The organism is Streptomyces sp. ISL-10 (genome assembly GCF_018614575.1).
In the GTDB taxonomy this organism is placed as follows: domain Bacteria; phylum Actinomycetota; class Actinomycetes; order Streptomycetales; family Streptomycetaceae; genus Streptomyces.
In genome coordinates, this window is record NZ_JAGGOJ010000034.1 from 1 (window position 1) to 55494 (window position 55494).

The 55494-nt window shown below is 68.9% G+C and carries 57 protein-coding genes and 6 pseudogenes (1 of these 63 only partly in view); 30 read left to right on the forward strand and 33 right to left on the reverse strand.

The annotated features are described in order from the left end of the window. Nucleotides 1–202 (reverse strand): hypothetical protein (locus J7E88_RS30420; protein WP_215186665.1); only part of this gene is annotated, 202 nt, incomplete at its 3' end. 247 nt (nucleotides 203–449) lie between these two features. On the opposite strand from J7E88_RS30420, the gene J7E88_RS30425 reads away from it, so the two are divergent. Next, nucleotides 450–875 (forward strand): DUF5324 family protein, encoded by a 426-nt coding sequence (locus J7E88_RS30425; RefSeq protein WP_251023457.1) that lies wholly within the window; start codon nucleotides 450–452, stop codon nucleotides 873–875. A gap of 38 nt (nucleotides 876–913) precedes the next feature. Here J7E88_RS30425 and J7E88_RS30430 read toward each other — a convergent pair whose 3' ends face one another. The 12 genes from J7E88_RS30430 to J7E88_RS30485 all read right to left on the reverse strand — a co-directional run bounded on the left by J7E88_RS30430 (nucleotide 914) and on the right by J7E88_RS30485 (nucleotide 11152). After that, nucleotides 914–2155, reverse strand: a complete 1242-nt coding sequence (locus tag J7E88_RS30430) for a site-specific integrase (protein WP_215186667.1) — start codon at nucleotides 2153–2155, stop codon at nucleotides 914–916. A gap of 10 nt (nucleotides 2156–2165) precedes the next feature. Continuing rightward, nucleotides 2166–2393: an excisionase family DNA-binding protein gene (locus tag J7E88_RS30435; protein WP_251023458.1), complete on the reverse strand. Its 228-nt coding sequence runs from the start codon at nucleotides 2391–2393 to the stop codon at nucleotides 2166–2168. Between the two features lie 307 nt (nucleotides 2394–2700). Further along, entirely contained in the window at nucleotides 2701–4239 is a 1539-nt protein-coding gene (locus J7E88_RS30440) for a YfjI family protein (protein ID WP_215186669.1), read from the reverse strand. Between the two features lie 142 nt (nucleotides 4240–4381). Further along, nucleotides 4382–5305 carry a bifunctional DNA primase/polymerase gene (locus tag J7E88_RS30445; protein ID WP_215186670.1) on the reverse strand — a complete coding sequence of 308 codons (924 nt, stop codon included), beginning with the start codon at nucleotides 5303–5305 and terminating at the stop codon, nucleotides 4382–4384. Between the two features lie 85 nt (nucleotides 5306–5390). Further along, entirely contained in the window at nucleotides 5391–5858 is a 468-nt protein-coding gene (locus J7E88_RS30450; RefSeq protein WP_215186671.1) for a hypothetical protein, read from the reverse strand. A gap of 2 nt (nucleotides 5859–5860) precedes the next feature. After that, nucleotides 5861–6469 (reverse strand): hypothetical protein, encoded by a 609-nt coding sequence (locus J7E88_RS30455; RefSeq protein ID WP_215186672.1) that lies wholly within the window; start codon nucleotides 6467–6469, stop codon nucleotides 5861–5863. An 11-nt stretch (nucleotides 6470–6480) separates the two neighbouring features. Beyond that, on the reverse strand, nucleotides 6481–6669 hold the full coding sequence (locus J7E88_RS30460) for a hypothetical protein (protein ID WP_215186673.1): 189 nt from the start codon (nucleotides 6667–6669) through the stop codon (nucleotides 6481–6483). A 5-nt stretch (nucleotides 6670–6674) separates the two neighbouring features. Further along, nucleotides 6675–6959 carry a hypothetical protein gene (locus J7E88_RS30465; RefSeq protein ID WP_215186674.1) on the reverse strand — a complete coding sequence of 95 codons (285 nt, stop codon included), beginning with the start codon at nucleotides 6957–6959 and terminating at the stop codon, nucleotides 6675–6677. Nucleotides 6960–7099: 140 nt separating this feature from the next. Continuing rightward, on the reverse strand, nucleotides 7100–9331 hold the full coding sequence (locus tag J7E88_RS30470; RefSeq protein ID WP_215186675.1) for a cell division protein FtsK: 2232 nt from the start codon (nucleotides 9329–9331) through the stop codon (nucleotides 7100–7102). A 23-nt stretch (nucleotides 9332–9354) separates the two neighbouring features. Then, nucleotides 9355–9744, reverse strand: coding sequence for an RRQRL motif-containing zinc-binding protein (locus tag J7E88_RS30475; RefSeq protein ID WP_215186676.1), 390 nt, complete (start codon nucleotides 9742–9744; stop codon nucleotides 9355–9357). Further along, a complete protein-coding gene (locus J7E88_RS30480) occupies nucleotides 9744–10835 on the reverse strand; it encodes a conjugal transfer protein (protein WP_215186677.1) in 1092 nt (363 codons plus the stop codon). The genes J7E88_RS30475 and J7E88_RS30480 overlap by 1 nt, the downstream gene beginning before the upstream one ends. Further along, nucleotides 10835–11152, reverse strand: coding sequence for a hypothetical protein (locus J7E88_RS30485; RefSeq protein WP_215186678.1), 318 nt, complete (start codon nucleotides 11150–11152; stop codon nucleotides 10835–10837). The genes J7E88_RS30480 and J7E88_RS30485 overlap by 1 nt, the downstream gene beginning before the upstream one ends. A 511-nt stretch (nucleotides 11153–11663) precedes the next feature. Here J7E88_RS30485 and J7E88_RS30490 point away from each other — a divergent pair. Beyond that, complete coding sequence (locus J7E88_RS30490) at nucleotides 11664–12452, forward strand: GntR family transcriptional regulator (RefSeq protein ID WP_215186679.1); 789 nt, start codon at nucleotides 11664–11666, stop codon at nucleotides 12450–12452. A gap of 2 nt (nucleotides 12453–12454) precedes the next feature. Further along, nucleotides 12455–13213, forward strand: coding sequence for a glycosyltransferase family 2 protein (locus tag J7E88_RS30495; RefSeq protein WP_215186680.1), 759 nt, complete (start codon nucleotides 12455–12457; stop codon nucleotides 13211–13213). Here the strand turns inward: J7E88_RS30495 and J7E88_RS30500 are convergent, their stop codons facing one another. Continuing rightward, nucleotides 13214–13774, reverse strand: coding sequence for a hypothetical protein (locus J7E88_RS30500; RefSeq protein ID WP_215186681.1), 561 nt, complete (start codon nucleotides 13772–13774; stop codon nucleotides 13214–13216). Between the two features lie 265 nt (nucleotides 13775–14039). Beyond that, nucleotides 14040–15386: a YncE family protein gene (locus tag J7E88_RS30505; RefSeq protein ID WP_308307666.1), complete on the reverse strand. Its 1347-nt coding sequence runs from the start codon at nucleotides 15384–15386 to the stop codon at nucleotides 14040–14042. Nucleotides 15387–15844: 458 nt separating this feature from the next. Between J7E88_RS30505 and J7E88_RS36485 the strand changes: the two are divergent. From J7E88_RS36485 to J7E88_RS30530, 6 genes and pseudogenes are all read left to right on the forward strand, one after another. Next, nucleotides 15845–15988 (forward strand): annotated as a pseudogene (locus J7E88_RS36485) (transposase); the annotation flags it as partial. Between the two features lie 902 nt (nucleotides 15989–16890). Continuing rightward, nucleotides 16891–17052 (forward strand): hypothetical protein, encoded by a 162-nt coding sequence (locus tag J7E88_RS30510; protein WP_215186683.1) that lies wholly within the window; start codon nucleotides 16891–16893, stop codon nucleotides 17050–17052. A gap of 48 nt (nucleotides 17053–17100) precedes the next feature. Beyond that, nucleotides 17101–17394: a Dabb family protein gene (locus tag J7E88_RS30515; protein ID WP_215186684.1), complete on the forward strand. Its 294-nt coding sequence runs from the start codon at nucleotides 17101–17103 to the stop codon at nucleotides 17392–17394. Nucleotides 17395–17584: 190 nt separating this feature from the next. Then, a complete protein-coding gene (locus J7E88_RS30520; protein ID WP_215186685.1) occupies nucleotides 17585–18430 on the forward strand; it encodes an RNA polymerase sigma factor SigF in 846 nt (281 codons plus the stop codon). A gap of 234 nt (nucleotides 18431–18664) precedes the next feature. After that, entirely contained in the window at nucleotides 18665–19522 is an 858-nt protein-coding gene (locus tag J7E88_RS30525; RefSeq protein WP_215186686.1) for an RNA polymerase sigma factor SigF, read from the forward strand. A 59-nt stretch (nucleotides 19523–19581) separates the two neighbouring features. Further along, nucleotides 19582–20313, forward strand: coding sequence for a hypothetical protein (locus tag J7E88_RS30530; RefSeq protein ID WP_215186687.1), 732 nt, complete (start codon nucleotides 19582–19584; stop codon nucleotides 20311–20313). A 244-nt stretch (nucleotides 20314–20557) separates the two neighbouring features. Here J7E88_RS30530 and J7E88_RS30535 read toward each other — a convergent pair whose 3' ends face one another. Next, a complete protein-coding gene (locus J7E88_RS30535; RefSeq protein ID WP_215186688.1) occupies nucleotides 20558–20779 on the reverse strand; it encodes a hypothetical protein in 222 nt (73 codons plus the stop codon). A 204-nt stretch (nucleotides 20780–20983) separates the two neighbouring features. On the opposite strand from J7E88_RS30535, the gene J7E88_RS30540 reads away from it, so the two are divergent. Beyond that, complete coding sequence (locus J7E88_RS30540) at nucleotides 20984–21448, forward strand: MarR family winged helix-turn-helix transcriptional regulator (RefSeq protein WP_215186689.1); 465 nt, start codon at nucleotides 20984–20986, stop codon at nucleotides 21446–21448. 9 nt (nucleotides 21449–21457) lie between these two features. Next, nucleotides 21458–23191, forward strand: coding sequence for an MDR family MFS transporter (locus J7E88_RS30545; RefSeq protein WP_215186690.1), 1734 nt, complete (start codon nucleotides 21458–21460; stop codon nucleotides 23189–23191). A gap of 247 nt (nucleotides 23192–23438) precedes the next feature. On the opposite strand, the pseudogene J7E88_RS36490 reads toward J7E88_RS30545, so the two are convergent. The 8 genes and pseudogenes from J7E88_RS36490 to J7E88_RS30580 all read right to left on the reverse strand — a co-directional run. Next, nucleotides 23439–23555 (reverse strand): annotated as a pseudogene (locus tag J7E88_RS36490) (TetR/AcrR family transcriptional regulator); the annotation flags it as partial. A gap of 29 nt (nucleotides 23556–23584) precedes the next feature. After that, nucleotides 23585–25789 (reverse strand): glycosyltransferase family 39 protein, encoded by a 2205-nt coding sequence (locus J7E88_RS30550; protein WP_215186691.1) that lies wholly within the window; start codon nucleotides 25787–25789, stop codon nucleotides 23585–23587. Continuing rightward, complete coding sequence (locus tag J7E88_RS30555; protein WP_215186692.1) at nucleotides 25786–27162, reverse strand: bifunctional glycosyltransferase family 2/GtrA family protein; 1377 nt, start codon at nucleotides 27160–27162, stop codon at nucleotides 25786–25788. Before J7E88_RS30555 ends, J7E88_RS30550 begins: the two co-directional genes overlap by 4 nt. Before the next feature lie 25 nt (nucleotides 27163–27187). Continuing rightward, complete coding sequence (locus J7E88_RS30560; RefSeq protein ID WP_308307667.1) at nucleotides 27188–28795, reverse strand: HAMP domain-containing sensor histidine kinase; 1608 nt, start codon at nucleotides 28793–28795, stop codon at nucleotides 27188–27190. A 127-nt stretch (nucleotides 28796–28922) separates the two neighbouring features. Beyond that, nucleotides 28923–29661, reverse strand: a pseudogene (locus J7E88_RS30565) (response regulator transcription factor). Between the two features lie 2 nt (nucleotides 29662–29663). Next, nucleotides 29664–30629, reverse strand: a complete 966-nt coding sequence (locus tag J7E88_RS30570) for an amidohydrolase family protein (protein WP_308307668.1) — start codon at nucleotides 30627–30629, stop codon at nucleotides 29664–29666. Between the two features lie 55 nt (nucleotides 30630–30684). After that, nucleotides 30685–31020 (reverse strand): antibiotic biosynthesis monooxygenase, encoded by a 336-nt coding sequence (locus J7E88_RS30575; RefSeq protein WP_215186694.1) that lies wholly within the window; start codon nucleotides 31018–31020, stop codon nucleotides 30685–30687. Nucleotides 31021–31119: 99 nt separating this feature from the next. Then, nucleotides 31120–31986: a DUF2797 domain-containing protein gene (locus J7E88_RS30580; protein WP_308307670.1), complete on the reverse strand. Its 867-nt coding sequence runs from the start codon at nucleotides 31984–31986 to the stop codon at nucleotides 31120–31122. Between the two features lie 275 nt (nucleotides 31987–32261). On the opposite strand from J7E88_RS30580, the gene J7E88_RS30585 reads away from it, so the two are divergent. Both J7E88_RS30585 and J7E88_RS30590 read left to right on the forward strand, forming a co-directional pair. Continuing rightward, nucleotides 32262–32726 (forward strand): hypothetical protein, encoded by a 465-nt coding sequence (locus J7E88_RS30585; protein ID WP_215186696.1) that lies wholly within the window; start codon nucleotides 32262–32264, stop codon nucleotides 32724–32726. Nucleotides 32727–32772: 46 nt separating this feature from the next. Further along, nucleotides 32773–33300 carry a ferredoxin gene (locus J7E88_RS30590; protein WP_215186697.1) on the forward strand — a complete coding sequence of 176 codons (528 nt, stop codon included), beginning with the start codon at nucleotides 32773–32775 and terminating at the stop codon, nucleotides 33298–33300. Nucleotides 33301–33361: 61 nt separating this feature from the next. Here the strand turns inward: J7E88_RS30590 and J7E88_RS36495 are convergent. Further along, a pseudogene (locus J7E88_RS36495) lies at nucleotides 33362–33621 on the reverse strand (IS5/IS1182 family transposase); the annotation flags it as partial. Nucleotides 33622–33868: 247 nt separating this feature from the next. Between J7E88_RS36495 and J7E88_RS30595 the strand changes: the two are divergent. From J7E88_RS30595 to J7E88_RS30605, 3 genes are all read left to right on the forward strand, one after another. Next, entirely contained in the window at nucleotides 33869–34024 is a 156-nt protein-coding gene (locus J7E88_RS30595; RefSeq protein ID WP_215186698.1) for a hypothetical protein, read from the forward strand. Nucleotides 34025–34247: 223 nt separating this feature from the next. Continuing rightward, a complete protein-coding gene (locus J7E88_RS30600) occupies nucleotides 34248–35744 on the forward strand; it encodes a UDP-N-acetylmuramoyl-L-alanyl-D-glutamate--2,6-diaminopimelate ligase (RefSeq protein ID WP_215186699.1) in 1497 nt (498 codons plus the stop codon). Nucleotides 35745–36250: 506 nt separating this feature from the next. Then, complete coding sequence (locus J7E88_RS30605; protein WP_215186700.1) at nucleotides 36251–36784, forward strand: NUDIX hydrolase; 534 nt, start codon at nucleotides 36251–36253, stop codon at nucleotides 36782–36784. Here the strand turns inward: J7E88_RS30605 and J7E88_RS30610 are convergent. Then, nucleotides 36762–38102, reverse strand: coding sequence for a helix-turn-helix domain-containing protein (locus J7E88_RS30610; protein ID WP_215186701.1), 1341 nt, complete (start codon nucleotides 38100–38102; stop codon nucleotides 36762–36764). The two genes, J7E88_RS30605 and J7E88_RS30610, sit on opposite strands and share 23 nt — an antisense overlap. Before the next feature lie 113 nt (nucleotides 38103–38215). On the opposite strand from J7E88_RS30610, the gene J7E88_RS30615 reads away from it, so the two are divergent. The 3 genes from J7E88_RS30615 (at nucleotide 38216) to J7E88_RS30625 (ending at nucleotide 40055) form a co-directional block, all read left to right on the forward strand. Beyond that, nucleotides 38216–38458, forward strand: coding sequence for a hypothetical protein (locus tag J7E88_RS30615; protein ID WP_215186702.1), 243 nt, complete (start codon nucleotides 38216–38218; stop codon nucleotides 38456–38458). A 248-nt stretch (nucleotides 38459–38706) separates the two neighbouring features. Beyond that, nucleotides 38707–39150 carry a hypothetical protein gene (locus tag J7E88_RS30620; protein WP_215186703.1) on the forward strand — a complete coding sequence of 148 codons (444 nt, stop codon included), beginning with the start codon at nucleotides 38707–38709 and terminating at the stop codon, nucleotides 39148–39150. Nucleotides 39151–39218: 68 nt separating this feature from the next. Beyond that, nucleotides 39219–40055 carry a protein kinase gene (locus J7E88_RS30625; protein ID WP_215186704.1) on the forward strand — a complete coding sequence of 279 codons (837 nt, stop codon included), beginning with the start codon at nucleotides 39219–39221 and terminating at the stop codon, nucleotides 40053–40055. A gap of 728 nt (nucleotides 40056–40783) precedes the next feature. On the opposite strand, the gene J7E88_RS30635 is transcribed toward J7E88_RS30625, so the two are convergent. The 4 genes from J7E88_RS30635 to J7E88_RS30650 form a co-directional block, all read right to left on the reverse strand. After that, nucleotides 40784–41434, reverse strand: coding sequence for a PASTA domain-containing protein (locus tag J7E88_RS30635; RefSeq protein WP_215186705.1), 651 nt, complete (start codon nucleotides 41432–41434; stop codon nucleotides 40784–40786). A 392-nt stretch (nucleotides 41435–41826) separates the two neighbouring features. Further along, nucleotides 41827–42336 carry a hypothetical protein gene (locus J7E88_RS30640; protein ID WP_215186706.1) on the reverse strand — a complete coding sequence of 170 codons (510 nt, stop codon included), beginning with the start codon at nucleotides 42334–42336 and terminating at the stop codon, nucleotides 41827–41829. A 193-nt stretch (nucleotides 42337–42529) separates the two neighbouring features. After that, nucleotides 42530–42751, reverse strand: coding sequence for a hypothetical protein (locus tag J7E88_RS30645; protein WP_215186707.1), 222 nt, complete (start codon nucleotides 42749–42751; stop codon nucleotides 42530–42532). Nucleotides 42752–43080: 329 nt separating this feature from the next. Then, a complete protein-coding gene (locus tag J7E88_RS30650) occupies nucleotides 43081–43635 on the reverse strand; it encodes a hypothetical protein (protein ID WP_251023459.1) in 555 nt (184 codons plus the stop codon). 324 nt (nucleotides 43636–43959) lie between these two features. Here J7E88_RS30650 and repSA point away from each other — a divergent pair. The 3 genes and pseudogenes from repSA to J7E88_RS30665 all read left to right on the forward strand — a co-directional run. Further along, nucleotides 43960–45147: pseudogene (gene repSA, locus J7E88_RS30655) on the forward strand (replication initiator protein RepSA); the annotation flags it as partial. Beyond that, entirely contained in the window at nucleotides 45144–45350 is a 207-nt protein-coding gene (locus J7E88_RS30660; RefSeq protein ID WP_215186708.1) for an excisionase family DNA-binding protein, read from the forward strand. The pseudogene repSA and the gene J7E88_RS30660, both read left to right, overlap by 4 nt. Further along, nucleotides 45347–46572 (forward strand): annotated as a pseudogene (locus J7E88_RS30665) (tyrosine-type recombinase/integrase). The gene J7E88_RS30660 and the pseudogene J7E88_RS30665 overlap by 4 nt, the downstream one beginning before the upstream one ends. Nucleotides 46573–46997: 425 nt before the next feature. Here J7E88_RS30665 and J7E88_RS30670 read toward each other — a convergent pair. From J7E88_RS30670 to J7E88_RS30680, 3 genes are all read right to left on the reverse strand, one after another. Then, on the reverse strand, nucleotides 46998–48155 hold the full coding sequence (locus tag J7E88_RS30670) for a hypothetical protein (RefSeq protein ID WP_215186709.1): 1158 nt from the start codon (nucleotides 48153–48155) through the stop codon (nucleotides 46998–47000). 571 nt (nucleotides 48156–48726) lie between these two features. Next, the gene (locus J7E88_RS30675; protein ID WP_215186710.1) at nucleotides 48727–49296 is read right to left on the reverse strand and encodes a GNAT family N-acetyltransferase; all 570 of its coding nucleotides are present in this window, start codon (nucleotides 49294–49296) and stop codon (nucleotides 48727–48729) included. Continuing rightward, nucleotides 49293–50063, reverse strand: coding sequence for a GntR family transcriptional regulator (locus tag J7E88_RS30680; RefSeq protein ID WP_215186737.1), 771 nt, complete (start codon nucleotides 50061–50063; stop codon nucleotides 49293–49295). Before J7E88_RS30680 ends, J7E88_RS30675 begins: the two co-directional genes overlap by 4 nt. A 499-nt stretch (nucleotides 50064–50562) precedes the next feature. Between J7E88_RS30680 and J7E88_RS30685 the strand changes: the two genes are divergently transcribed. The 8 genes from J7E88_RS30685 to J7E88_RS30720 all read left to right on the forward strand — a co-directional run. Continuing rightward, nucleotides 50563–50832, forward strand: a complete 270-nt coding sequence (locus J7E88_RS30685) for a DUF6284 family protein (RefSeq protein ID WP_215186711.1) — start codon at nucleotides 50563–50565, stop codon at nucleotides 50830–50832. Then, nucleotides 50829–51701: a DUF2637 domain-containing protein gene (locus J7E88_RS30690; RefSeq protein ID WP_215186712.1), complete on the forward strand. Its 873-nt coding sequence runs from the start codon at nucleotides 50829–50831 to the stop codon at nucleotides 51699–51701. The genes J7E88_RS30685 and J7E88_RS30690 overlap by 4 nt, the downstream gene beginning before the upstream one ends. Continuing rightward, the gene (locus tag J7E88_RS30695; RefSeq protein ID WP_215186713.1) at nucleotides 51701–52090 is read left to right on the forward strand and encodes an RRQRL motif-containing zinc-binding protein; all 390 of its coding nucleotides are present in this window, start codon (nucleotides 51701–51703) and stop codon (nucleotides 52088–52090) included. The genes J7E88_RS30690 and J7E88_RS30695 overlap by 1 nt, the downstream gene beginning before the upstream one ends. Continuing rightward, the gene (locus J7E88_RS30700; RefSeq protein ID WP_215186714.1) at nucleotides 52074–52457 is read left to right on the forward strand and encodes a DUF6251 family protein; all 384 of its coding nucleotides are present in this window, start codon (nucleotides 52074–52076) and stop codon (nucleotides 52455–52457) included. The genes J7E88_RS30695 and J7E88_RS30700 overlap by 17 nt, the downstream gene beginning before the upstream one ends. 74 nt (nucleotides 52458–52531) lie before the next feature. Then, a complete protein-coding gene (locus tag J7E88_RS30705) occupies nucleotides 52532–52693 on the forward strand; it encodes a hypothetical protein (protein WP_215186715.1) in 162 nt (53 codons plus the stop codon). Next, a complete protein-coding gene (locus J7E88_RS30710) occupies nucleotides 52683–52868 on the forward strand; it encodes a DUF6257 family protein (protein ID WP_215186716.1) in 186 nt (61 codons plus the stop codon). Before J7E88_RS30705 ends, J7E88_RS30710 begins: the two co-directional genes overlap by 11 nt. Before the next feature lie 87 nt (nucleotides 52869–52955). Next, on the forward strand, nucleotides 52956–55055 hold the full coding sequence (locus J7E88_RS30715) for an ATP-binding protein (protein WP_215186717.1): 2100 nt from the start codon (nucleotides 52956–52958) through the stop codon (nucleotides 55053–55055). 288 nt (nucleotides 55056–55343) lie between these two features. Next, nucleotides 55344–55494, forward strand: partial view of a bifunctional DNA primase/polymerase gene (locus J7E88_RS30720; protein ID WP_215186718.1) — the beginning only. 731 nt of this gene lie beyond the right edge of the window; 151 of the gene's 882 nt are visible here — the first part of the coding sequence; the start codon lies at nucleotides 55344–55346; its stop codon lies beyond the right edge, outside the window.

Genomic DNA, 55494 nt, shown 5'->3' on the forward strand with positions numbered 1-55494 from the left:
TAAGAAACGATGTCTTAGGAGTCACCAAGTGTTGGCGCGCCCAGAACATGGCTTGAACTGTGAAGATGAGGCTAACCGCAGCAAGCACAAGCAAGAGCAGTGCCGCCTCACGCCAACGTGTCGCGCCAGGTTGCAGCGAGAGCGTTTGAACCGATACGGCCAAAGAGAAGCCTGCTAAGAACGGAGAGGCGACGTTACCCATACTGTTCAGCGCATCGAAAACACCGTAGCGCTCGGGGACTGCGCCGCCCTCCCACCAGGGCCCCTGATTGCCAGGCGGCCTGGGATCCGCTGCAGTCGGCCTGGCGACCAACTCGCCAGCCGTTGATCGTTCCATTTTTTGACGTCGCTGTCGCCACTCCCGAAGGCTCCGTATTAGCCCCATATGATCACTATTGACATATACGGTGCTTTAGTACCAGTTGATGCAGAGCGTTAGAGGACTGCGAATGGCTTCTGCGGATTGGCTTGGCAGCGTCAAGAGGCGGGTCCGGCTGGCAGTACGGTCGGCTGGCCCACCCGGGTTCCAGCCTGGTCGGTACTGCCCCTTTTGCGGTTGCCGGTTGTCAAAGGCGCGCCACCATCCCGCCTGTCCGGTCGCCAGTGAACCCGGGGCATTGCTCAATGCTCTGCTGCGCCGTCCCGCGATCGCCGCCGAGACGGAGCGTTTGCTCCGCCCCGGCCTGCGCTCTTACAAGGGAAGAAGGCTAGCCAAGAGCCTGATCATTTGGGCTGCCGCTGGAGGGGCAGCCTTCGCGGCTTGGCAATGGTGGGACAAGCAGACCAACCCAGATTGGCTGGTTGAGCCTCCGGGCGATAGGGAGATCGAAGACCACCAAGAGGCCGAGGCGGATCTCCCGTACCGCAACGATTGAGACCGGCCCCGACTGCCGTGCCTGTTAGCCCGACAGCCCTAAGGTTGTGCGCTCGCTGGGCCTTTCTCGACGTCCCAAATTAGTCCGTCGACCTGTCGGGCGATGTCTGTGCGGACCGTGTCGACCATGTGCTGGTACCGCGCGGCCATGGCCGTGGACGACCAGCCCATGAGTCCCATCACAGCCCGCTCCGAGATTCCCAGAATGAGCAGGACTGTGGCGGCCGTATGCCGAGCGTCATGCAGGCGGCCGTCCCGCACCTTCGCGTCGGCCAGAAGCCCCTTCCAGTCGTCGTAGTCCGTGCGCGGCGACGTGCCCCGGCCGGTCTCGGTGGGGAAGAGCCAACCCTCATCCGTCCACTTGTCGCCGGCCGCCGCTCGCTCGGCATCCTGTCGCTTTTTGTGCGTCCGCAGCAGATCCACAAGCTGTGGAGGAAGTCCGACGGCGCGGCGGCCGGCGCGGGACTTCGTGTCGGCCGTCTCGGGGTTGGTTCGCTTGCGCTGCGGGCAGTACCCGGCCTTCCGGCCGCAGGTGTCACCGCACCCGTGGGCATACTGCGGACGTCGACGGCTGCGACGGACCATCAGAACTCCCCCATCCAGGTCCACATCGGTCCACTTGAGACCTAGCGCCTCGCCCTGCCGGAGACCGAGTGAGAGGGCGACGGCCCACCGTGCCGAGTTCCGGCGCTTGTCGGCGGCGCGCAGCAGCCTGCGGACCTCTTCGACGGAGTACGGCTCGACTTCGTCCTCCCGCACCCGCGGGGCCTTGGCCAGCCGGACGGGATTCTGCCCCAGGTGGCCCCGCCGCACCGCCTCATTGAGCGCGGTGCGGAAGGTGCGGTGCGCCTGGTGGGCGGTCGCGGGCTTGCTGCCCTTGGCCTGCATCGCGGCGTAGAACGTCTCGATGTGCTCCGGCTTGAGCCGGTCAAGCCGATGTGCACCGAGCCCAGGGATCAGGTGCTTCCGTACGGCCGCGCCGTACCCCACCATCGTGTTCTCGTTCACCCCGAGCGGAGCGATGTTCTCGATCCAGTGCGTCAGCCACGTCTTGACCGTCCAGGGCTTGCCCGGCTTGCGTACGGTCTTGGCATCGCGCTGTCGCTCCAGCTCGCGCACGGCCTCCGTGACCTCCGCGCGGGTCTTGCGTTCGACGTGGCGGCGGTCCGGCTTTCCGTCGTCGCGAATGCCGACTGTCACGCGGCCGTGCCACTTCCCGTCCTTGCCGAGGTAAATCGAGGATCGGCCGTTGGGCTGGCGGGTGCGCTTCTTCTCTTCCACAGGGGTCCTTTCAGGCGGCGGCAGCAGGCTTGTTGGCCGCGCGCAACCGGTTCACGTACTCCGGGATGGCGGCGGCAGGTACACGGCGGAGTCGGCCGACGGGAACGGACTCCAGCTCTCCCGTGCCGATGAGCCGGAAGCAGAGCGTCCGCCCGATGCGGAGCCGCCGGGCAGCCTCTTCGACGGTGAGGAGGGCCAGCGTGGGGTCATCCGACACATCAAGTTCGAGCGCATTCATGGGTGTGTCCTCCATGCGTCATGCGGTTTCTGTGGCGCAGGGGCCGGAATCGCTGACAGAACTGACAGAACCTGCCTTGCAGGGCGCTGACCTGCGTATTCGGTTGCTGGACCGGTCGTGACAGAACTCGCGAAAACTCCGACAGAACCCCCAGGCGGAGAGTTCTGTCACGACCGGCCGCCCGGGGGCGGGTGGGTTCTGTCGGAGTTTCCAGAGGTTTTGTCACAGCGGCCGATCGGGCCGTTAGTGCAGGTCAGCGCAGCATTCCGGGGGTTCTGTCAGTTCTGTCGGTCCGGCAGGGGTTCTGTCACGCGCTGCGGATCAGGCGCGGGTGCGCCTCATAGCGGGGCGAGGGCGGCCGGCCGCCGCGCCCGGTACGCGGGGGCGGCGGCAGCTGGCGGACCCAGCCGTGTTCCTCAAGCAGCGCCAGAGCCGGATCGAGGTCGGCGATCGCGGGGAAGTCGCCGCGCGAGAGCTGCCGGAACAGCTCCCGCTTGGTGAACCCGCTGAACCGTGTGTCCCGAAGGTGTGCGAGCACCTGGTGGGCTGCTTCCTGCGCGGGGTCGGCGCCCATGGCGTCGAACACGTGCTGGGCGTGGGCAGTGAAGTAGTCGCCCAGCTCGGTCGCGGCGGCGAGTGTCGCGGCCTCGATGGGGCGCTGCCATCCGCCATCGGGGTGGGTGGCCAGGTGCAGCAGTCCGGCGATGCGGGCCACGGCTCCGTCACGCTTGCTGGCCCATTTCACGATGGCCGCGAGTGCCCCACCCTTGCCGATGCGGGATTCTGTGACCTTCTGGTAGGCGAGCATGACCGCGTCCGCTTCCGGCGTGAGCGTGAGCAGCACGGGGTCGGTCCAGCCGTTCATGGCCATGGCCAGTCCCCCGAGACGCTGCGCGTAGGTGCTCGCCACGTTGTCCGGGATGAGTTCCGGGGTGAGGTTGCGGCGGCCGACGAGCGATTCGGGCTGGGCGTACAGGAACCGCGCGAGGAGTCCCCGGCCGTCGGCCCCCTTGATCTGCCCGATTGATTCGAGGACTTCCGGCTGCACCGCGAGGCCCATGGTCACGGCGGGGCGCTCGATGTGCTGGGCGTCGCGGCCCTGCCGGTTGACCCGGACCATGTCCCCGGCGTGGCCTTTGAGGAAGACCTCCATGTTCGGCGCGCCGCTGTAGCGCCCGGCGATGATGTCGAAGATGCCGCCCTCAGGCGACAGCACCGAGATCCGCCCCTCCTGTTCCGTGAGGAGGGTCGCCAGGTTCTCCGGCGTCACGTCGTCCGCGACAAGCTGCGGCTTGCACGGCACCTTGATCTCCTCGGCCGCCTGGGCCAGCGCGACCGCTTCCGCGGTGAGCTGATCCCGCATCCCGGCTTCCGCGTTCGCGGCCTTGGCCGCTGCCTTGTCCGCGGCTGCCTTGGCCAGGCGTGCGGTCGTCTCGGCTTCCGCGCGGGCAGGCCCGGAGAGTTCCACGAGGGTCTTCTCCACGGCCATCAGCGGCTCGGTCATGAGCGCGAACACGGCGCTCTTGCGGTTGCCCGGGTCGAGCGCGACGGCGGTGTACAGGTTGACCGGCTCGCGCCACCGTCCACGGACGCAGACCATGGCACGGCCGCCGGCCGCCGTGGCGACGACCGCGAGGGCCAAGCATCCGGCGAGGTCCGCCGGGGTCTGCGTCTCCTCCGCGACGGCAGCGACCATGTCCCCCAGCCATGCGGGCAGGGCGTGCACGGGGAAGCCGGGGAGGTCCCGGCGGGCCGTGAGCGGTACCGGCTCGTCCCAGACCGGTCCCGTGATCTCTTCGACGGCGAGAGGGTCGAACCCCTCCCACAGGTCCGTATCCGCGCTCATGCGACGTTCCTCCTTCCGGCCCTGCTGGCAGTGGTCGAGTGCGGGTCAGGACGAAGAGCCGAAAGGGCGCCCTGACGGGCGGCGACTTCCGCGCCCAGGGCGGTGGGGGCGTCGGTGACATTGGCGGCGTCTGCATGGGTGGTCACGCCGACCTCCCAGGGGCGTTCAGGCCGTTGGCGACCGCGCGCCGGGCGTAGGGCTCGGGTACGCCAACCGAGAAGGCAGCAGCGACGATCTGGTGCCCAAGCGCCTCCAGCCCGCAGGGGCCGGGGCACTGCGCGTGCTGGGCTCCCAGGAAGTGCGCGACGCCAAACGCCTGCGATCCGGCACCGGACTCGGTGCGGCTTCGCACCATGGCCAAGCCCCGCTCCAGGCCGGTGCGCACATACGCCTCTGTGTGGCGGCATCCGGTGGCGACCGCCCGGTCCCACTCCGCGCGCTCCGGGGGTGAAGAGACCACGCCTCCGCGGCCGGGGGTGGTCTCTTCCTTCTCAACGAGGGTGCGGACGCCCGACGGCAGTTCCGTAAGGGTGCCGGTGCCCAGTCCGAGCCAGCGGGCATAGGCCATTCGGGACTTGATGTCGACACCCGGCCGGACGGAGTTGGCTGACCGCATGGTCCCCCGGTAGATCCAGTGCTGGCCGCGCGTCGTCGGCACCGTCCTTGTGGCGGGCAGCGTCTCGCGGGCCCAGGCGACGGCGTGAGCGTCGTCCAGATCCACGACGGTCAGCCCGGCCCCTGCCGGGTGATAGGCGACGGCCGCGGCCCTGTGCCACATCAAAGCCCAGGCAGCGGAGGTGATGACCCTGGTGTCCGTGGTGGCGGCAGCCCAGCCGTGGCATACGCCGGGGCAGCGGCAGGTTCCGGCGGTCTTCATGTGCGGTCGGCCGCCGCACGCGCCGCCCGCACAGGCGGGGCAGTTCCCGAATGGCACCTTGCCCTCCCGCAGAGGCAGCACGGGAACGCCTGCCTCTGCCAGGGTCAGCGCGGTCCGCAGGTGCCCGTTCGGGACGAGGAGGCTGGGCCGGTGGCCGGGTGCTCGCCGGATGGGTGTCGGTTGGGTCATGCTGGGGGTTCTCCTGTTTCTTTCGGAGGGACGGAGAGCCGGGGCGGTCGCGGTCTTTGGAGAGAGGCGACCGCCCCAGGCGTAGCTAGTGGTTCTTGGCCCAGTGGGCGTACTGCTGGCGGACGTAGTGACGCGGGTCGCGCGTGACCGCGGCGGCGTCGGCGTTCACGAGACGGCGGGCCGCTTCGGTGGCGAGCTCTGCCGCGTCGCTGCGGATGCCCTCGTGTTCGTCGGCGAGGGCGATGTGGTCCAGGAGGGCCGCCTTGCGGAGCCAGAACTCGCGCCCGATGTCCTCGCCGAACGGCTTGTCGGCGACCGCTCCGGCGGTCCAGCCGATCTCGCTGATGATGCTCGGGGCGAGCGCGTACGCCTCTTCCGGCGTCGGCCAAGGCTCGCTGTCGGCGCGGTGTTCGGCCGTGATGTAGAGGCGGGTGCGCTCGGTGTTGCGGCGGTTGGGGTACTGGCGGGCGGCTCCAGTGGTGAACGTCTGGGCCAGCTTCTCGGTGATGTGGTCGGCGTCGGCGGGGTTGCAGATGATGCGGATCTCGAACATGGTCAGTGCTCCTTGGTGGTGTCGATGGCGGGGAGTTCGGGCAGTCCGGCGCGGGTGAGTTCCACCGGGTCGAAGCCGGGGAGTGCTGCGCGGGCGGTGAGGGCCTGGGCGAGGGCGGTGGCGTAGGCGGCGCTCTCGCGGGCGACCTCGATCTGTGCTCCGGCGCGCAGGGCCTCGATGCGTTCCGCGTGGGCGTGGTCCTCGCGGTGTTCGATGGTGCGCCGTTCGTACGCGACCGCCTCGCGGCGGTCGGTGCGCCAGTAGCGGGCGGCGAGCCCATAGGCGACGGCGGTGGCGAGTGCCCACAGCAGCAGGGGCAGGGAGATGCCGTCGGCGTATCCGGCGACTCCGGCGAGTGCGAGTCCGCCGGCGGCTGCGAACGCAGTTCCGGCGATGACGCTATCCCCGCGTCGTCCGGCGGAGGCGAATGCGCCGGCCGCCGCGGCTCCGGTGGCGAGCACGACCATGAGGGCGGCGTTGCCGACGGAGTGTTCGGCCCCGTTCGCGTTCCAGATCCGGCCGAGGATGAGCACGGTCGATGTGGCGATGGCCGGGGCGGCCTTGGGCAGCGTGAGGGCGAGTGAACTGCGGGCAATGAGGGGTTCGTTCATCGCGGGCTCCCTTACAGGTTGCCGAGGGCGTCGATGACGGCGGTGGCGAGCTGGTTGATGGGTCCGGCTGCGCCGGTGGAGGCGAGGAAGAACCCGAAGCCGGTGGCGACGAACGCGGAGCCGTAGCCGAGGTTGTTGGAGCGCAGGAGGAAGAACAGGACCAGTCCGAACAGGGCAACGAGCGAGAGAGTGACGGCCACGGTGGCTATCCCTTCTGGGCGGGGTGCTTGGGGGCGGGGGTGGTGGTGCCGCGGCGGTAGGTGCGGGCCCACAGGTTCCACAGGTGCCGGCCGCGGCGTATGCGGATGCCGTGGCCGTTGCAGCGGCGGCAGTGCTTGCCGCGCTTGGGCCGTCCCTTGCGGTCGTGGGTGAGCTGGAAGCCGAGTCCGTCGCACTTGTTGCAGCGGCCGAACGGTTGGGCGGCACACACGAAGGCGTAACAGAGGGAGAGAAGGATCAGTAGGGCGCTAGCGAGCGCGGGCAGGGTCACGAGGGGCCTCCAGGGCGCGTTTCCGGGGTTTTCGCAGGTGGCTCGCTAGGCGCTAGCGGCCTGATCAGGGCGGGTTTCAGTCGCTAGCGAGGTTGCTAGGTCTAGCGACGTGGCTTGCTAGACCTAGCGACCGTTCGCGGCTACTTCGCGGCCCGCTTCTTGTTGCGCTCCGTGACGGCGTCGATGATGTGCTGGCGCTCGATGCCGCGGCGGTTGGCGCCCTTGCCGGTCTCTGTCTTGCCCCACACCTGGTCCGTCTTGATGCCGTAGGGCTTGAGCGCGGCGGCGAGCTGGTCGGCCTTGGCGCGGCCCTCCAGGGCGGCCCACTCGCCGTACGCCTCCGGGTTCAGCTCCGCGAGGCGGTCGACGACGGTCTCGGACCAGACCTTGTCTTCCTTGCGGCCCAGCACGGCGGCCACGTCGTTCAGGATCGCGTCGGCGTTGCGGGCGGCGGTGACCTCTCCGGCAGCGTCGCCGGTCAAGGTCCCCTCGTCCTCGCGCAGCGCGCGGGCGCGGGTCAGGATGCTGTCGGCGTCGCGGCCGTCCGCGAGATACGTGCGCACGATGCCGGAATCATCCGACATGCCCTTGAGCAGCCCCACGCCCTTGTGGGACTTGAGCAGGCGGGATGCGTCCAGGCCTTCGCTGTAGGAGCCCGCACCGAGGACCACGTCGGAGACCTGCCAGGAGCCGACCCGCAGGGAGAAGCGGGCCTGGTGCTGGTCGCGGAGGACCGAGGGGCAGGCGGTGTCGTCCGGCTTCTGTGTGGAGTTCATGACCGAGACGCCGACGGCCGGCGCGACGCGGGCGAGGTAGACCAGCAGCTCAAGGATGGTCTTGCCGTGCACGGGGTGCTGCAGGTACTCCTGCACCTCGTCCACGACCACCAGCGTGAGCGGCATGTTCAGCTTCTTGTCCCGGCTGATCTCCGGGGTCAGCTTGCCCTCCGGGCAGATGTGCAGCGGCAGTTCCGACAGCCGGTGGTAGCGGTCCTCCACATCGGCCTTCAGCTCCATCAGCGCGGACACCATGTGCTCCACGGGATCGAAGCCGTTGCGGGGCACGATGCCGAACCCGATACGGTGCGCGACCTTGGTGAACGCGCGCCAGTCCGGCGACGCCTTCCCATCGAACACGATCAGCCGCACGTGCGGGTCCAGCGCCGCCGCGAGGGCGATCGTGCGGGCGGAGAACGTCTTGCCCTGCCGCGGAACGGCACCGACCAGCAGCGACAGCCACAGCATCGTGGCCATGACCGGGTTTCCCCGCTCGTCCACGCCCCACGGGAACGGCTTCCAGAAGTCGACCCGCGTCGCTCCGAGCAGCGGCGTACGCCCGGCCGGGACCGCGAGCGGGTCACGGTCGGCGATCCAGTAGGACACGCGCCTGCCGCTCGTCTCGTCCTTGTCGAGGAAGAGCTGCGTGGGGGCGATGTCCAGGCCCGACGCGAGGCGCGTACGGGCGGAGACTGCGTCCTCGAACGTCTTTCCGTACGGCAGGTCGACCACGACGCGCCAGCCGTCCCCGTCGCGGCCGATCGGCCGCGGGAAGGCGATGGACTGGTCCTTGCTGGTCAGCTTGGCCGCGTCGTGGGCGCGGATGACGATGTCCGAGGACAGCTTGCGCTTGCGGAACGTCACCTTCGCCCGGTCGATCAGCGGCCGGTCGGCCGGCGCCCCCGCGATGCCGAGAACGGTCGTCAGCGTCGCCACCGAAAACAGCAGCAGCCACGACGGCGCCATGACGTACAGAGTGAGAGCGGCAACCAGGCCAATGATGCCGCCCACGGTGGCGATGATGCCGCGCAGCTTCACCCGCGCGTCCCGCTGCCGCGAGAGCTTCAGGTACTCGCCCGCATCTTCCGTACGCACGGCCGCAAGGCGCAGCGCCTTGCCCTCGGCGTCGGACACCCATCGGCCGACCGCAGTCGACCAGCGCCACGCACCGCGCGGCGAGTAGGCCAGCAGCTTCGGCGTGTAGACGCAGGGCAGGCGCAGCGCGTGGTACCCGACCATCGTCGAGTAGTGCCGCACCGCCCACCGCCGGACTGCCTTGCGCTGGTCGGGCAGTTTCACCCAGTCCGGCAGCACCGTCGGGCGGGCCTTGTCCTTGGCCTCCATCCACTCGCTGACGGACGGCGGGTACTTCTCGCGCGGCGGGTCGACCGGATCGCCCTCGGCGACCTGGGCGTCGTCCTCTTCGGCGTCGTCGGGAATCTGCGCTTCCCACTCGCCGGGCTTCACCTCGCCCAGCGCAGGCGGCTCGCCCGCAGTCGCCTTGCGGGCAGGGAACGGCAGGATGGCCGCCGTCTCGCTGCTGGTCTCGGTGCCGTCCGGCTCTTCCGGCGGGTCGATGGTGGGGATCTCGGACACGGTGGATCACTCCTTTCACAAGGTCAGGCAGCAGTCGTCTGGTCTTGCGGGTAGGCGCAGGTCACGCACATGCCGAGCGAGGTCGGGATGCAGTAACCGGCATCGATCGAGCACTGCGGGCATGTGCGCCGTGCACTCATCGCCTTGGCGAGCGCGGCGGCGCGACCGGGCGTCATGGGCCGTACGGGCTTGGCCTGGTCGATCCGGTAGAGGTAGGCGACCAGCACCCCGGACTTGCGCCGGCGGGCGCGGCGCATCACCTGCGCGGCGATGGGCTGCCCGCCGGGCCGTAAGCCGCGGGCCCGGAGTTGGCGGCGGGTGGCGTAGCCGTCCGGGGCGAACTTCCACGGGAAGGTGGGAACGCCGAACGTCGTCCCGTCCGGGTCGAAGCACTTGCCGAACGAGGGAGACATCAGGCAGCCACCTCATCCAGCCCGTCACCGGCGGCGCGCTCAGCCTTGAGCGCGTCGCGCAGCATGCGGCCGTTCGCAGACGACGTGCGGACCGCCTTGCGAATCCCCTCGGCCGTCAGCTCGACGTCCGACCAGTCGGCCGTAGCCGACCGGGCCTCATCGAGCAGTTGCTCCGGGGTGCGGACCAGTCGGGGCGTACGCGCCGACTGAGGTACCCGACCGGTCGCCCGGCGGGGAGCCGACTCCACAGCGGCAACCGCCCGCGCCGGAGCCGACTCGGCCGGATCCGTGGCTGCTACCGGGTCGGCCGACTCAGCGGCGTCGACCAGCTTGGGGTCGGCCGACGGGAGAGCGGGAAGCGTTGCCGCTTCCGCTACCGGCTCGGGGGCCGACTTTCGCAGGTCAGACCCCAACCGATTTACAGTAGAGTCTTGCGCTTCGTCCTGGTATGCGGGGGCGGTGAACATGGCCGCGAGGGCGGCGTCCGCGCCGCCGGTCACGCGCTCGCGCTGGATGTCCAGCAGTCGCACACCGAGGGACGCATCCCCCAAGCCGACCTTGCGGGCCAGCCTCCAGGACTTGCGTTCCGACGCCTTCTTGACCCGCCGGTCGGGGTGGTTCGCCGCGCGGGCCCGGTGGTAGGCGAGCGCGCGCACGACGGCGGCCGCCTTCACCTCTGCCTCGATGTCGCGCCCGTCCTGGTGGACCACGATGCGGCGAGCCAGGAACGCCATGCCTTCCGCCGACACGCACATGCCCATCGGAGTCACGGCGTAGATCACGGTGCGGCCCGGATCGTCGGCGGCCATGGCCGCCATCACCGACGCCGCGGCGGGCAGCGCCCACAAGCCCAACCGGACGATCACCGGCGAGGACTGCCCCAGCATCGTCAGCCCGAGCAGCACCAGCGCCAGAACCGCGGTCGCGCCCTCACCGGCCGCTACCGCACCCAGCGCCGTACCCGAGCCGTAGGCGCGGCTGATGTTGCTGAACGTCCCCACGCCACCGGCCACACCAGTGGCGAGCATGGGCACGAACGCGGCGACTAGAACAACCTTCTGTGCCTTCGTCAGCATCCTGCGCTCGTTCATCACGCCGCTTCCCCCGTTCCGGAGAAACGGCCGGCCGCGCGAGCCGAGCGCAGGAACGGCACCGTGCGGGTCAGCGCGTCGGCGTACAGGGCATCCCACGCGGCAACCTCGTCACCCCCCTCGCCCTGCGCCGCGAGGTCGGCGATGACCTCGCGAGCCACGTCCAGGCGAGCCGCCCGCTCCTGCGGGGTCTCGGGCCCCAGCGGACCGCGGAACAGGTCCACGTCGATACCGGCGGGCAGCTCGTCAAAGCCGAGCGCAAGCTCTTCGAACTCAGCCGCGTTCGCAGCCTCGTGACTACCTATGTACGTACGCATGCGGATCTCCCAAGTCGGAGGGACGGAGATGCCGGGCAACGGTCGCGGCCTTGGAGAGAGGCGACCGACCCAGCGTTAGAGCCCTGTGCATCCGGCTCCCCTCAGCCCCGCCCGTACGGCTCAAGCACCGGACGGGCGAGGGGGCCACCGGCCGCAGCGCCGAAGCGCTGCGGTGGGGTTGTGGTTGCGCTGTTCATCACGCGGGCCAGGTGGTCCACGCGGCCGCCTACTTGGCCGAGGAGAGGCGGCGTGATCCCCATTCAGTTGTCAAGGAACAGACGCTTCCTTCGGGCCCGTTTCACGGGGCCTTCCGGGCGCAAGTGGTGCAGGGTTCGCGCGGCTCCGTCGTCGCAGACGGGCATAGAGCGAGAGCACGGGACACTCCATAAGAGATCCTGTCCTCAACTCCTCTTAAGGAGTTGCTCCGACTATGGCGGACGCGCCAGGAGTCGTCAACTCCTCTTGAGGACTTATCCTGAGACGGTCAACAAGCAGGGATGGTGAGCCCCCGATGGCTAAGCAGTACGAGCGGATTGCCGAGCAACTGCGCGAGCGCATCCGCGCTGGTGAGCTAAAGCCTGGTCAGCGGCTGCCCGCTGAGACGGCGCTCGCGAAGGAGTACAAGACGAGCCTGCCGACGATGCGCGACGCGCTCGCGCTACTGCTCTCAGAAGGGCTGATCGACAAGAAGCATGGGGTGGGCAACTTCGTGCGGAAGCCTCGGAAGCTGGTGCAACGCGACAACGCCCGCCACCAGTGGGAGAAGGATCGCGCCCGCGTGTCCCGGGAAGAGCGTCAGGCTACGGGGGCGACTGAGCACGACACCGGGCTTACCGTGTCGGATCTCATCTTCAGTGCGACCTACAGCGACGTGCCGGCCAACGAGGACCTAGCGGCTCAGTTCGGGGTGCCGGTTGGGACACTCCTGCTTGAGAGGGTCTACCGCACCAACCACCGCGAGGAAGATTCGCCCTTCAACATCGCTCGCTCGTACCTGGTGCGAGACATGGTGGCTGCCAACCCGGACCTCCTTGACCAGTCGAAAGAACCCTGGCCGGGCGGAACACAGAATCAGCTCCACACGGTCGGCATCGAACTGGACCGCATCGTCGAGCGCATCACCGCGCGTCCGCCCACAGTGGAGGAGAGCGAGGAACTGGGACTGCAAGGTGGTGTGGCCGTGGTCGTCCTCCGGAAGACTTCGATCGACACGCAAGGCCGAGTAGTGGAGGTATCAGACGTGACACTCCCCGGCGATCGGACGGAACTGATCTTCAGGACTCACCTGGCCAGGTGGTGAGGATGACCCGTCGCATCTCTGTCATCACTGCTGTACACGCACCGGCAGCTCATCACCTTCCGGACGCCTACAAGTCGCTCTGCGAGCAGCAATTGCCCGACGGGTGGGACTGGCAGTGGGTCATCCAAGAGGATGGGGAAACCGACGCCGTCGCGCCGTATGTACCGGATGACACCCGCATCAGCTTTGGCCAGGGCCGCCCCGGCCGTGCCGGCGTAGCCCGGACTCTGGCGCTCTCCCGCGCAACGGGCGAGTTCATCAAGGTCCTCGACGCCGACGACATGCTGACTCCCGGCGCCCTCGCCCGAGATCTGGCCGCCCTCACTGAGACTCCATCTCTCGGCTGGGCTACCTCGCGGGTGCTTGACCTGCTGCCCGACGGCTCGACCGTGGGGTTTGACCAGGATCCTCCCCAGGGCCCCATCGAGCGCGGAGCCGTCCTCAGCCATTGGCAGGCTCACGACTTCCGCGCGCAGGTGCACCCGGCCACGCTGTTCGCTCGCCGTGACCTGGTCTTGGCCCTCGGGGGGTGGATGGCGCTCCCGGCTTCAGAAGACACTGGGCTGCTACTCGCGCTGAGCGCGGTATCCCGCGGCTGGTTCACCTCGGAGACGGGGCTCCTCTACAGGAAGTGGCCTGGCCAGGTGACCAACCATGCCTCGCACACCCACGAGGGTGAGCGAGCGGCCCGCATGGCTGTCGTTGAAGCGCGCGCCACTGTCCTCGCGGGCCTCACCGGTTGGCGATTCGGCGAGGACTGATCAGGGCTCCAGTTCATCGCGGGTGCGCGGGAGTACCAGGTCCCGCGCCCCGTGCTCCTCCCCGTGGAAGTTGCCGCTCACGCCCAGATCATCCCGAGCCGCCTCATGGAAGCGGTTGATGGCCTGAAAGGCGGTCTTATGAAGCTGACGCCATTCCTCCAACGACCCATCGGTAGTGCCCCTCGCACGCCAGTCGATGGCGTGGGCAGCGGCGTTCAACTTGTGAGCCGCCTCGACAACCCCGTCCTCGGCGAGCAGCATCACCCGCTCGAAGGCGCGCCCGCGACTACCTTCGGCATCGGCAAGAGCAAGCGCCAGCTCTCGCTCGCTCCGCTCGATGTCACGCATACCCTTCCGCACCTCGTAGAGGAGGACGGAAGCGTAAATGCAGGTGCGCACCCGATCGACGTAGTCGGCGTAGGCATCGAGCTTTCGCTCATCCCACCGCGTAAGCATCGTGTACCGGGTCCGCTGACGCTCCATCCGATGGTTCGTGAAGTGCGTGGTTAAACCGCCCAGCAGCACAGCCGCGATGGTCACGAGCTGACCCGCGATGTCCATTGATCCCCCAGCTTCAACAGCGTGACCAGCGGATCATAGGGCGATCAAGGAAGCCATGGACACATCACCTAAGAAGTCATCTCATTTGGAACGTACCGAGCTGCGCGGGCCTTCGTGGTGCGGTCGTGGCCCTGCCTCGGGTTGAGGTCAGGGCCACGAGTCGTGAAGGAGGTGACATGCCCTGGTGGGGCATGTTGTAGGGGTGATCAGTTGCGGGGTTGCGGGAGGCGGGGATCTGCCGGGGCTTGGCCGCGCAGGGTCACGTTCATGTCCTGGCGGCCGGCGTGAGTGCCTGGCCGGGGATGACGCTCATGCCTTCCGAATTCTCCGGTTCTGACGGCCATCCGGACCTGCTGTGATCCGTGCAGACGGTGGCGGTGGCGGGTTCGTGGGTGTCGTCGCCGGCGAAGGTGGCGGTGTAGCAGGTGTCGTTGTCCTGCTTGCGCGGGACCTTGCAGGTGGCCTTGCCCCTGCTGTCGGTGGTGTCGGTGCACAGCAGGACGGAGTCGGTGGTGAAGTCGATGGGCTTACCTGCCAGGGGCCGGCCCTCGGCGGTCAGCTTGGCCTGCAGAGTGAGGCCATGCCTGCCCCCGGCGCCCAGGGCCTCCACGGCGTCCTTCCCCTTCTTCTTCTTCTCGGCCCTCAGGGTCAGCCTGGTCGGAGTCCGCTCAGCGGCGACGGTCCCGATCGCCACCCCCTCGGGGCCGTCGCCCACGGGGACGGTGGCGATGACCGTGTTCGTGGCCGTGTCGATCACCGACACGTTGTCCAAGCCGGCGTCGGTGACGTAGACGCGGGAGCCGTCTGGAGTGACCGCCACGCCGAGGGGGTTGGCTCCGACGGGGACGGTGGCCACGACGGTGTTGGTGGCGGTATCGATCACCGACACACTGCTCGAGGAGAAGTTGGCGACGTAGACGCGGGTGCCGTCCGGGGTCACCGCCACACCCTGGGGGAAGTCGCCGACGGGGACGGTGGCCACGACGGTGTTGGTGGCCGTGTCGATGACCGACACGCTGTCCGAGCCGACGCTGGCGACGTAGACGCGGGTGCCGTCCGGGGTGATCGCCACGCCCAGGGGTGCGTTGCCCACGGGGATGGTGGTGATGACGGTGTTGGTGGCGGTATCGATCACGGGCACGCCGTCATCGCCGGGCTGGGTGACGTAGACGCGCGTGCCGTCCGGGGTGATCGCCACGCCCACGGGGGCCGCGCCAATGGGGACGGTGGCTACGACGGTGTTGGTGGCTGTGTCGATGACCGACACGCCGCCCGAGCCGCTGGTGACGTAGGCGCGGGTGCCGTCCGGGGTCACCGCCACGCCAATGGGGTTGGCTCCGACGGTGACGGTAGCGACGACGGTGTTGGTGGCGGTATCGATGACCGACACTGTGGTTGTGTTGTTGTTGGCGACGTAGACGCGGGTGCCGTCCGGGGTGATCGCCACGCCCCGGGGCTGGTCGCCGACGGGGACGGTGGCCACGACGGTGTTTGTGGCCGTGTCGATCACCGACACGTCGTCCGAGAAAAAGTTGGCGACGTAGGCGAAGGTTCCCGTCTGCGCGGCGGCGGGCGTCGCCACGGCGAGCGGGACGGTCAGGCCAGCCAGCACCGCTAGTCCCGCCAACCAGGCCCGCACCACGACCCACCACGAGCCCCCGCTCCCGCGACTTCGCCCCGTACTCCCCCGCCCCGGCGCCCCCGATACTGCGATACCGGACATCAAGACCTCCTGCAGTGCACGACACCGAAGTGCGTTCCAGTGCCCGAACGAACTCGGCGATCGATGCCCCGCCGTGGACGTCGGGCGTCGCCGCGGCACTGAAGATCGCCGCGGCCGACGCTAAGCGCCGTGCTCAGCACACAGCCCCACACCACCCCCAATGCGGGCCGTATGGACGACTCCGATCCCCCTTCGGAACCCGCCGCACTCCGCCGCTCCTCACCGAATCCCCCGCTTCACCCGGCCCAGCCCTGTCACATCGGCCGGACCGGCCCCCGACCGCTCCAGCGCGCCGCCCGCTTGAGCGGGCCGCCTTGATGCAAGGGAGAAGCTTCCACCGCGGTCGGCAGCGGGTGGGGCGTCACCGCTGGACCATCGAGCGCACCATGGCGTGGGTCGCCGGCTGTCGCCGCCTCCACCTCCGCTACGAGCACAAAGCCGAACACTTCCTCGCCTGCACACTCATCTGCTACGGCAGACTCGCCAAATGAGATGACTTCTAAGGCACTACTGACGACCCGTCAGCTTCACCGCTACGCTCGTGTCACCTACCGGCCATCCGAGGAGTGAGCCATGGGGCCAGACATGTGCATGTCGACACCGCCAGACGGACGCCCACGATTCGTCGCGGTGTCCCTGTCGGCCGAGGGAGCCCGGCGAGCGGTCGCCGAATCGCCTTCCCGAGAACCGGTTGATCACGCGGTTACTGAGATGACGCTCACGGTCCAGGCACGTGGGGGCGCTCCGACGTTCGAGATCTGGGGCCCGACGACCGACGGCAGTGGGTGGCAGCACCTCGACACCATCTCACCGGGGCCTGGCGTCACCACTACTGTCGCGGATGCCGCCGAGGAGCCAGTCCGCAGCGCCCGGGAGGAACGCCTCAGAGACCGCCGGCACCAGGTATTGACCTCCGCTCTCGTCAGCGCGGGGGTTCCGATTGGGCAGCCGGAGGACGACACTGCCGCCAGGCGCTTGATCGACGCCGTAGACGAGGGCACGATCCGTCGCCTGGCCCACTGGTTCTCGCAGGCCACGGCGCAGAGCTGACCCAGCCGCTCCGTCTCACTTTCCGTCTCGTTCATAGCCGTACGCCGACGTTCGCCACGGTTCACGCGAGTCCCAAAGGATGGCCGCATAGCCCGTCCCGTACGGCAGTGAACGACGATGAACGGTGACCTCACCAGCACGAACAGACCTCGAAAGCGAGTGTGGCGCAAGTCACCGAGGGTTCAAATCCCTCCGCTACCGCTCTTGTCGAAGGGCTCCGGTGCGACAGCGCCGGGGCCCTTCGTGCATGGTCCGTGGCCCGGGTGGCCGGAAATACAGCCTCGGTTAGACTCACGCGACGCACGGGCAGCGACGGGGCCGGCAGGGGAGACAGGGGCCGAGGGTGGAAGCGAAGAAGGTCGCTCTTTACATAGTCGTGGTCTTTGTCCTGTATACGATCATCACCTCTCCGGAAAAGGCCGCCGACCTGGTCGGGATAGGGTTCGAGGGCATATCGGACGCCGCGCAGGGTGTCGGACAGTTCATGACCGAGCTCGTCAACTAGACCGGCGCGCATCCCCGCTCAGGTTCCCAGTCCCCCAGGAGTGCCCCCTTGATCCGCCATCTGGTCCTCTTCAAGCTCAACGGCGGCGTCGACCGCGACGAGCCGCGCGTGCTGGCCGGCGTGAAGGCCTTCCAGGAGCTGGACGGGCTAATCCCGGAGCTGGAGTTCTGGGAGTGCGCCTGGAACATCACCGACCGGCCCATCGCGTACGACTTCGCCATCAACTCCGCCGTGGCCGACAGCGACGCACTCAAGCGCTACATCGAGCACCCGGCCCACCAGGCGGCCGCCGCGCAGTGGCGTGAGTTCGCCACCTGGGTGATCGCGGACTACGAGTTCTGAGCGCCCCCGCACCCCCGGACCCCTCGCCGTGACGGCGAGGGGTTCTTGTGTTTTGCGGCTGATCGGACGCCAACCCCACCGTCAACACGGCGTTATCAGGTGCTTGCACACAGTGGACATGTCTTGTGATGCTATGACCGCTTTTGACGGATGAGTTGACCGAAATCGACCGCAAAGGGGTGGCGTGACCGTGCCGGCCAGTACTGCGCCTCAGGTGCCACCTCAGAACGAGCGGCCGGACGAGACCCCCGCTGTGACCGCCAGGCCGCCCGGCAGGGGCGCCGACACCAGGGCTCTCACCCAGGTCCTCTTCGGCCGCCTCAAGGCCCTGGAGCCGGGCAGCACGGAGCACGCCCGGGTGCGCTCGGCGCTCATCGAGGCCAACCTGCCGCTGGTCCGGTACGCCGCCGCCCGTTTCCGCTCCCGCAACGAGCCGATGGAGGACGTCGTCCAGGTCGGCACGATCGGGCTGATCAACGCGATCGACCGGTTCGACCCGGACCGGGGCGTGCAGTTCCCGACGTTCGCGATGCCGACGGTCGTCGGCGAGATCAAGCGCTACTTCCGCGACAACGTCCGCACCGTGCACGTGCCGCGCCGGCTGCACGAGCTGTGGGTCCAGGTCAACGGTGCCACGGAGGACCTCACGACGGCCCACGGCCGCTCCCCCACGACGGCGGAGATCGCCGAGCGACTGAAGATCGGCGAGGACGAGGTGCTCGCATGCATCGAGGCCGGCCGCTCGTACCACGCCACGTCGCTCGAGGCGGCGCAGGAGGGCGACGGGATGCCCGGCCTGCTCGACCGGCTCGGCTACGAGGACCCGGCGCTGGCGGGCGTCGAGCACCGCGATCTCGTACGGCACCTGCTCGTCCAGCTGCCGGAGCGCGAGCAGCGGATCCTGATGCTCCGTTACTACAGCAACCTGACGCAGTCCCAGATCAGCCAGGAACTGGGCGTATCGCAGATGCATGTGTCAAGGCTGCTGGCCCGAAGTTTCGCGCGACTTCGATCCGCAAACAGGATCGAAGCGTAACCAGAACGGGTAGACCGCCCTCGACTTCCTGAGTGTCACTCAAAAGCCTTACCCCTCTGGCTTCCTGGCCACTTTCACCCGATACTTATCGACATGTCACTACAGCGTGTTGCCGACATGTGACATTCTGCGGGAACCGCGTTTGCCGCAGGCCCGCCGCCGGTATTCAGGTGGAGGCTGCGTTCCTCAGTCGGTCGTGGCCACCGCGACCGTCCGCGACCTCAAGGGGGTGGCATGTCCGCAGAACAGGGCAGCTCGAAGGTGCTCACGCGTGCGCCCGGCGCACCCGCACCCGTCGTGTCCGACAGCTCGGAAGCCATCGACACCCGCACTCTGTCCCGCTCCCTGTTCCTGCGGCTGCGCGCGCTGGACAGCGAGGGGGCGGCCGACGACAGCCCGGAGCGCACCTATGTGCGCGACACGCTCATCGAGCTCAACCTCCCCCTCGTGCGGTACGCGGCGGCCAGGTTCCGCAGCCGCAACGAGCCGATGGAGGACATCGTCCAGGTCGGCACGATCGGGCTGATCAAGGCGATCGACCGCTTCGACTGCGAACGGGGCGTGGAATTCCCGACGTTCGCGATGCCGACGGTCGTCGGTGAGATCAAGCGCTTCTTCCGTGACACGTCGTGGTCGGTGCGGGTGCCGCGCCGGCTCCAGGAGCTGCGGCTCGCGCTCACCAAGGCCAGCGACGAGCTGTCCCAGAAGCTCGACCGCTCCCCGACCGTTCCCGAACTGGCCGCGGTGCTCGGGGTGTCGGAGGAGGACGTGGTCGACGGCCTCGCCGTGGGCAACGCCTACACCGCCTCGTCGCTCGACTCTCCCTCGCCCGAGGACGACGGCGGCGAGGGCTCCCTCGCCGACCGCCTCGGCTACGAGGACAGCGCGCTGGAGGGCGTCGAGTACCGCGAGTCCCTCAAGCCGCTGCTGGCCAAACTGCCGCCCAGAGAGCGGCAGATCATCATGCTGCGCTTCTTCGCCAATATGACGCAGTCGCAGATCGGCGAGGAGGTCGGGATCTCGCAGATGCATGTGTCCCGCCTGCTGACGCGAACGCTGGCGCAACTGCGCGAGGGGCTCATCGCGGACTGAGCGGCTCGAAAGCCGTCCTGGCTCTTCTGCATTGACGCCCCGTCAGCGACACTGCCGCCATGCGGCGACGTCGACGGACCGGGATCGTCGCGGTGGCGCTCTGCCTCGGCGGGGCGCTCACCGCGTGCTCAGGCAGCAACGGCGGCGGGCGGGTACCGCTCGGCGCGGCGGGCTCCGGCCCGTCGCCGACCGCCGCGGTCCCGCCCGAGGGCGGGGTCGTGCTGATCCCCCTGGACGATCCGGACTCCTCCGCTGCGCCGCGGACTCCCGGCGGCGCACCGTCCGCCCCGCCGCTCCACGACGGGCCTCCACGGAGCGAGACGCCACCCGCCGCCGAGGCGCCCGCCCCGGGCCCGGGCGACTCGCCGGACGCTCCGAGCGGTCCCGGCGGTGACACCGACGCGCCGCCCGCCGGACCGGCCCCCGCGCCTCCGTCCACGCCTCCGTCCACGCCTCCGTCCGACAGCCCCGCACCCCCGGCGGGCCCCGCCCTGCTCCAGCTCACGGAACCGGTCCGCGAGGCGCTGGACCAGCGCTGGTGCGAGCGGGCCACCGTGGAGTTCCGCAACACCGGTGGAAGGGCGGCGATTTCGGGCACGGTCACGTTCGCCACGCACATCATCGGCGCGCTCGGGATCGACTGGGCGACGATCGAGTCCAGCCAACCCCTGCCCGTGCCGATCGCGCCCGGGGCCGTTCGGAAGAAGGCGTACACGGTGTGCGTCGATGCGTGGCGGGTGCCGCTCGGAATGCACATCGAGACGCAGGACGTCACGGCCGAGTGGAAATGACGGCCGGCGCGGGGGCGCGCCTGGGCGTCTCGGGGGTGATGACGGGGTGCGGGGCCCATTCGCCTCGGAGAGCCGGCTCTCTTTGAGGGCAGTTCGTACGGCTCCTCGGTCCTGCCGTCGCCCGCCCGGACGCCCTATGCCGGCGGCGTCGTGGCGCGCTCGGCGGCGGGCCGGCGCCGGTCAGCGGGGCGGGGCAGCGATACGCCTCACCCCGCCCTACCGCAGGCGGCGCCGCGCGGAGCACTCAGCCGAGGGCGAGCCAGGCCACCGCGCCGATGACGACGATCGCCGCGATCACGCCGACGACCAGACCGACCCGCGAGGAGGACGACCGGGCCGGGGCCGCCCCCGCGCGGCCCTGGGGTGCTCCCTCGTCGACGAACGCGCGGAACATCTGCGTGTTGCCCGCGGGGTCATGGGTGCCCTCGGGGCCCTGGCCGTGGGGAGCATGGGGGTTGTGTGCCATGAGGCAGGACCCTAGCGAACGCGGGGGTCGGGCCCAACCCCGGGCAGCCGCCGGACGTGCTTCCTTCGCGACATGTCCGCACCGTGACTCCGCCCATGCGAAGCCTTTTGGGTTCCTTTAACCACTGAGGCCCTTTTTCGTTTGCCTGTAGCAACCAATCTCTTCTATCGTTGCCCTAAGCAACAAGATGCCCCGGGAGGGTCCATGGCCGAACGGAGTCGGTACGAGGAGCTGGCCCGGCAGATCAGCGCCATGGGCGCCGTGAAGCGAAGCCTCGCGCGGGTGCTTCCTGTCGAGTGCCCCTCCGGATCCGCCGCCGTGCTCTCCCTCGTCGGCCGGTACGGCGAGATGCGCATGAGCCGCCTCGCCGAGCTGCTCGCCGTCGACATGTCGGTGACCAGCCGGCACGTGGCCCATGTCGTCGAACGCGGCTGGCTCGAGCGCTCACCCGACCCGGACGACCGGCGCTCCCGCATCCTGCGGCTCACCCCGGCGGGGGCGGACCTGCTCGTCGACCTCGGCCGCCGGACGACGGACATGTTCGCCCACTACCTGAAGGACTGGTCCGACGACGACGTCGGACAGCTGAACGCGATGCTGGCCCGCCTCCGGGATTCCGTCGGGGACTGCCGGGCCCATGCCCCCCGTACACCCGCGCAGATGACGTAAGGGAAGTTCATGGCTACGACCACACCGACCGGTGTGCGGGACGGCAACGCCGAGCACAGGGGCCGGCATGCCCCCGCCGGCGGCGCGCCGATGACACACCGGCAGATCATGGAGGCGCTGTCCGGGCTGCTGCTCGGCATGTTCGTCGCGATCCTGTCGTCGACGATCGTCACCAACGCGCTGCCGGAGATCATCAGCGATCTCGGCGGCGGTCAGAGCGCCTACACCTGGGTCGTGACCGCCTCGCTGCTGGCGATGACGGCGACCACGCCCCTGTGGGGCAAGCTCGCGGACCTGTTCCCCAAGAAGCTGCTGGTCCAGATATCGCTGATCATCTACGTGGCGGGTTCGGTGGTCGCCGGTCTGTCGCAGAACGCGGGCATGCTCATCGTCTGCCGCGTGGTCCAGGGCATCGGCGTCGGCGGTCTTTCCGCCCTCGCACAGATCGTGATGGCCGCGATGATCTCCCCGCGCGAGCGTGGCCGCTACAGCGGCTACCTCGGCGCCACGTTCGCCGTCGCAACCGTCGGCGGCCCGCTGCTCGGCGGCGTCATCACCGACACCGACTGGCTCGGCTGGCGCTGGTGCTTCTACGTCGGCGTGCCGTTCGCGGTCATCGCCCTGATCGTCCTGCAGAAGACCCTCAAGCTCCCCTTCGTGAAGCGCCAGGTCAGGGTCGACTGGTCGGGCGCGTTCCTCATCAGCGCCGCGGTCTCGCTGCTGCTGGTCTGGGTCACCTTCGCGGGCGACAAGTACGACTGGGTGTCCTGGCAGAGCTGCGCGATGGTCGGCGGTTCCGTCGTCCTCGGTGCGCTCTTCCTCCTCGTGGAGGCCAGGGCGAGCGAGCCGATCATCCCGCTGCGGCTGTTCCGCAACCGCACCATCACGCTGGCATCGCTGGCCTCGCTCTTCGTCGGTGTCGCGATGTTCGCCGGCACGGTCTTCTTCAGCCAGTACTTCCAGCTGGCGCGGGACAAGTCGCCGACGATGTCCGGTGTCATGACGATCCCGATGATCGGCGGTCTGTTCCTCTCCTCCACTGTGAGCGGCCAGATCATCACCAGGACGGGCCACTGGAAGGCATGGCTGGTCGGCGGCGGTGTGCTGGTGACGGCGGGCCTCGGTCTGCTCGGCACCATCCGCTACGACACGGACTACTGGCAGATCGCGCTGTTCATGGCGGTCATGGGCCTCGGCATCGGCATGATGATGCAGAACCTGGTGCTGTGCACGCAGAACCAGGTCGCCCCCGCGGACCTCGGTGCGGCCAGCTCGGTCGTCACCTTCTTCCGTTCGCTCGGCGGCGCGATCGGCGTCTCGGCGCTCGGCGCGGTCATGGCCAACCGGGTCACCCACTACGTCAAGGACGGGCTCGCCGAGCTCGGCCCGCAAGGCGCGGCCCTGGGCCACGGCGGCACCGGCGGCGGCTCCATCCCCGACCTGGACGCCCTGCCCGCCCCCATCCGCACGGTGATGGAGACGGCCTACGGACACGGTGTGGCGGACGTCTTCCTCTACTCCGCGCCCTTCGCCCTGCTCGCCTTCCTCGTCACCCTCTTCATCAAGGAGGTCGCTCTGAAGAGCCACTCCTCCGACGAGGTTCCGGCCCCGGCCCCCGAACCGTCGGCCGATCGCCCCGCCCCGGTCGCACCGGCTGCCACGGCGGTCGCGGCGCGCGCCGAACCTGGCGCCGGCCGCGGGGTCGACGGCCACGACATCGGACTCGCCCACCCGGGCGAGTAGTCCGAAAGCCTCCGGGCGGCTGCTCGTTCCCAGCGGAAACGAGCCACCCTCCCGGCGGAAGCGGGCCCCGGGGACAGAGGACGGCAGGCAGGGGACGGCCGGCCGCCCTCCACCCGGGGCCCGAGCACGTCGACAGCCCGGCAGGGTCATCTCCGCCATCGGGACGACGCTGCGGGCGGAGCTGGACGTCCAGCCAGTGCCGGGTGAGCAACTGCCACAGCACGACTGGAGACGGCCAGGCCCTCGCCGAGCGCTCCACCATCGCCTCGATGCCGGCCACCAGCAGAACGAGGGCGAACACGAAGTCCCGCTCCCGCATCTCCTCGACCATGTCGCCGCCGCGCGCTTCCATCGGCTCCGCCGCGTGCTCGAAGTCCCCCTGAACTGCGGTGGCTATTTCGCCGCGGTCAGGTCGTACAGGGTGATGCCGCCCACCGTGACCTCGGTGAAGTTCTCCTCGACCCAGGCCGTGATCTGCGAGCTCGTCCCCCCGCCGGGGCCGCCGCCCATGCCGCCGCCCATGCCGCCGCCCGAGGAGACGAACCAGTGGATCCTGCCGTCGGCGACGTACTGCTTGAACTGCGCGAGGGTCGGCGACGGGTCACTGCCGTTGAAGCCGCCGATCGCCATGACCGGCTTCCCGGTGGCCAGTTGGTAGCTCGCGGCGTTCTGGGAGCCGATCGCCGCGGCGGCCCAGGTGAAGTCCTCCGCATCCTGTCCGATCCTGGCCGCGGTCCCGGCGTCGGCATTCGCGCCACCCAGCAACCCGCCCATACCGCCCTGGGCACGGGAGGGGCCGCCACCGGGCAGCTGCCCGCGACTCTGGCCGGGTGCCTGGGCCGGTCGCTGGCCCGGTCCCTGCCCCTGCCGGCCCTGCCCCTGCGCGGGGTTCTGGCCACCGGCCTGGCCCGGCTGCCCGGGAGGCTGCATCCCGCCGGCGTCGCCCCGCCCGTTCGCCTGGCCGGCGTCGCCCTGGCCGCGTGGCTGCATCCGGAGTGCGCCCCCGGCGCTTCCGGGTCCGCCGGGTCCGCCGGGTCCACCGCCCGGTCCCCCCCGGCCGCCCGACACCGCCGGTCCCGCCGTGACGATCGAGCCCGTGTGCCCCTCGCTCAGGGTGGTGAGCGCATACGCCGCCGGACCCGCCAGCGACGCCGCGAGGCCCAGCCCGGCCGCGGCCAGCGCCACCGTGCGCCCGGCCCTCACCGACAGCAGCAGCCCTGCCGCCGCCACGAGTCCGCCGACCAGCACCGCCGTACGAAGCCACGGCAGATAGTCCGCGCTCCGGCCCAGCAGGACGTACGACCACCAGGCCGTCAACGCCACCGTGCCGCCCAGCACCGCCGACCACCGGACCTTCGCCCGCTCCTCCCACAGCATCGTGGCGCCCATGCCGACCAGTGCCGCGATGTACGGGGCGAGGGCCACCGTGTAGTACTCGTGGAAGATCCCCGCCATGAAGCTGAAGACGGCCGCGGTCGTCAGCAGCGCGCCGCCCCACACCAGATACGCCGCCCTGACCGTGTCCGTGCGGCCGGCGCGCCGGGTGAGGACGAGCCCCGCGATCAGCAGCACCAGCGCCGCGGGCAGCAGCCAGCTGATCTGGCCGCCGATGTTCCCGGCGAACAACCGGTCGATGCCGGTCTCCCCCCAGCCACCGCCGCCCCGGCCGCCGCCCCCGCCGACGCTGCCGGTCTCGTTGCCGTTGATCCGGCCGAGACCGTTGTAGCCGAAGGTCAGTTCCAGGAAGCTGTTGTTCTGGGAGCCGCCGATGTACGGACGCGAGGACGCCGGCCACAGTTCGACGACCGCCACCCACCAGCCGCCCGACACCACGAGCGCGAGCCCCGACAGGGCGAGTTGGCCGAGCCTTCGCACCAGAGTCGTCGGCGCGCACACCGCGTACACCAGCGCCAGCGGCGGCAGGATCAGGAACGCCTGCAGCGTCTTCGTCAGGAACGCGAGGCCGACCGCGGCACCCGCCCACACGAGCCACGCGGTGCGGGCGCCTTCGAGAGCGCGCAGCACGCAGTACACGGTGACCGTCATCAGCAGGGCGAGCAGCGCGTCCGGGTTGTTGAAGCGGAACATCAGCGCGGCGACCGGCGTCAGTGCCAGCGTCCCGCCCGCCAGGAGGCCCGCCGCCGGGCCGAAGCGCCGCCGGACGGCTGCGTACAGCACCGCCACGGTCGCGACGCCCATCAGCACCTCAGGCACCAGGATCTGCCACGAGCCGAGACCGAAGAGGCGTACGGACAGGGCCATCGGCCACAGGGCGGCCGGGGGCTTGTCGACGGTGATCGAGTTGGCGGCGTCGGACGAGCCGAAGAAGAAGGCCTTCCAGCTCTCGCTGCCGGCCTGGGCGGCCGCGGAGTAGAAGGAGTTGGCGTAACCGGACGCGCTCAGGTTCCACAGGTAGAGCAGCGCGGTGGCGAGCAGCAGGGCGAGGAACGCGGGCCGCACCCAGGGGCCGTCCGCCTCCCGGCCGCGCAGCAGCCGCCCGAGCGGGCCGCGACGTGCGCGGGCCTGGTCGGGGGTCGGGAGGGGGGCGGGGACGGGGCCGTCGGGGGTGGCGAGCCCGGCGGGGAGGGCGGTGGTCATCGGGTGTACCTCATGTCGTCGTGGCTCCGCGGGGCTTCGTGGCCCCGCACGTCGTCGTGGCTCCGCGGGCCTTCCTGGCCCCGCACGTCGTCGTGGCTCCGCACGTCTTCGTGGCTCGGCATGCCGTCGTGGCTTCGCCGTTCGGGGAAGACCCAGGCGCGGAAGAGCAGGAAGCGCAGCACGGTCGCCGCGAGGTTCGCCGCGATCAGGACGGCCAGCTCCGTGCCGTGGGAGGGACTGCCCGCCGCCGCGTCGAGGGCCGCGAGCGAGCCGCTGGTCAGCGCGAGCCCGATGCCGAACACCACCAGGCCCTGTGCCTGGTGGCGCATGACGCGGTCACGGCCGCGCACCCCGAAGGTGAGCCGCCTGTTCGCGGCCGTGTTCGCGACCGCGGAAAGCAGCAGGGCCGCGGCATTCGCGGCCTGGGGGCCCGTACCGGCGCGGAAGAGGGAATACAGCAGCAGATGGAGCAGCGTGGAGAACGCGCCGACCACACAGAAGCCCACCAGCTGACGGGTCAGCCCTCTGGGCACCCCGGCGAGCCGCCGGTCGCGCGGGTCGTCGCCGAAGGGCCGCGCCAGACGGTCGAGCGGCAGCGCGCCGACGGCCAGCCCCCGGCCCACCCGCCAGACGCCCTTGAGGTCCTCGGTTGCCGTACTGACGAGGTGCACGCTCGAATCCGGGTCGTCGACCCAGTCGACGGGGACCTCGTGGATACGCAACCCCGCCCGTTCCGCGAGCACCAGCAGCTCGGTGTCGAAGAACCAGCCGGTGTCCTCGACCATCGGCAGCAGCCGCTCGGCGACCTCCCGGCGGATCGCCTTGAACCCGCACTGCGCGTCCGAGAACCGCGCTGCCAGCGACGACTTGAGGATCAGGTTGTAGGCCCGCGAAATGAACTCCCGCTTCGGCCCGCGCACCACACGTGAGCTGCGCGCCAGCCGGGACCCGATCGCCAGGTCCGAGTGCCCGGAGATCAGCGGGGCGACCAGCGGGAGCAGTGCGTTGAGGTCGGTGGACAGGTCGACGTCCATGTAGGCCAGCACGGGCGCGTCCGAGTGCAACCACACCGTGCGCAGCGCCCGCCCCCGCCCCTTCTCCTCCAGCCGGTGCGCCCGCACCTCGGGCAGGCGGTCTGCCAGGCGCGCCGCGACCTGGGGCGTGCGGTCTGTGCTCGCGTTGTCGGCGATGGTGATCCTGAAGCCGTACGGGAAGGTCCTCGCGAGGTGCCCGTGCAGCCGCAGCACGCACCGTTCGAGGTCGGCCTCCTCGTTGTGGACGGGGACCACGACGTCGAGTACGGGTGTACCGGCCGGGCCGGCGAGCAGATGCTCACGGGCCGGAAGGGTGCCGCGTGGGGTGTCGGTTCGCATACGACGACCCTCGGCGGGGCCGCTGTCACGGCTGTGTGATCAGCCTGTGGTCCGTCTGTGAGTCGTGTGCGACGGCCGGGGCGGCCGGGGCCGGGGCCTGGCCGACGGGTGCGGCCGGGTCGACGGCGGCGGGCGGGTCGACGAGCACGGCCGGGTCCGCTGCCGGGATCGTGACCGCGAACACCGTGCGGCCCGGATCCGACCGCACGCTCACCGTGCCGCCGTGCGCCGTGACGACGGCCTGCGCGATGGCCAGCCCCAGCCCCGTGCCGCCCGCCTGCCGCGAACGGGAGGCGTCGCCGCGCGCGAAGCGCTCGAAGACGTGCCGCCGGAGTTCGTCGGGGATGCCGGGGCCGTCGTCCTCGACCTCCAGCAGGACGGGCCGCCCGGGCGGGCATCCGGCGCCTACGAAGGGCCCGGTCGCGCACCCGGGGCGCACCCGGGCAGTCACGGTCGTGCCCGGAGGCGTGTGCGTACGGGCGTTGGCCAGCAGGTTCACCAGGACCTGTTGGAGCCTTTCCCCGTCCGCGCGTACGGTCACCGGTTCCCCGGGCAGCTCCAGCCGCCATGCGTGGTCCGGCCCTGCGGCGCGTGCGTCCGCGACCGCGTCCACGACCAGCGAGGACAGATCGGTGCACTCGTACGAGAGTGGGCGGCCGGCGTCCAGTCGGGCGAGCAGCAGCAGGTCCTCCACCAGGCCTGTCATCCGCACCGCCTCGCACTCGATCCTGCGGAGCGCGTGCCGGATGTCCGGCGAGACCGCGTTCCGTTCCCGGCCACGCCGCGTCAGCTCCGCGTAGCCGCGGATCGAGGCCAGCGGCGTGCGCAGTTCGTGACTGGCGTCCGCGACGAACTGACGTACCCGCGTCTCGCTCGCCTGCCGCGCGGTCAGCGCCGAACCGACGTGCCCCAGCAGCCTGTTGAGCGCGGCCCCGACCTGGCCGACCTCGGTGCGCGGATCGGCCTCGGAGTCCGGCACCCGCTCGTGCAGCGCCACCTCACCGCTGTGCAGCGGCAGTTCGGAGACGCGCCGCGCGGTCGCTGCCACCCGCCTGAGCGGGCGAAGCGCCACACCCACCATGGACACACCCGCGATGCCCGCGGCGGTCAGTCCCGCCCCGGTCACGCAGACCTCGACGACGATCAGTGTCCGCAGTGCGTCCTGCACGTTCTGTGTCGGCACGCCGACCAGGAACGAGCCGCGGATGCCGTCGGCGTACTCCACCCGGTAATCGCCGCGGCCCGGCAGCTCGACCGTATGCGGTTCGCCGTCCCGCGCCACGGAGCCGAGCGCCTCGCGCTGCGCCACGGTGAGCGGGTCCTCGGTGGGCCCGAGCCCGTCCGGCTCGTGCTGAGCGCTGGCGACGGCCACGGAAACCGTGCCGTCCTCGCCGAGCAGTGCCCCGACCGTGCCGACGGGAGCGCCGCCGCCCGTGACGAAGTCCAGCGGGGCCTTGTGGGGCAGGCCGTCCGGCGGCCGCTCGCCGGTCGGCATCGGGGGGCCGGCGGCCCGCATCGCCACAGCGCCGAGTTGGGTGTCCAGCTGCCCGTACAGATAGGTGCGGAACGCGACGGTCGTGACCGTCCCGATCACCGCGCACACCACGGCGATCAGCAGCACCGCCGAGACCACCAGCCGGGTCCGCAGCGACCACGGCCGCCCGCGCCACCCCGCCGGCCCATCCCTCCCGACCAGCCCGCGCCACCCCGCCGGCCCCGGCCGTCGCCCGGTGCCCGGCTGCTGTGCGGCCGCCCCCACCTCACTCACCGGGCTTGATCAGATATCCCGCCCCGCGCCGGGTGTGGATCATCGGCGAACGTCCCGCGTCGATCTTCCTGCGGAGGTACGAGATGTACAGCTCGACCACGTTCGCCTGGCCGCCGAAGTCGTAGTTCCACACCCGGTCCAGGATCTGCGCCTTGCTCAGCACCCGCCGCGGATTGCGCATGAGATAGCGCAGCAGCTCGAACTCGGTCGCCGTCAGATGGATCGACTGCCCGCCGCGCGTCACCTCGTGACTGTCCTCGTCGAGGGTGAGGTCACCGACGACGACCAGGGACTCACTGCGCACCGCCGCCGCCTTCGACCGTCTGAATCAGTCCGCGCAGCCGGGCCACGACCTCCTCCAGCGAGAAGGGCTTGGTCACGTAGTCGTCGCCGCCGGCCGTCAGCCCGGCGATCCGGTCCTCGACCGCGTCCTTCGCGGTAAGGAAGAGGACGGGCACGTCGGGCGCCTCGCGGCGCAGCCGCCCGAGGACGGCGAGGCCGCCCATGTCGGGCAGCATCACGTCCAGCACGACGGCGTCCGGCCGGAACTCGCGCGCCGAGCGCAGCGCGCCCGCGCCGTCGCCCGCGCTGCGCACCTCCCACCCCTCGTACCGCAGGGCCATCGACAGCAGTTCGCTCAGCGGCGCCTCGTCGTCCACGACGAGCACCCGTACGGGACTGCCGTCGGGCCTGAGCAGTTCGGTGCGCCCCTGGGGCGAGAGGGTGGTCATGCTCACCACCCTGCGGGCCCGCCCTGAGAGCCTTCTTGCCCGAAGCTGTGAATTCCCTGAGAAACCCGGGCCGGTGCGAGGAGCCGTGCGCCGTTGTCGTGGCAGACGGCCCGCAGCCAGTCGTCGCCGAGGCCCAGCCGTTCGAGGGCCCGCAGTTGGTGGACGTAGGGGTACGGGATGTTCGGGAAGTCCGTCCCCAGCACGACCCGGTCGGCGAGGTCCGCGAGCCGTCCTCGCTCCCGTACCGGAAACGGCACCGTGGCCTCGCTGAAGTCCGTGAACGCCATCGTCGTGTCGAGGTGCACGTGCGCGTACCGCTCGGCGAGGTCGAGGAAGTCGGTGTACTCGGGCATGCCCATGTGCGCGACCACCAGCCGCAGCCCGGGATGGCGGGCCAGCAGGCGGCCCACCGGCGCGGGCCCGGTGTGCTTTCCCGGCGCGGGCCCCGAGCCGGCGTGGATCACGACGGGCACTTCCGCCTCGGTGAGCAGTCCCCACGCGGGGTCGAGCAGGGGGTCACCGGGGTCGTACGCACCGACCTGTACATGGGCCTTGAAGACCCGCGCCCCGCCCTCCACCGCCTCCCGCACATATGCGGCCACGCCCTGCTCCGGGAACAGCGTCGCGGTGTGCGCACAGTCCGGCGTGCGCGCCGCGAAGCCGGCCGACCAGCTGTTCAGCCACGCGGCCATGCCCGGTTTGTGCGGATAGAGCATCGAGGTGAAGGTCCGCACCCCGAACTCCCTCAGCAGCGCGACGCGTTCTTCCTCGGCACGCCGGTAGGCGATCGGCCAGTCCCGGCCGGTGAGGGGGCCAGCCGCATCGAAGTACGCCCACACCTTGCGCAGGACGCGCTCGGGCATGAAGTGCGTGTGGACGTCGACGAGCCCCGGGAGCCCCAGCCGTCCCCAGAACTCCCGTACCTCCCGTACCTCCCGCGCCTCCTGGCCGTCAGCCGCGTCAGGCACGTCTGCCGCGTCATTCGCGTCATTCGCGTCATTCGCGTCAGGCACGCCGGCCCGGTCAGCCGCGCTCAAAGCCGTAGCTCCGCTCGACCTTGGCGACGTGGACGCTGTAGCTCTCGTACCACTCGGCCCGCCCTCGTCGCTGCGCCTGCTGGTGCTCCAGGTTGCGCTGCCAGGTGGCGATGGAGTCGGTGTCCCGGAAGTAGCCGACGCTGATGCCGAGCCCGCCGGGCGTCTTGGCCGACTCGTACCCCAGGAAGCCGGGCACTTCCCTGACGAGTTCGTTCATCCGCACGGCGGTCTCGGCATATCCCTGGGGGTCGTCGCGGCGGACGGAGGTGAAGACGACGGCGTAGTAGGGCGGTTCTATTCCGCCGACAGGTTTGATGCTCATGACAGTCACCCTCCGGTCCGGCCGCCGGTGCTGTCCACCGTCATTGCCATACGGGATCCGAAAGGGATCCGTTCCTTTGCCGTACGGCGCCGGCGTCGGTCAGAACAGACCGTCCTGCTCGCCCCCGGCCCGCGTCCAGGTCACCGGGACACTCATCCCTGCCGCGGGGTCGGCGCCCACCAGCGACCACCCGGTCATCAACCGGGTGTCGAGCACGACGACCTCGTCCCCGGCGGTCCTCAGATGCAGATCGGGCCCGGCCGCGGCCAGCAGCCGGCCCGCGACCACTCCCCCGCCGGTCAACCCGCGCACTACGCCGGTCGCGGGCGGCAGCCCGTCGAGCCCGAACACGGCCGCGTGATCGACCACCTCGCAGGCCATCCGCTCCAGGGAACCGGCCCACCCGCCGAGGGCGACGGCCCGCGCATGAAGCTCCGCGACCTCGGCGACCCGCTCGCCGGCCGGCGGCAACGCCGCACGCACCGCCCGCTTCCTGCCGTACGGGATCCGGTCCGGCACCCCCAGCGCGGCCCGCAGCAACTCCTCTGTCCGCCGTGCGGCCATCAGCGGCCCGCGCCCCAGCCAGGTGAAGGCCACGGCCCCCTGCTCCAGCAGCCGGGCAGCGCCGCGCTCCTCGGCGGTGATCCCCACCTTGACCATCCCGGGCCCGAACCAGGCCAGGTACACGCGGTAGGTCCGAGGGTCGTCGGGCACGCCGTCGGCCGCGACGGAGTGCGCCCGGTCCAGCCGCGCGCACTCGTCACAGCGCGCCTGCGTCACCCGCGCGGAGACCGTGGCCCGCACCGGACAGGGGTTCCCCCGCGCCCCCACGCAGCGCCGGTCGCCCTCGGCCCGGAAGCCGATCTCCCGGCCGGCCCCGAGTGGACTGACCCGCCCGCCTTCCCAGCGCAGCACCGCAACCCGCGCCCCGACGGGCCACGCGACCCCCGCACACCACCACGCCACGCTCCACACCTCCGGCGACCAGCTGCCGTACACACCAGAGGCCCCCGGATCATCTCCGGGGGCCTTGGGACTGCTGTGCACTCGGCAGGATTCGAACCTGCAACCTTCTGATCCGTAGCTCCAGCCGGATCGGTCGGCGACGGCCATCCGGCCGCTACGAGGCCCCGGAGGGACGGTATCGGACGGGGACGGTTGCTGGGTCGCGATACGGCGCTGCTGTACAGCCACATGCCACGCGTCTCCGAGGTGGTGGCTCCCGTGGGAGCATGCCCTGCATGACGCTGATCCGTGCGGTGGCGATCGGCCTTCTCGCCGGGAGCCCAGGAGCCCTGATCTTCGACCCCAGGGGCGAGGGGCCCAACCATATGCGTCTCGCCATGCTGATGGGGTTGCTGGTCGGTCAGCTCCTCACGGTCCCGGTCTGGCTGGTCGGTGGGGTCGTCCGGATGCGCGCACGGAAGGGGAGGCCGGTTCGCCCTTACCCGTTTCCTCTGGGCGCCTTGCTTCTGGCGTCGGGCGTTTTGGTGGTAACCCAGACGCGAGCAGTGCTGAATTGGCTGAGCGTCGAGCCGACTCCCGGTGGCGTGGGCGATCCCGACGGGGAGACATCCATAGCATTGCTGGCCGGCCTTTCCGGATGTCTGATGGTCCTCGCTGGTCTGGCGCTGCTGGCGAACGGCGTCTGGACGAGTGCTCGGGCGCGTGAAGGACAGGCTCCTATGGAGCCGTCTCAGGACTAGGGCTTGTCCGGCGAATCCTTCCGGTCGCCGGCTTTACCCTTCTGCAGTGGAGCTCTACTTCGATCCGGTGCCACTGCTCGGTGATGCGCGCGAGTCGTTCCGTGGGCACTGGACGCACCGGAATTGGCTCAACGTGCCCGGACCCTTTTACGCGGCCGACACCGACAACTGCGGTACCGGCCGAATCCACGCCCCAGGGCTCGTGCTCTACGAGGGCGATCACTTCACCGAGTACGTCTACCGCCAGCCCCGAACGACGGAGGAACTCCGGCAACTGGTCGACGCTGCCGAGGCGGAGTGCCTCTCCGGCTACGGCTGTGAGGGCGACGAGCACTGGACGGCGGCGGCGGTTCGGGAATGGTGGCGCGATCGAGGCCGGATCCGGGAGTACTTGGCCGACCGGGCCGGCGCATGGGTGGCCGACGACATGAAGTCGGGACAGGGTACGGCCGCCGCCGCCCGCGACTACGCCGCCAACCTCGACGGCGAACTGGCCGCGCACCTGCGCGTCTACCTCTTCTGGCTCGACCAGCGGCGCTCCCCGATGCTGACAGACCGACTTCCGGAGCTGTAGCCGTGCCCGTGAAGCGTCAGTCGGAGGCCAGAGGCGAATCACCGCGACAGTGACGGTGCCCTGGTGGACGTAGGCGCTGGGTGGCCAGGCCGCGCCACTGTTTGAGCTTGTTGATGCACCGCTCAACGGTGTTCCGCAGCTTGTACGCCTCACATCGAAAGCTGGAGGGCGTCCACCGCGGCTGCCCAGCCACTTGTGGTTCGCGTCCTGGTCGGCGGGCTGAGGGATCACCGCCCGGATCCCGCGACGCCGCAGGTGGGTGCGGATCGCAACGGAGGCCTTGTCCGCGAGGACAACGTCGGGCGTCGTTCGCGGTCTGCCGACGGCCGGGGCGATGAGCGAGAGCGTCGAACGTGTCACCTCCGACGATCTCAGGCAGAACTCGTTCAAGCCTCCCTGGCGTCGTCATGTGAGGGACTCTCCCACGCCGAGCCGACACCCAGGCCGCTGCTGAAGTGATCCAGGAAACGCCCACTGCTGTGACCGGAGGCCGCGCCCAGCGGCGGACCTCCGCGACCGATGAGCCGCCGCGGCCTACGGGTCACCCGAGCGCACGTACACTCGGCCTATGAACCGCACACGACGCGTCACGGGAGAGTGCCTGCCACAGGCCGACCCTGCCGCGCGTGCGGCCTCCGCGGGCCGGACGGGCGTCAGCCCCCGGACCGCCGCCGACGGCCGGGCCCCCACGGTCGGCCGCGGCGTCCTGCACGGCCACGGCTAGCGCTTCCCCACCGCGCCCGGGCCCACTCCCTCCCGCCGCACTACCTTCCGCGACGGGCCCCGCCCCGGGAGCCCGGTCTGATCACCGCGCCCCGACCGGCCCCGCCGCCTCGAGAGCGACGCATCTCCCTTCCCACCCCACCACCGCAGTCCCGACGCTCCGTCGACGCTGCCGCCAGGCGAGGGCCGCACGCCGGGCCGTAGCCGTCTCCGAAGGGACCACCGTGAAGTTGAGCGGGTTGTTGACCGGCCATGAGCACCACGTCATCCAGGGCGACACCGAATCGACGGGGATCACCGCGGGCACCACCTTCGACGTCGACCGGGTGGTGCCGGGCTCGCTCTTCATCGCCGTGCCCGGCCACCGCGGCGGCGGCCCCGCCTCCATCGGTGCGGCGCTCGCGCGCGGGGCGGTGGCGGTGCTCGTCGACGCGGCGGGAGCCGCCGCCGCGCCCTCCGGACGGGAGCTGCTGCCCGCGGTGTGTGTCGTAGGGGTGCTCGACACCCGCAAGGCGGCCGCGGTCGTCTCCTCCCGCTACTTCGGCGAGCCGGGCCGGCACATGGACCTGGTGGCCGTCACCGGGACCAACGGGAAGACCTCCATCTCCTACATGGTCGAGTCGCTGCTGAGGATCTCCGAGGGCGCCTCGGTGGGCGTGATCGGTACGGCGGGCAGCCGGATCGGCGACGAGATGATCCCGATGCCGCCCTCGGTGCTGACCACACCGGAATCGCCCGACCTGCAGTACCTCCTGGGCCGCATGCGGGACCAGGGCACCGGCAGCGTGGTGCTGGAGGCCACCTCGATGGCCCTGCAGACGTACCGGATGGACAGGACCTTCGTCGACGTCGGTGTCTTCACCAACCTGACCCAGGACCACCTGGACGACCACGGCACGATGGCCCATTACACGGACGCCAAACTGCGGCTGTTCCAGGGGCTGTGCGGACACGCGGTGGTCAACGTGGACGACGCCGTGGGAGCCGGCATCCGCGCGATGATGCCGGACGCGGTGACGACCTACGGCCTCGACGAGGAGGCGGACTTCCGGGCCACGGACCTGATCGCGGACGCCTCGGGCACGCGATTCACGCTGTGCCACGCCGGCCGGGCGTACCCGGCGGCGATCCCGGTCCCGGGCCGCTTCTCCGTGTCCAACGCGCTGGCGGCCGTCGCGGCCTGCCACGTGCTGGGGCACGACCTGGACGGACTGGTCGCCGCGCTCGCCCAGATGCCGCCCGTACCGGGCCGGTTCGAGCGCTTCGTGACCCCCGGCGGCACGTCGGTGATCGTGGACTACGCGCACTCTCCCGACTCCCTCGACAAGGTCCTCACGGCCATCCGCGGCTTCGCCCGGGGCCGGGTCATCACCGTGTTCGGCTGCGGCGGGGACCGCGACACCACCAAGCGCGCAGAGATGGGCCGCATCGCCGGCACCCACTCCGACCTGTGCGTCCTGACCTCGGACAACCCCCGCACCGAGAACCCCGAGGCGATCCTGGACCAGATCGCCCCCGGCATTGAGGCCACCGGCACGCCATACGAACGCTCCGCCGACCGCCGCCGGGCCATCGCCCTCGCACTGTCCGCGGCTCAGCCGGAAGACATCGTCCTGATCGCCGGGAAGGGCAGCGAACCCCACCAGATCGTGGGCGAGGACCTGCTCCCCTTCAGCGACATGGCAACCGTCCGCGACCTGGCCTCCCGCCTGCTGCCCTGAACCCGGAACCCTGAACCCGGAACCCCAACCCGGGCTTCGCAACCGGGGCTTCGCCCTACAAGTGCGTCTACCTCACCCTCCCCGACGAACCACCACCGCCACAGCCTGCTGCCCCCTCTGGGCCGCAAGGTGATCCCCAGGAAACGGCCTGGTGTGTGCTCGCGCAATGCGGCGTTTGTGGGACGCGGGTGACGTCGGTCAGTTGTTCCAGTAGATCAGCCAGAGCGCATAGGCCAGTGCGTTGTACGCGCTCGGGTTGATGGCCTTACTGCGGGCGTTGAACTGGGGCACCGGCCCCCTCCTCCACACGCACTGTTACCGAGCCATCACGGTACCGCGCAACCAGCCGACGATCAGCCCGTATGACAGCGCTTGATCCGAGCTGGCGTGAGCGGCACCAGACCCACCGATGGCGATCTCGTCACTCTGACGTGAATGTTCTCAAGTCAACTCAGCATGCCTTGTTGGTCTGAGATCCTGGAGACCGATCGAGAGGGGCCGCAGGTATGGAGTGGAAGACCCACGGTGAGCGACAGATCTACACGAACCCCTGGGTGAATCTGTGTCTGGTCGACGTCCAGCAGCCTGACGGGCGCAGGTGGGAGTACCACGTCGTTCGCCTCCGGCATCTGGCCGTGGCCGCCGTGGTCAATGATCGCCAAGAGGTCCTGATGATGTGGCGGCACCGCTTCATCACGAACTCGTGGGCCTGGGAGTTGCCCATGGGCCTGGTCGAAGAGGGCGAGACCCCGGAAGAGGCGGCGGCCCGCGAAGTCCTGGAAGAGACGGGTTGGCGTCCTGGCCCCATCAAGCCCCTGATCTACGCCGAGCCGGCCAACGGGATCACCGACTCGCAGCACCACGTCTTCCGCGTGGATGGGGCAACCTACGCCGGGCCGCCGACGGAGAAGAACGAGTCCGACCGCATCGAGTGGATTCCCCTGACAGAGGTGCGGAGCATGATCGACCGCCACGAGATCGTGAGCAGCGGATCGCTCGTGGGCCTGCTGTACCTGCTCATGGACGAGGCGATCCGCTGACCGATGGGACGAGCTCCCGTAGCCGCGCCTCGAAGGCCAGGGCTACGGGATCCTGTCTGTGCGATGCCAACTGGTCGTAGAACTCCCGCAGATGACCCGAAACGCGTTCGGAGGCCACCGCCGACGCGGGCCCCAAAGCTTGCGTGGCGGTGTGACACGCCTGATCCAGCTTGCCCTGATCCAGCTGAATGCGAGCGAGCCAGAACGAGTGAAACGCACGGCCGCGCTGGTTGGTGCGGTCCTCTCGCCGCAAGGCGTCCGCGATCAAGGGTTCTGCGGTCGCTGCTTCGCCCAGTCTCCCGTGGGCAATGCCTGTGTCCACGATGAGCTTCGGCTCGTCGAAGTAGGTCACCCATGATGGGTCCGGGTCGCTCGCCCGGATCTGCTCGAAATGGCGATGTGCCTCTCCGATCGCCCGGTGCGTGGAGTCCCGGTTGCCAAGAGTGGCGTGAGCGAAAGCTTCGCGCATGGACAGCATGGACAGGACCCGTGGGGTGGTGTCGAGCGCCGAGCGCGCCTGGTCCTGGGCAGCGGTCACAAGCGCCAAGGAGTCCGCGGGCCTGTCCTGGTACGTGCCCTGCAAGCTCATGCAGGCCAGGACGTTGGCCATGAATTGGCGGTCGTCTATTTCCTTGGCCAGTTGCAGTGCCTCGGTGAAGTAGGCGCGGGCCTGGTTGTACTGCCGGGCGTCGAAGTAGGTCCAGCCGGTGAGGCGGGCCAACTCGGCAGCGATTCCGTACAGGCCGTTCTGGATGGACGAAGGCCGGTTCTCCTTCAGGAGACCAACGACATATCGGAGCTGGCCGACGATGGCCGGCCTGAGCGCCTCGCCGCCGTGCTGGTCGTCCCGTCGCCAGTAGTCCTCGATAGAGGAGCGGAAGGCTTCAAGTGTGGCTGCGCTCAGACTCGTTCGCGTGGCCAGGGCCAGGATGTCATCGACATCTGGACCTGGCAGAGACGAGGGGGTCTGTTGCTCGGGCTCTGGCACTTGAGGCACTTCGCGCTCGGTGGCGACAAGGACCTGAGGCGTCTCCCATGGTCGGCGGGCAAGACCGAGCATGCCCCCTGGGATGCGCAAGCCGTCCGCGATGCGCTCGATGACGTCCATGTGCTGCAACTGCCGCCGACCTTGGATCACTTCGCCGACACGACTGGGGGTCAACTCACAGCGCCTGGCGATCATCGAGGAGTAGATGCCCGCTTTGGTCCTCACCAGCCGGAAGACTCTGGCGAAGTCCCGTACGCGACAGGCATCGATCATCTCTGGATCGGTGAGCAGCCTTACAGGCAGTTCCTGCGGCCGGTCGGCGTCGGGCATTGGGCAGGCTCCCCACTGCGAGGGCTACGCAACGTCATTGGCACTCTACTTGCAGCGATGTTACCCAAGTTGGGTAATCAGCCTGACCTTTTGGCGGCGGCACCCCGATCGCGATGCTCCTGTGCATGGCGAGCAACCAGCAGACCAGACCAGGCATCGGTGAACTGGCGAAGGACAGCGCCAGTAGCCGTATCGGCGTCGTCATGGGTGAGGTCGGCGGCCGTGTGCAGATAAGGCCGATCGGCGGCGGCACGGAGTGGGATGCCATGCCGGACAACGTGGTGGCGCCGAGTGCACGCGAGGAACTGAGTGCACGCCTGGCTGTCCGGAACGGCAACAGTCGGGACGGGCTGTGATGCGCGCCGTCAGCCAATATGCGGGAGTCCTGTACATCGCCATGATCGTCGGGTCGTGCGGCCTGGTGATCGGCATGGCTCTCGCCACAAGCCAGTAGACCGGCCGCCCCGAACGGGTGCCAACTACGGCTCCCCCGTCCCCGGGGCCGGCCACTCAAGCCCGCTCCCTGGTCGTCTATGAGCTGAGCTCGACGGCCAGGGGGCGGGAGGTAAGTGCCCTGCACCGCCTCATACAAGGAGATGTACGCATGACGGCAACGGTGAATGACCAGAAGACCGGCCGCGCGGTGGCTGGTGAGGTGCTGTTCGAAAGCCTCGCCCGCTTCGTGGTCGTCCACGACGGACAGGCGCCCGAGCGGGCCGAGCGGATCGCGGATCAGGCCGTGGCTTTCTTGGTGACGGCCGCCACGGCCACCGTTCCCATGGTCCCGTCCGATGACGTGGATCTCGGGCTTCACGCACTCATCCTGCACACGAAGGAGTACGCCGAGCTCTGCGAGGAGTACGCGGGCCGTTTCCTGCACCACAACCCGAAGCCGGGCGGGGGAGCACGTGACCCGAAAATGGTGGCCGCCTCGGCCCACGCGATGAAAGCCGCGGGGTTCATGGTCTTCGACGACCTGTGGACCGTGAACGGCGAGAACCTGGCGCAGTGCGACTCGGACTGCGGCCGTCCCTACGGTCAGGCGTAGTCCGCGGTGACCGTGTGCGGCCGACCGCTGCTCGAGGCCGGCCGCGCCCATGAAGGGAGACAACGTTCTTGTCCGGTCTGACTCCAGAACTGCCGATCGTGGTGCTCGACGCGCTCATGCCTACGTCTCAGCGTCTCGTGCTCAACCGCCGTGGGTCCTCGGTCTGGGACGTGGAAGGCGATCGCGGCCGGTACGCGGTGAAGCTCGGGTATCCGATCGAGGCCACCACCGAGTGGCCGGGCCAGCCTTGGACCGCTCTCGCGCCGGCCCGTGAGGGCTCGGTTCTCCATCGCCTCGGTGTCGATGACATTGCCTACGGGGAGTGGCAGCGCGGAACGTGGAACATCCAGCCGTGGCGTGAGGGTCCGGACCTCTACCGGCTGTGGGAGCCGTGCCGTGTGGACGGCTCGTCCGTCGAGCCGCACACGAGTGTGGTCATGGGGTGCGTGGAGGCCCTGGCCGAACTGCATGCGGCAGGCTGGGCCCACGGGGATGTGCAACCGGCTCACTTCATCGTCGGGCCGGAGCGAACACATCTCATCGACCTCGCGCTTGCGCGTGGAGGGCACGTTCCAGCGGGCTTCGACTTCCCGTTCCGGGGCTGTCTCGTCCACTATGAGGCACCGGAAATCTCACGCAGCGTGCTCGCCACCGGAGAAGCCGAACCGACGCAGGCCGCTGACATCTACGCCCTCGGCGCGTCCCTGCTGATCTCCGCCACCGGCTGGCGGGCGGTCGAGTATCCGGACGACGCCCCGCGCCCGGTGCAGCGGCAGGCAATCGCGGACGGACGGCGTCGTCCCGTGACCGTGCCCGGGGAACTGGGCGGCCTGATCGAAGCAATGCTCAGCTTCATGCCTGAGGACCGGCCAACCATCTACGAGGTGGGCAAGGCCCTGAGCTGAGCGCGCCGCTGACGCCACTCGTGGGTTTCTGATGCGCAACAACCGAAACCGGATCACCCCTGAGCCTGGACAGCGGGGGGTGGCCCGGTCGCAAGAGCCCTGATCAGGACCCCGGTGTCGATGATACCGGGGTGTTCGTCGTGCCCGAATGCGGGCGCAACCTCGATGCGAACTGGTCGAGTTGGAAGGACAGAGCGGTTTGCGGTGTGGCCGGCGGGGTTGGCTTGCTGTGGTGGTGGGTGGCGCGATCGTCGCGCCCAAGACACAGCGCTCGGCCCTTCGCGTGGCCCTGCCGGCCGAGTGCGTGACCGCGCTCAGGGCCCAGCGCGCCCAGCAGATTGCTGACTGGAAGGAAGCGGGCAACAGCTGGAAAGGGGACAGGGCACGGTCTGGTCTTCACCACCAGGAACGGAACACCCATCGAGCCACGCAATCTGAACCGCTTCTTCGAGGCGCTGTCCATCCGGGCCGGCGTCCGCAAGGCCCGCTTCACGACCTACGCAACACCTGCGCGTCCCTCCTCCACGAACAGTGTGCCGACGCTCGCGTGATCATGGAAGTCCTCGGCCACAGCTCGATCCGAGTGATCACGGACATCTGCACCTTCGTACGGCTCGACTCCCAGCGCTTGGCGTTCGATCGCGCCGGGGACGCCCTGAAATAGGCAGAGATCTCACGCCGCCTATGAGAACCCGCGCCGAAGCAACACCGGCGCGGGCCCTTGCGTCCTACCGGCAGCCCCCGGGCGGACACGGGTTGTAGCAACCGCCAGGCGGGCATCCACCCTTCTCACCGGGGTAGTAGTCCTCATCGCTACTCCCGCTGTCCCCACTGCTGCTGTCGTCTTCAGACCATCCATCGTCGTGATCGACGTAGTCCGGATCGTTCGTGGGGTCCTTGTAAAGACCCTTCGATGACGGACATGCCTCGCCGCTCTCCACCGCGTGCAAGGTGACATCTGGTTCATACTGCAGGGCAGTCCCGGCCTTGACGCTCTGGAAACACACCTTCCAGTTCGCGTAGTCACCAGCTTCGTTGTTCGTGTCATAGGCCGCCTCGTCCTCGTAGGCGGCATCGAGGGCTACCTCGCCAGCGGCGTCCCCCAACCTCTCCACCGCCTTGGCGTACGTGGTGCCCTTCACGTTCGGCATCTTGGGCCAGGGGATGCGTTGACCATCCTTCTTCGGACACGGTGCCCCGTCTGGCACGGCGGCGAAGTCGACCTTGCTCAAGGTCGCCATCTCGAAGCACACCGTCCAGTCCCCACCCGGAGCCTCATCCCGGTTGCTGGCGTCGTGGACCGCAACGCTCAGCCCGGTCTGCCGTGCTCGCTCCGTCGATCCCCGGGAGCCCCACCGGGGGTGCGGTATCGCTGTCATCCGACGGCATCCCCGCATTAGGACAGCGTGAGCACGTCACCTTCAGCAGCGGCCAGCGGATGACGATCCGTGCGTATCGGGTTCTATCGGAGCGAGAGAGGTGATGGCAACAGATCGGACGAAAGCGACAGTAGAAGCCGTACTGCCACGCGATCAACGGTTCCGTCAAACACTGCCGTCAACGCAAAAGCCAGAGGCCCTGTGGATCACTCCAAAGGCCTCTGGCCTGCTGTGCACTCGGCAGGATTCGAACCTGCAACCTTCTGATCCGTAGCTCTAGCCGGATCGGTCAGCAACGGCCATACCGGCCGCTACGAGGCCCTGGAGGGACGGTAGCGGACGGGGAAGGTTGCTGGGGTTGCGGTACCGGACTGCTGTACCGGGGGCGGTAGCTACCCCGCTCGTTCGAGGGTCAAGTCGCTGCGAGCGGGTTCGGCTCGCCACATAGCGGCCAGCCGGGGGTAGGACTCGATGAAGCGACGCATCTCTCCGAGCGCGGCAGTCCTTGACGCGCCGATCTCGTTGTAGTCGAGCCCGGTGTCCTGATGTCCCAAGCTGTCGAGATCAGCCCATGCCGGGTCCTCGCCGAAGATGAGCTGCAACTCCACCTTCCAATACTCCGGCTGCCAGTGGGGATCGTCACGCTCCCCGCCATCGTTGACCGCGAGCAGTCGCCCGAAGGACAGCGCAGGCTGGTCATCGTTCCAGTTCCACATGCCCCACTCGGCGATGAAGCCGTCGCCATCGTTCTCGGGACTCTCGACCCCTGCGATCTCGATCTGGAGAAACTCGGCGAAGGTGTCCCACGCAGCGTTGACGTCGCACACGGCATCGGGCTCGATCCCACGCTGCCTCAGCATCTGCGCGAACACTTCGGCGCTGGCTCGCCATGGAATGGGCATGCGGGATGCTACCGCAGTGGCAGGCATTGGTCCTGAAGCACCTGTTTGGAAGACGCCGTACGCGGACGCTCGCTGAGCTGCGGGGGACTCTGACCTGGGGCAGAGGGGCTACATCGCTCTGGCTGCCCGTGGTTCCCCGTCCTTCCCCGCTCGATCGGGCACGCAAGGGGAACGACTGGCCAGCCGGCTGTCCTCAGTAGTGCCCTCGTTGCTTCACGGTGCGGATCGTGGCCCACCGCCGCCGCAGCCGGTCACCGAACTCCCCCACGGCGATCACGAGCACAGCGCTCGCCGCGCACCCGATGAGACTCGTCGGCTGATCAAGAACCTTGCCCAGAAGCCAAAAAGCGGCGGTGACAAGTGCCCACCACGCGATCCACTGGCCGAGCACGGTCCACCAATGACGTCTCTTCACGACCTCACGATACGTCCACCGCTCTACGTCTGACCGCGACTGGATTATGTTCATGAGAACGGGTTCTGGCTCAACTTCTGTGGTGAAGACCCGATGCTCGCCGGATCGGGTCGGCGAGCAAGCCGAAGCGGCACGTCAGCGGGCTGGCCCTACACGGCGACGAGCCCGGCGCGACGCAGCTCCACAGAAGTTGAGCCAGAACCCGAGTATCGACAGCAGTTGTTCACCGTCTCGGGAGGCACCCAGATGCGCCCTGAGGCGATGTTCATGAGAACGGGAGGCACCGGAAAGTCCGGTTGAGCCACCGTGATTGACCCTTCGCTCCGGGGTCACGGCCCTTCCGCCAGCCGCCGGAGTGTCCGCCAGCGTGGTGCCTCGTCATCCGGGACGTCCGGGGAGGCGAAGTGAAACGGCACACCAAAATGGTCGGCCAGCGCCCGGCCTGCCTTGGCGACGGCAACGCCAGGCGGAGAGCCGTCAGGGTGGTGGTAGACGGTCGCCAGGTGGCTCTCCCCGTCTGGGGAGTCCAGGACCGCGACCAGGAGCACGAACCAGTCGTGCACGGTATCGCCGTCCCAAAACGCCTCCACCGCCACCACACGGCCCGGGAGGGCTGCGGCGCGCGCTGCGAGTGACGCAAGGTCGAGCGGATCGGGCGGTGTGCGCTGCACTCGGTCGCCGAGGGCCTCGTATCGCGCGTGAACCACCCGCTCGGCCTCGTGCAGGCCTACCCCCAGCGGACGCAATGCCTCCCAGACGGACCTGACCGCCGACAGCCGACGATCCCGCAGCACGTCGGCGTCGACCTCCCGACAGGTCCGTTCCTCCAGGTAGGCCCACCAGCCGCTCACTGGGCCACCAGCCGGGATTTCAGGGTGCGTCATAGGCCCGAACGTACGTCAGGGCCCGGAGCCCGACCCAACCGCCCCTTGGTGCTGTCGAATCTCGGGTTCTGGCTCAACTTCTGTGGTGAAGACCCGATGCTCGCCGGATCGGGTCGGCGAGCAAGCCGAAGCGGCACGTCAGCGGGCTGGCCCTACACGGCGACGAGCCCGGCGCGACGCAGCTCCACAGAAGTTGAGCCAGAACCTGAGAACGGACAGCAGATGTTCACCACTTCGGGAGGCACCACCGTCTGGCGCTGTTCGATTGCGGAGGCATGATCACCCGACAGCCCGCCCAAAGCCGCTGCACCGACCTCGCGCTGGTACTCGACCGACACCGAGCCGGATGGACGGCTCCGCGTCGCCTGCGGCAACCGCCGCGCCTCCCGCTGCCCCACCTGCGCCTACACCTACGCCGGGGACACCTACCACCTCATCCGCGCGGGCCTGGCCGGAGACGAGACCAAGGACATCCCCGCCACCGTCCGCGACCACCCCCGCGTCTTTGCCACCCTCACCGCACCCTCGTTCGGCCCGGTCCACAACCGGCCCGACCGTGGCGTCTGCCGCTGCGGCACCCACCACGCCGAGGACGACCCCGCCCTGGGCACCGCCCTCGAACCGGCCACCTACGACTACGCCGGGACCGTGCTGTTCAACAAGCACGCCGGGCAGCTCTGGCAGCGCTTCACCACCCGGCTGCGCCGCGAGATCGCCGCCCGCTCCGGACTCACCCAACGCGAACTCAAAGACGTCCTGCGGGTCTCCTACGGCAAGGTCGCCGAGTTCCAAAAGCGCGGCGCGATCCACTTCCATGCCGTCATCCGCCTCGACGGACCCGACGGACCCGACACCGCCCCGCCGTCCTGGGCCACCGTGCAGCTGCTCGACGCCTCCATCCGTGCCGCCGTCTCCCACTCGTACACGTCGATCACCGTGCCCGCTGTCGGGGACCAGCCCCGCCGGCCTTTCCGCTGGGGCCGAAAACTCGACATCCAACCCATCAGAGCGTTTGGCAACGATGACATCACCGAGCAGAAGGTCGCCTCCTACGTCGCCAAGTACGCCACCAAAGCGGCCGAGTCGACTGGCAGCCTCGACCGCCGTATCGGGAACCGGGAAGTCCTCGACCTCCTGGACGTGCCCGACCACCCGCGTCGGCTCATCGAGGCCTGCCTCGACCTCGCCCCGCTCTACCCCGACCGGAAGCTGGGGGCCTGGGCTCACATGCTCGGCTTCCGCGGTCACTTCTCCACCAAGTCCCGCCGCTACTCCACCACCCTCGGCGCCCTCCGCCAGATCCGCGCCGACTACCGCGCCGCCCAGGAACAAGACGCGCTCGGCGACCCGGACACCGTGCTCGTCCTCGCCTCCTGGCAGTACGCCGGACACGGCCACACCCGCGGCGAATCCGCACTCGCCGCCAGCATCGCCCGCGACATCCAGCTCAACCGCGAAACCGCCCGCGAAGCCCTGCAAGACCAACTCGCCCTGGAAGGAGTCACCGCATGACCACCACCGTGATCGAGCGGAAGTGGCACACCACCGCCGAGGTCGCCGACATGCTCGGCTTCGGCCTGTCCAAGACCAAGATGCTCGTGCTCACCGGGGAGATCCGCTCCGTGAAGGTCGGCCGTAACCGCCGCATCCTTCCGGCCTGGGTCGACGAGTACGTCGAGCGCGTCGCCTCCGGCGCTGGAGGGCTGGCGGCATGAGCGGCAAGCGCGGCAATGGTGAGGGCTCCATCTACCCGTACAAGAATGGCTACGCGGCCTACGTCTGGGTAACCAAGCCTGATGGCAAACGGCCCGGAAGTACGCCTACGGCAAGACCCGCGAAGAAGTCCACGAGAAGTGGCTCAGCCTCCACGCCGAGGCGAAGAAGGGCCCGGTGGCCACCCGACACCGGACGCTCGCCGCCTTCCTCTCGTACTGGCTCGACTCGATCGTGAAGCCCAACCTCGCCCCGTTGTCGTACGTCTCGTACGAGGGTTACGTCCGGCTCTACATCGCGCCGCACCTCGGCACGAGGCGGCTCGACAAGCTGACCGTCCGGGACGTACGCGAGTGGCTGACCAAGCTGGCGACCGTCTGCCAGTGCTGCACTCGGGGCAAGGACGCCAAGCGGGACCGCGCCCGCCGGAAGTGCTGCGCGGTCGGGGAGTGCTGCGAGTCCTACGCGTCCCGCCGGGTGATCCAGGGCTCCCGCGACGCCCTGCGGGCCGCGCTCACCCATGCGGTCGCCGAGGAAGAGATCAGCAAGAACGTCGCTTCCCTCGTCAAGGTGCCCAAGCCTCGCCGTCGCCGGATCAAGCCCTGGTCCGTCGCCGAGGCGGGCCAGTTCCTCACGGACGCTGCCGCCCGTGATGACCACCTCTTCGCGGCCTGGGTCCTGGTGCTCTGCCTCGGCCTGCGCCGGGGGGAGGTCCTGGGCCTGACGTGGAAGTCCGTCGACTTCGAGACCCGCGAGCTGTACGTCGATCACCAGATCCAGCGCGCCGGGCGCGAGATCCTCCACCGCGAGACAAAGACCGAGGACTCCGACGACTTCCTGCCTCTGCCGGCACTCTGCCTCAAGGCCCTGAGGATGCGGCGCGCCCAGCAGCTCGGCGACCGGAAAGCCGCCGGGGAGCTCTGGCAGGACAGCCATAACCTGATCTTCACGACGAAGTACGGCACCCCGATCGAGCCGGGCAACCTCACCCGCATGTTCGCTCTGCGTGCCCGCCGCGCCGCTCTCCGCGTGATCCCGCTCCGGAACACCCGGCACACGTGCAGCTCGCTCCTGGTCGCCCTCAAGGTCCACCCGAAGGTGGCACAGCGCATCCTGCGGCATTCACAGATCGCCATGACGATGGAGGTCTACGCCGAAGCGAGCGAGGAAGCTGTCCGCGCCGCGATCGGCAAGCTGTCCGACGCGATGGGCGGCACCGGCTGACAGCGGTCGGCGCGGTTGCTGTACTTCGCTGCTGTACGGCCCCAACGCAAGAGGCCCCCGGATCTCTCCGGGGGCCTCTTACCTGTGTGCACTCGGCAGGATTCGAACCTGCAACCTTCTGATCCGTAGGCGCGTGCACCCCGGATGTGGCGCCCGAGAACGAGCCTACGCGTGCCCGTGATCCTGCGGAGCGCTGCGTCAACCGTCCGCGTCTGTTCGCTGGTGTGCGTCTACGTTGATGTCAGTTGTTGATGTCAGAGGAACCGCTCGCGACTTCACGATCCACCCGGTCGGTTCGTAAGGGCAGCGGTCACGAGCAGTGCGAGGTAGACGCTGCATATCCAACTACCCAACTGGATAACCTCGGCGTAGCCCTCGCGGATGGCGGACGGAAGGGGCTGCCCAGACTGACTCTCGTAGCCTCATTACTCAGCCGCTTTCAGCAGTTGAGTAATTGGTTGATCCGTCCCAATCCACATGGTCTTCATGCCGAACGGCTCCTGCTCCGACTCGCTGAGCAATTCCTGCCCTCCAGGATCTCGGGAAATGTGGACCGACAAGTATGGGGATGTGTCTCCTTTCGCGAAACCCGCTTGCTCATTCCATTTAGGCGTTACCCACCACATATCGGCATAGTAGGGGGCTTGCGTGAGATTTAGAATCTCACTGCCGCGATAGATTCTCGATCCATAGTGAATGAAGTCGTCGCCTGGATTTGCGACCCACTTTGGCGCATCTCGCAGATGCTCGTGGCCCTTGGATTCCCGATTCCATGAATATTGAACCGACTGAGCGTAGCTGTTGCCTAGCTTGCACCTGTCGGCCCTAATGTAAGACACGGCTGCGTAGACCGTGACCCTATGAAGATCGGAATTCAATGGGACTGGCACATTTATGTCAGCAGAGAAGTCATCGCCAGGGTCAAGTCGAGAGCCCGCATTCACAAATTCACCAGCCCCCAGCATGCGGGAAGGGGCATGGCTCTCGTGCCGATAAATCCAGCGGCGATACGACAGTGCATCCTTCCAGTCTATGCGCCCTGTGCCTTGCTTCGTCGTAGTGGCCGGCACCCCTTCGACTGCCCAAAGAGTGCCCACTACATAAATACGGACCGATCCCGTATTGCGAAAAGTCACGCGTGCTGGCACATAGAGGACCGTTCGCTGGGAATTGACCGTGGGTTTCCCGAACGATGCCTTAAAGGGCACCTTTTCGGGAGTGGTGTAGGGCACGTACATTACGGAGTATGCCACGCTTGCGGCGCCGACGGCTGTGGATATCGCCACCCCGAGGGCGAAACTCTTGGGATATGGAATGGTTGCCCATATCCTCTGGCGGCTCAATACCTCGATTACCCACCCAGACCACAGCACCAATCCAATCCATATCCAGAGGTACGGAGTATATTCGCCGCCCTTGATCTGAAGAATGAGGAACATTAGGTTCGTAGCTGCTGCAGCTATCGCGCCCGCCAAGACGCCCTCGCCCGAATACTTAACCCTCCTCTTTCCGTAGTAATCAAGGAGGGCGACCACGGCAATAAATTCGACAACGGCAGCCAGCAGGATGGCTACGCCTGTCATTCGCCCACCGTACGTCAGGGATCCGAAAGTATCCGCTACCCCAACCCTAACAAGAATAAAAAGAGAGACTAGCAGCCCGAGAGCCGCAAAAGCAGCAGTAGCACGCCTCTGCCAAGGTTTATCTGGCCAGCATCCTGGATGTTCCAGCCAGATAACCTGTTTTCTATCGCTAAGATTGATATCCTGAGGTAGGCCAGCCCGCCGCAATACCCTTCGCAGTTCTCGAAGTGACCACACTTTATTGACAATTTCGCTTCGAATGCTCACTGCCCGAAGACCACGCTTATCGGGGGCATGTATGATGACAAGCGGCTGATTTTCCACGTGATTAGCATCGCGGCCCTTCGGGTGCCATGCAATCCTGAGGCACCCATTAGTGGCATCGTGAAGGTGATCGGCTTGGCTCACTGGGCACCAGAGGAGATCCGGGGATATCAGCGGCTACCGCAATTGGCTGAGTCGTGCGGTGGTGGTGCGGGTGTAGGCACGCCGTTCCTACTGAGGCTGAACGATCCGTGCGGTCACTGTCCAGGCCCGTGCGCTGGGGTGCGACCTTGATCGGGGACTGATGTCACGCCGTGGCGATTGATGCCGGGTCCGCGGTGCGGTCGGTCAGGCTGTGGCTCGTGTCGGGACGCGCTGGCCGCTGTGCAAGCCACCCGGAGACTCGCGGCCCGCCGTTCACTGCCCCGCCTTCCATGACCGTGCGGACGTACTCGAATCCGTGAGTCAGGTAGTAGCGCTGGAGCGCTTCGTTCGTCGTCCAGGCGTCGAGGCGGAGCCATCGGGCGCCGGACCGATACGCACGGTCGCCCGCCCAATCGAGCAGCCGTCCCCCAAGATCGTTTCCGGCATGGGTCCGGGCCACGGTCAGCTTGTTCACGAACATCGAGGGCTCGGCAATTTCCCCATCCGTCCAGAGCCCGTCTTCAGCATCCGGCGTGAGCGTGATGGTTGCTGCCGTCGTGTCACCGTCACGCACCATGAAGACGGTCCCGGCCTCGATCGTGGCGAGCAACCGATCCGCCGGGTACGGACGACGCCACTGGTCGCTACCGAGTGCACTGAGCCACGCGGCCGCCTCCTCTCGAAAGGCGAGCAGCATGGCCAAGTCGTCCGGAGTCGCGTTCTCGATGATCACTGCGGCTCATTCCCTCGTGCGGACAGGTTGCCGATCTCGTAGTTCATGCGGTTCAGGTCCCCCCGGAAGGTGGTGACCGTGCACCGGATCGGCTTATCAGCCGAGTAGCCGGTGCGGGTCCAGAGCAGCACAGGCACACCGGCACCGATGTCCAGCAGCCGAGCCTCATCCGGGGTGGGCATCCGCGTGGCGATTTCGTCGAAGTACCCGATCTGCTCGATGCCGACGCCCGCGAGGTAGCGCGTCGTCCCCTCTGCGATGTCTCCCGGCTCGGTGAGGCGCGGTGCCTGCTGGGCGAGCCACTCCGGGTAGTACGTCGCCTGGGTCGACCACGGCACCTCGTCAACGAACCGGTGGCAGAACCGCAGAACCGCCGTGGACTGGCCATCCACCCTGAGACGTTCCGCCACGTAGTCGTTCGCAGGCGTCAGCTCGACACGGAAGGTCTGAGTCGGCCGGCGCCCGGCGTTGGTGACGTCGGTGTTGTAGGCGTCGCCGTTCTGCGGGAAGGTCAGGTTCTCGAACCGCGAGGCGTTCAACTCGAAGACCTCATGCTTCCGAACCTCGTAGCCGAGCCCTTGGCTGGACGAGATTAGCCCCTCGCTGACCAGCATGTTCAAGCCCGAGCGGACCGTGTTCCGTGACGCGTCGAACCGGCCTGACAGCTCACTTTCCGAAGGCAGCCGTGAGCCCGGCGGGTACGTGCCGCTGTCGATCTCGCGGCGGAGGGCGTCAGCGACCTGCCGGTACTTCGGCTGCTTATTCATGAGCCCATCATGACGCACTCGGTCAACTTGTTGGTACATGTTGGCCCTGATCTCTTGACGTCTCAATGTTCGGGGGTGCAGCATCACTGCATCAGCTTGTACCAACAAGTTGACCAAGTGGTGCAGCTCTATCAAGCATGCCCGCTTGCGGCGGTATTCCCGCGAGGGAGTACCGGCACTGCACGTCAAAGGGGCCCGGGACAGAGCGGGCCGAGGGCACCCGGGTCCTTGTCATTCACCGGAGGGCTTGAGACCGAAAGGTCACGTCTCCATACGCCTGCAACGGGAGCTCGCGTTCTCGAAGGAGACATCTGCACCACCACAACATTCCGCAACGCCCTTGAGCGCTGCGGCCGGTTGCCTGCCCTGCCCGTCCGGCCATGAGCCGTACGGGCAGGGCCGAGGGGAGCCGGGTTTCTGGTTCTAACGGCGCGCGCGCCCGGTGCTGGAACACCGGGGGCGCTGTTCGGGCCGTTCTGCTGCTAGGGAGACACGACCCATGAATCACATCGGTGCTGTTCAGGCGGTTGTTACCGCCACCTCGTACGCCGAAGAGCCCACGACCGCGGAGCTGGACGCGATCGAGCACGAGATGCCGCTCATCACGGCGGAAGTCGAGCTTCTGGACGCCGTGATCATGACGATCGACCGTCCAGCCAATGAGCTGGACATGCGCCGCGTGCGCCGTGCCCGGAACCGGGTGCTGGCGGCGCGGCGCGACCTGACGAACCGCGCGGCCGACACAAGCATCCCGCGAGGTGCCGCATGAACCGAGTTGGCAAAGCGCTGCTCGTGCTGGCCCTGGTCGCCGTTGTCGGCATGGCGTTCCGGGTGTCGTGGAACGCTCTGCGGGACGTGGCCAAGGCGATCGGCGCGGACGGTACGGCCGCGACGCTGTACCCGTTCGTGGTCGACGGCCTCATGGCCCTCGCCCTGGTGGCCACGCTCGCACTGACCGGCGACGCCAAGCGGTTCGCGCTGCGGGTGCTCGCCACCTACACGATCGCCTCGCTCGTCCTCAACTACGTGCACGGGCTTGTACCGGAGCTGCACGGTCGATCGGTCGACTGGGGTCGACTGGCCGACTGGGACCCCGCCAATTGGGCTCTCGTGCTGCTCGCCACGTCGCTGCCGGTCGGGTCGATCTACTTCGGCTCAGACCTGGTCGCCAAGGTGCTGCACCACCAGCCGGACCCAGCACCGGCTGCCGCCGAATCGGCAGAAACATCAGCAAATCGGTCTACGGCTGACCTCGGGGAACGCCCCGAACCCGCCGCCGTGTCGATCGAGCAGCGTGCCGTCCCGGCGATCGAGCCGGTCACTGTGGCGGTCGAGGGCATCGAGCCGACTCCCAACCGCGTGCCGGTCGGGGCAGTCGCGGCGGAGCAGTCGCGTCCGCGTCGGACGACCGGTCGGGTCCCTGAGGTTGCCCGATCGAGCCGACCGATCCGCACGGCCGAGCAACTGCTGATCGAGGCTCGCACCACGACTGAGGACTGGCCGGTCGAGGAGCTGACGGCCGAGGGGATCCGCAAGGCCGTGCGCACCTCGCCCGCGAAGGCGCGGGTCCTGCGTGAGACGCTGCGCGCCGAGCGCACGGCTGTCGGACAGCCGGTCCCGGTGTCTGAGGCTGTGTGATGCGGCTGACGCGTGCCGACTGCTTCGACCCCACAGGTGAGCGGTTCGGCATCCCGACGTTCCCGTGGCGCATGGCCCCGGACGGCTACGCCACCCGCCGCCAGCTCCGTGCCGCTGGGCTCCGCCCCGGCGGTCAGGGCGTCGCCGCGCAGTGCCTCCGCCCGCGCCGCCGGCGCGGCCCGCTCACCGCGTTCCTGTACCGCGTCGATCGCGCTCTCCCGGTTCGCCCTATGACCCCCGCCCGACGGGCGGCGCTAGCCCGCGCCATGCGAGCGCGCCGCATCTGCCCCGGCTGCGGGGCGGACGCGGGATACGTCATCCCCTCTTCGCTCGGCACCTGCGTGCCCTGCGCCTATCCCGAAGGGACCACCGATGGAATCGCTGCCTGAGCCCGCCCGGGTGGTGCAGCTCCCGGACGGCACCTACACCTACCTCCAGACCGGCCAACTGCCCGCCACGCAGCAGTACAGCGGCCCGCAGGTCGTCCACCAGCACGTGCACCACGCCCCGCCGGACCGCACGGTGCAGCGCATCGCGCTCGGCTCCGGAGTTGGTGCGGGTGCGGTCGCCGCCGGCGTGTACTTCGGCCCGCTGCTGGTCGGCGTGCTGACCGCCATAGCCGCCAACTTGGCGCTGCTCGCCCTGATCGCCGCCGTCTGCGCGTGGGGCGTCGTCACCGTCGTCAAGAGCGTGGGCGGTACGGACGGCAAGGCTGCTGCGAAGAACATCGCCAAGGCCCGCGGCCGTCGTCGCTGACGGCTGCCTGCGGTCCCAGACACCGCGCCGGGGCCGTGGGGAGTCGGACAGTCCGGCCCCGGACGGGAGCAGAAGTGACCAGCCAGGAGTACCGCGAGCGCGCTGTGAGCGTGCTGCGCCCGATCAACCACAGGCCCCTCACCGCCCAGGACATCGCCGAAGCGGCGGTGTGGGCCCAGCTCGCCACCGCCGCCGCGATCGAGGAGCAGGCAAAGGGAGTGCGTGATGGCGAGTGAGCCGAAGCTGACCGCCGCCGAGAAGGCCCAAGTCGCCTGGTACGTCGCACGGATGGCCAAGCGCGGCATCGCCGGTGAGCACGTCTACCAGCGCGACCTGGAACGCAAGGTCGAGCGGGTCATCGAGCGGGCCCGCAAGCGCGAGGAGCGCGACGCGAAGAACGACCGCACGTAGCTATGCCCCAGGGGCGGCCATCCGGCCAAGGATCCCGGCCGCCCCTGGGCCCCTGACCACCTTTCGAGTAGCAGGAGAGAGACCAGCATGACCGAGAACGTCGTTCCCTTGTTCAAGGCCCCGGCCCCCGACGGGGATCCTGCCCCGCCAGCCGCGTCTGCGGCGCGGCCGGTGCCGCTGTGGGTGCGCTCCGGTCGGGCAGCCCGCCGGGCGGTCACGCACGAGCGCACCCGGGCCACCGGCCGCGCCATGGTCCGGCACGGCTCCTACGTCCTGGGCGGCACACGCATCGTCGCGCGCCGCGCGTGGGACGGCCGCACGGCCGCCCGCTACGAGCGGATGATCCGCGCCGCCGAGGCGTCCGGGAACTACGAGGTCGCAGCCGAGTGGGAGACCCGCGGCGCCGCGTTCCGTGCCGCCCGGCACAAGCGGCGCATGGACCTGATCACCTCCCCCGAGCGCATCGCGAAGAACGCCGCCTACGGCGCGGGCGGCACCGTGGGTGGGCTGCTGCTGCTCGGCATCGCGCTGGCCATCGCGACCAAGCAGCCGGGTGACGTCGTCACGCCGCTGATGGCCATGGTCGAACTGATCCATTGGCTCGTCATCATCGTCACCGTCGTGTGGGGCCCGCTGATCGTCGTCGGCCCGTGGCTGGCGCTGCTCGGGGTGTGGGCGGTCGGCCGTCACCGGCAGGCCGCACCGAACTGGGTCCTCCCGGCGAAGGCACGTTCCGGTGAGGGGGAGCCGATCACACCGTCGATCGTGGTCAAGGCCCTGCGTGACCTCGGCATCGCGCCGCTGCGGAATGCCATCAAGGAGATGGGTGACGCCGGCGCCTCGATGCTCGGGCCCATCACGATCGCCGGATGCGGTGTCGAGGTCGACGTCACCCTGCCTTCGGGAGTGTCGACGGACGAGGTGCAGAAGCGGCGCCGAAAGCTCGCGGAGAACCTGTCCCGACACGAGCACGAGGTGTTCATCACCATCCCCCCGGCCGCCCGCACCGTCCGGCTGTGGGTCGCGGACTCCGGCGCGCTGGACGAGCCGATCGGTCCCTCCCCGCTCGTCACCGACGACGAGACCCTGACCGCGAACTACAAGAATGGCCGCGCCCCGTGGGGACAGGACCTGCGTGGCGACGCCGCCCTGATCAGCCTGTATCAGCGGATGCTGCTCATCACGGGTCTGTCCAACCAGGGCAAGACCGCCGCCCTGCGTGCGCTCGCACTGTGGCTCGCGCTGGACCGCACCGTGGAGTTCCGTATCGCGGACCTCAAGGGCGTGGGCGACTGGGGCATGTTCGACGGACTCGCGACAGTGCTCATCCAGGGGCCGACCGATGACCATGTCATCCAGGCCACCGAGATGGTCGAGGGCCTGGTCGCGGAGATGGAACGCCGGATCCAAGCGCCGCCCGGGACCGTGTTCACGCCGCTGGTCGGGATCGTGGACGAGGCACAGGTGGCCTTCATGTGCCCCGTGGTCGACGAGGACAAGCGGCCCTACGGCGGCTCGAAGGCAACCTCCCGGTACTTCATGGCCGTCCGGAAGATCCACAACCAGGGACGCGCGGTCGACGTGATCCTGTGGGAAGGCACCCAGGACCCGACCGACCAGAACCTTCCCAAGCTGGTGCGCGAGGGTGCCCACACCCGCGCCTCGCTGGTCCTGGGCACCGAGTCGCAGGCCCGCATGGCCCTCGGGGACAAGGCCGTCGACGGCGGCGCGGCGCCGCACCTGCTGCGTCAGGGCCTCGACAAGGGCACCCTGGTCGTCGCCTCCGACGGCATCGATATCCCCGCCGGCCAGGCGTCCATCACCGTGCGCACCCACTACATCGACACCGACCAGGCCGCAGAGGTCGCCGACCGCGCCAAGGCCCTGCGCGACGGCGTCACCACGCTGACCGTCATCGACCACGGAGAGGAGCGCGACCCGCTCGCCGACATCGCCACCGTCCTCGGGGACGCGCCACGCGTCCTCACGCAGGACGTGCTCAAGCGGCTCGCCACGCTCAACGAGCAGGCATACGGCGGCTGGTCGTTCGTCGACCTCAAGCGCGTCCTGGACGGCACCGGAGCCGAGCCGTACAAGTCCGACGGCCGCATGGTCATCAGCCGCGACCGCCTCGCCCGCGCCCTCGCCAACCGCCCCCAGGACGGTTCCGCTTCCGCCCACGGATAGAGAGAGCCGACCCCCGCCCGGGTCAGGGAGGCAGGGAGAACTCCCTGAACCCCTCCCTGACCCGCCTCCCTCGCCCTGACCTGTGCAAAAGATCTATCAGGGAGGCAGGGAGGACCCGCAGGTCAGCACCCCGAAACCCCCTCCAGCAGCCTCCCGGCAGGGGGTGCCTCCACCTCCCTGCCCGGCACACGGCAGGGATTCCGCATACGCCGAGAGCGGCCCCCTATTCCGCCAAGAACCGGGGCCGCTCTCGTCTGCCAGCACTCACGAGAACTGGAGGCATCCAGCATGACCCAACCGACCACGAACGACCACCTCCGAACGGCGCTGAGCCTGGCCGCGGCGGGCATGCCCGTACTGCCGCTGCGGAGGGGGAAGGTGCCGTTCGGGAACTGCCCCGCCTGTGCGGGCAGCGCGTGTGGCGACCGGCCGCACATGA

What these genes read in the sequence shown, in the direction of transcription:
- J7E88_RS30435 (WP_251023458.1), bottom strand. Translation starts at nt 2,393, where the DNA reads ATGAATGCGCTCGAACTTGATGTGTCGGATGACCCCACGCTGGCCCTC.
- J7E88_RS30650 (WP_251023459.1), bottom strand. Translation starts at nt 43,635, where the DNA reads ATGACGCACCCTGAAATCCCGGCTGGTGGCCCAGTGAGCGGCTGGTGG.
- J7E88_RS30670 (WP_215186709.1), bottom strand. Translation starts at nt 48,155, where the DNA reads ATGACAGGCGTAGCCATCCTGCTGGCTGCCGTTGTCGAATTTATTGCC.
- J7E88_RS30680 (WP_215186737.1), bottom strand. Translation starts at nt 50,063, where the DNA reads ATGAATAAGCAGCCGAAGTACCGGCAGGTCGCTGACGCCCTCCGCCGC.
- J7E88_RS30545 (WP_215186690.1), top strand. Translation starts at nt 21,458, where the DNA reads ATGGCTACGACCACACCGACCGGTGTGCGGGACGGCAACGCCGAGCAC.
- J7E88_RS30710 (WP_215186716.1), top strand. Translation starts at nt 52,683, where the DNA reads ATGGCGAGTGAGCCGAAGCTGACCGCCGCCGAGAAGGCCCAAGTCGCC.
- J7E88_RS30555 (WP_215186692.1), bottom strand. Translation starts at nt 27,162, where the DNA reads ATGCGAACCGACACCCCACGCGGCACCCTTCCGGCCCGTGAGCATCTG.
- J7E88_RS30685 (WP_215186711.1), top strand. Translation starts at nt 50,563, where the DNA reads ATGAATCACATCGGTGCTGTTCAGGCGGTTGTTACCGCCACCTCGTAC.
- J7E88_RS30495 (WP_215186680.1), top strand. Translation starts at nt 12,455, where the DNA reads ATGACCCGTCGCATCTCTGTCATCACTGCTGTACACGCACCGGCAGCT.
- J7E88_RS30700 (WP_215186714.1), top strand. Translation starts at nt 52,074, where the DNA reads ATGGAATCGCTGCCTGAGCCCGCCCGGGTGGTGCAGCTCCCGGACGGC.
- J7E88_RS30490 (WP_215186679.1), top strand. Translation starts at nt 11,664, where the DNA reads ATGGCTAAGCAGTACGAGCGGATTGCCGAGCAACTGCGCGAGCGCATC.
- J7E88_RS30475 (WP_215186676.1), bottom strand. Translation starts at nt 9,744, where the DNA reads ATGTCTCCCTCGTTCGGCAAGTGCTTCGACCCGGACGGGACGACGTTC.
- J7E88_RS30575 (WP_215186694.1), bottom strand. Translation starts at nt 31,020, where the DNA reads ATGAGCATCAAACCTGTCGGCGGAATAGAACCGCCCTACTACGCCGTC.
- J7E88_RS30605 (WP_215186700.1), top strand. Translation starts at nt 36,251, where the DNA reads ATGGAGTGGAAGACCCACGGTGAGCGACAGATCTACACGAACCCCTGG.
- J7E88_RS30715 (WP_215186717.1), top strand. Translation starts at nt 52,956, where the DNA reads ATGACCGAGAACGTCGTTCCCTTGTTCAAGGCCCCGGCCCCCGACGGG.
- J7E88_RS30425 (WP_251023457.1), top strand. Translation starts at nt 450, where the DNA reads ATGGCTTCTGCGGATTGGCTTGGCAGCGTCAAGAGGCGGGTCCGGCTG.
- J7E88_RS30450 (WP_215186671.1), bottom strand. Translation starts at nt 5,858, where the DNA reads ATGTTCGAGATCCGCATCATCTGCAACCCCGCCGACGCCGACCACATC.
- J7E88_RS30485 (WP_215186678.1), bottom strand. Translation starts at nt 11,152, where the DNA reads ATGCGTACGTACATAGGTAGTCACGAGGCTGCGAACGCGGCTGAGTTC.
- J7E88_RS30660 (WP_215186708.1), top strand. Translation starts at nt 45,144, where the DNA reads ATGACCACCACCGTGATCGAGCGGAAGTGGCACACCACCGCCGAGGTC.
- J7E88_RS30540 (WP_215186689.1), top strand. Translation starts at nt 20,984, where the DNA reads ATGGCCGAACGGAGTCGGTACGAGGAGCTGGCCCGGCAGATCAGCGCC.
- J7E88_RS30615 (WP_215186702.1), top strand. Translation starts at nt 38,216, where the DNA reads ATGCTCCTGTGCATGGCGAGCAACCAGCAGACCAGACCAGGCATCGGT.
- J7E88_RS30530 (WP_215186687.1), top strand. Translation starts at nt 19,582, where the DNA reads ATGCGGCGACGTCGACGGACCGGGATCGTCGCGGTGGCGCTCTGCCTC.
- J7E88_RS30595 (WP_215186698.1), top strand. Translation starts at nt 33,869, where the DNA reads ATGAACCGCACACGACGCGTCACGGGAGAGTGCCTGCCACAGGCCGAC.
- J7E88_RS30620 (WP_215186703.1), top strand. Translation starts at nt 38,707, where the DNA reads ATGACGGCAACGGTGAATGACCAGAAGACCGGCCGCGCGGTGGCTGGT.
- J7E88_RS30635 (WP_215186705.1), bottom strand. Translation starts at nt 41,434, where the DNA reads ATGACAGCGATACCGCACCCCCGGTGGGGCTCCCGGGGATCGACGGAG.
- J7E88_RS30440 (WP_215186669.1), bottom strand. Translation starts at nt 4,239, where the DNA reads ATGAGCGCGGATACGGACCTGTGGGAGGGGTTCGACCCTCTCGCCGTC.
- J7E88_RS30480 (WP_215186677.1), bottom strand. Translation starts at nt 10,835, where the DNA reads ATGAACGAGCGCAGGATGCTGACGAAGGCACAGAAGGTTGTTCTAGTC.
- J7E88_RS30525 (WP_215186686.1), top strand. Translation starts at nt 18,665, where the DNA reads ATGTCCGCAGAACAGGGCAGCTCGAAGGTGCTCACGCGTGCGCCCGGC.
- J7E88_RS30585 (WP_215186696.1), top strand. Translation starts at nt 32,262, where the DNA reads ATGACGCTGATCCGTGCGGTGGCGATCGGCCTTCTCGCCGGGAGCCCA.
- J7E88_RS30640 (WP_215186706.1), bottom strand. Translation starts at nt 42,336, where the DNA reads ATGCCCATTCCATGGCGAGCCAGCGCCGAAGTGTTCGCGCAGATGCTG.
- J7E88_RS30535 (WP_215186688.1), bottom strand. Translation starts at nt 20,779, where the DNA reads ATGGCACACAACCCCCATGCTCCCCACGGCCAGGGCCCCGAGGGCACC.
- J7E88_RS30610 (WP_215186701.1), bottom strand. Translation starts at nt 38,102, where the DNA reads ATGCCCGACGCCGACCGGCCGCAGGAACTGCCTGTAAGGCTGCTCACC.
- J7E88_RS30500 (WP_215186681.1), bottom strand. Translation starts at nt 13,774, where the DNA reads ATGGACATCGCGGGTCAGCTCGTGACCATCGCGGCTGTGCTGCTGGGC.
- J7E88_RS30550 (WP_215186691.1), bottom strand. Translation starts at nt 25,789, where the DNA reads ATGACCACCGCCCTCCCCGCCGGGCTCGCCACCCCCGACGGCCCCGTC.
- J7E88_RS30690 (WP_215186712.1), top strand. Translation starts at nt 50,829, where the DNA reads ATGAACCGAGTTGGCAAAGCGCTGCTCGTGCTGGCCCTGGTCGCCGTT.
- J7E88_RS30445 (WP_215186670.1), bottom strand. Translation starts at nt 5,305, where the DNA reads ATGACCCAACCGACACCCATCCGGCGAGCACCCGGCCACCGGCCCAGC.
- J7E88_RS30695 (WP_215186713.1), top strand. Translation starts at nt 51,701, where the DNA reads ATGCGGCTGACGCGTGCCGACTGCTTCGACCCCACAGGTGAGCGGTTC.
- J7E88_RS30455 (WP_215186672.1), bottom strand. Translation starts at nt 6,469, where the DNA reads ATGAACGAACCCCTCATTGCCCGCAGTTCACTCGCCCTCACGCTGCCC.